The 56,863-nt window shown below is 62.5% G+C and carries 56 protein-coding genes and 1 riboswitch (1 of these 57 cut by a window edge); of the genes, 24 read left to right on the top strand and 32 right to left on the bottom strand.

The annotated features are described in order from the left end of the window. From EZI54_RS16430 to EZI54_RS16375, 12 genes are all read right to left on the bottom strand, one after another. Positions 1-1,224, bottom strand: partial view of a RelA/SpoT family protein gene (locus EZI54_RS16430; protein ID WP_131482971.1) — the 5' portion only. The gene continues 954 nt to the left of window position 1, outside the view; the window shows 1,224 of its 2,178 coding nt (coding positions 1-1,224); its start codon is at positions 1,222-1,224; its stop codon lies off the left edge, out of view. Between the two features lie 194 nt (positions 1,225-1,418). After that, entirely contained in the window at positions 1,419-1,631 is a 213-nt protein-coding gene (rpoZ, locus tag EZI54_RS16425) for a DNA-directed RNA polymerase subunit omega (RefSeq protein ID WP_123636709.1), read from the bottom strand. A 116-nt stretch (positions 1,632-1,747) separates the two neighbouring features. Next, the gene (gene gmk, locus EZI54_RS16420; RefSeq protein ID WP_131482970.1) at positions 1,748-2,395 is read right to left on the bottom strand and encodes a guanylate kinase; all 648 of its coding nucleotides are present in this window, start codon (positions 2,393-2,395) and stop codon (positions 1,748-1,750) included. 410 nt (positions 2,396-2,805) lie between these two features. After that, complete coding sequence (locus tag EZI54_RS25465) at positions 2,806-3,237, bottom strand: type II toxin-antitoxin system PemK/MazF family toxin (RefSeq protein ID WP_131482969.1); 432 nt, start codon at positions 3,235-3,237, stop codon at positions 2,806-2,808. Positions 3,238-4,081: 844 nt separating this feature from the next. Continuing rightward, a complete protein-coding gene (locus EZI54_RS16410; RefSeq protein WP_131482968.1) occupies positions 4,082-4,342 on the bottom strand; it encodes a hypothetical protein in 261 nt (86 codons plus the stop codon). Then, a complete protein-coding gene (locus EZI54_RS16405) occupies positions 4,332-4,652 on the bottom strand; it encodes a hypothetical protein (RefSeq protein ID WP_131482967.1) in 321 nt (106 codons plus the stop codon). Before EZI54_RS16405 ends, EZI54_RS16410 begins: the two co-directional genes overlap by 11 nt. A gap of 51 nt (positions 4,653-4,703) precedes the next feature. Next, complete coding sequence (locus EZI54_RS16400) at positions 4,704-5,507, bottom strand: hypothetical protein (protein WP_131482966.1); 804 nt, start codon at positions 5,505-5,507, stop codon at positions 4,704-4,706. A gap of 235 nt (positions 5,508-5,742) precedes the next feature. Then, positions 5,743-8,118, bottom strand: coding sequence for a phage NrS-1 polymerase family protein (locus EZI54_RS16395; RefSeq protein WP_131482965.1), 2,376 nt, complete (start codon positions 8,116-8,118; stop codon positions 5,743-5,745). A gap of 186 nt (positions 8,119-8,304) precedes the next feature. Then, entirely contained in the window at positions 8,305-8,502 is a 198-nt protein-coding gene (locus EZI54_RS16390) for a helix-turn-helix transcriptional regulator (RefSeq protein WP_131482964.1), read from the bottom strand. Between the two features lie 93 nt (positions 8,503-8,595). Next, positions 8,596-9,135 (bottom strand): hypothetical protein, encoded by a 540-nt coding sequence (locus tag EZI54_RS16385; RefSeq protein ID WP_131482963.1) that lies wholly within the window; start codon positions 9,133-9,135, stop codon positions 8,596-8,598. Positions 9,136-9,139: 4 nt separating this feature from the next. After that, a complete protein-coding gene (locus tag EZI54_RS16380; protein ID WP_131482962.1) occupies positions 9,140-10,405 on the bottom strand; it encodes a tyrosine-type recombinase/integrase in 1,266 nt (421 codons plus the stop codon). Between the two features lie 197 nt (positions 10,406-10,602). Next, on the bottom strand, positions 10,603-11,469 hold the full coding sequence (locus EZI54_RS16375) for a YicC/YloC family endoribonuclease (RefSeq protein WP_131482961.1): 867 nt from the start codon (positions 11,467-11,469) through the stop codon (positions 10,603-10,605). A 180-nt stretch (positions 11,470-11,649) separates the two neighbouring features. Between EZI54_RS16375 and rph the strand changes: the two genes are divergently transcribed. Continuing rightward, on the top strand, positions 11,650-12,366 hold the full coding sequence (rph, locus tag EZI54_RS16370) for a ribonuclease PH (protein WP_131482960.1): 717 nt from the start codon (positions 11,650-11,652) through the stop codon (positions 12,364-12,366). Between the two features lie 67 nt (positions 12,367-12,433). Here the strand turns inward: rph and EZI54_RS16365 are convergent, their stop codons facing one another. Continuing rightward, on the bottom strand, positions 12,434-13,243 hold the full coding sequence (locus EZI54_RS16365; protein ID WP_131482959.1) for an exodeoxyribonuclease III: 810 nt from the start codon (positions 13,241-13,243) through the stop codon (positions 12,434-12,436). 70 nt (positions 13,244-13,313) lie between these two features. Here EZI54_RS16365 and pyrE point away from each other — a divergent pair, with 70 nt between their 5' ends. Then, positions 13,314-13,952, top strand: coding sequence for an orotate phosphoribosyltransferase (pyrE, locus tag EZI54_RS16360; protein WP_131482958.1), 639 nt, complete (start codon positions 13,314-13,316; stop codon positions 13,950-13,952). Between the two features lie 134 nt (positions 13,953-14,086). Next, positions 14,087-14,743 carry a DUF4124 domain-containing protein gene (locus tag EZI54_RS16355; RefSeq protein WP_131482957.1) on the top strand — a complete coding sequence of 219 codons (657 nt, stop codon included), beginning with the start codon at positions 14,087-14,089 and terminating at the stop codon, positions 14,741-14,743. 63 nt (positions 14,744-14,806) lie between these two features. Here EZI54_RS16355 and EZI54_RS16350 read toward each other — a convergent pair whose 3' ends face one another. Then, positions 14,807-15,226 (bottom strand): hypothetical protein, encoded by a 420-nt coding sequence (locus tag EZI54_RS16350; protein ID WP_131482956.1) that lies wholly within the window; start codon positions 15,224-15,226, stop codon positions 14,807-14,809. A 415-nt stretch (positions 15,227-15,641) separates the two neighbouring features. On the opposite strand from EZI54_RS16350, the gene EZI54_RS16345 reads away from it, so the two are divergent. Further along, entirely contained in the window at positions 15,642-16,076 is a 435-nt protein-coding gene (locus EZI54_RS16345) for a fibronectin type III domain-containing protein (protein WP_131482955.1), read from the top strand. 63 nt (positions 16,077-16,139) lie between these two features. Here the strand turns inward: EZI54_RS16345 and EZI54_RS16340 are convergent, their stop codons facing one another. Further along, a complete protein-coding gene (locus EZI54_RS16340) occupies positions 16,140-16,463 on the bottom strand; it encodes a DUF2782 domain-containing protein (protein ID WP_131482954.1) in 324 nt (107 codons plus the stop codon). 116 nt (positions 16,464-16,579) lie between these two features. Between EZI54_RS16340 and polA the strand changes: the two genes are divergently transcribed. Then, positions 16,580-19,297 carry a DNA polymerase I gene (polA, locus tag EZI54_RS16335; RefSeq protein WP_131482953.1) on the top strand — a complete coding sequence of 906 codons (2,718 nt, stop codon included), beginning with the start codon at positions 16,580-16,582 and terminating at the stop codon, positions 19,295-19,297. Positions 19,298-19,327: 30 nt separating this feature from the next. Here polA and EZI54_RS16330 read toward each other — a convergent pair whose 3' ends face one another. The 6 genes from EZI54_RS16330 to EZI54_RS16305 form a co-directional block, all read right to left on the bottom strand. Continuing rightward, on the bottom strand, positions 19,328-21,118 hold the full coding sequence (locus EZI54_RS16330) for a TonB-dependent receptor domain-containing protein (protein WP_131482952.1): 1,791 nt from the start codon (positions 21,116-21,118) through the stop codon (positions 19,328-19,330). A gap of 145 nt (positions 21,119-21,263) precedes the next feature. Further along, positions 21,264-21,459: riboswitch (cobalamin riboswitch) on the bottom strand. 227 nt (positions 21,460-21,686) lie between these two features. Further along, positions 21,687-22,469 (bottom strand): ABC transporter ATP-binding protein, encoded by a 783-nt coding sequence (locus EZI54_RS16325; protein ID WP_131482951.1) that lies wholly within the window; start codon positions 22,467-22,469, stop codon positions 21,687-21,689. Then, a complete protein-coding gene (locus EZI54_RS16320; protein ID WP_242674501.1) occupies positions 22,470-23,435 on the bottom strand; it encodes a FecCD family ABC transporter permease in 966 nt (321 codons plus the stop codon). It lies immediately after the preceding gene. 117 nt (positions 23,436-23,552) lie between these two features. After that, the gene (locus EZI54_RS16315) at positions 23,553-24,911 is read right to left on the bottom strand and encodes an OmpP1/FadL family transporter (protein ID WP_131482949.1); all 1,359 of its coding nucleotides are present in this window, start codon (positions 24,909-24,911) and stop codon (positions 23,553-23,555) included. 300 nt (positions 24,912-25,211) lie between these two features. Next, positions 25,212-26,333 carry a PilT/PilU family type 4a pilus ATPase gene (locus EZI54_RS16310; RefSeq protein WP_131482948.1) on the bottom strand — a complete coding sequence of 374 codons (1,122 nt, stop codon included), beginning with the start codon at positions 26,331-26,333 and terminating at the stop codon, positions 25,212-25,214. A 62-nt stretch (positions 26,334-26,395) separates the two neighbouring features. Next, entirely contained in the window at positions 26,396-27,430 is a 1,035-nt protein-coding gene (locus EZI54_RS16305; RefSeq protein WP_131482947.1) for a type IV pilus twitching motility protein PilT, read from the bottom strand. A gap of 140 nt (positions 27,431-27,570) precedes the next feature. Between EZI54_RS16305 and EZI54_RS16300 the strand changes: the two genes are divergently transcribed. The 10 genes from EZI54_RS16300 to EZI54_RS16255 all read left to right on the top strand — a co-directional run bounded on the left by EZI54_RS16300 (position 27,571) and on the right by EZI54_RS16255 (position 36,764). Further along, a complete protein-coding gene (locus tag EZI54_RS16300; RefSeq protein WP_131482946.1) occupies positions 27,571-28,281 on the top strand; it encodes a YggS family pyridoxal phosphate-dependent enzyme in 711 nt (236 codons plus the stop codon). A gap of 68 nt (positions 28,282-28,349) precedes the next feature. Continuing rightward, entirely contained in the window at positions 28,350-29,186 is an 837-nt protein-coding gene (gene proC / locus EZI54_RS16295) for a pyrroline-5-carboxylate reductase (RefSeq protein ID WP_131482945.1), read from the top strand. Between the two features lie 63 nt (positions 29,187-29,249). Further along, on the top strand, positions 29,250-29,834 hold the full coding sequence (locus tag EZI54_RS16290) for a YggT family protein (RefSeq protein WP_131482944.1): 585 nt from the start codon (positions 29,250-29,252) through the stop codon (positions 29,832-29,834). A 320-nt stretch (positions 29,835-30,154) separates the two neighbouring features. Further along, entirely contained in the window at positions 30,155-32,119 is a 1,965-nt protein-coding gene (locus EZI54_RS16285) for a dynamin family protein (protein ID WP_131482943.1), read from the top strand. A 131-nt stretch (positions 32,120-32,250) separates the two neighbouring features. Next, positions 32,251-33,399, top strand: coding sequence for a homoserine O-succinyltransferase MetX (gene metX, locus EZI54_RS16280; RefSeq protein ID WP_131482942.1), 1,149 nt, complete (start codon positions 32,251-32,253; stop codon positions 33,397-33,399). Next, positions 33,396-33,989 carry a methionine biosynthesis protein MetW gene (gene metW / locus EZI54_RS16275; RefSeq protein WP_131482941.1) on the top strand — a complete coding sequence of 198 codons (594 nt, stop codon included), beginning with the start codon at positions 33,396-33,398 and terminating at the stop codon, positions 33,987-33,989. The genes metX and metW overlap by 4 nt, the downstream gene beginning before the upstream one ends. Before the next feature lie 26 nt (positions 33,990-34,015). Further along, positions 34,016-34,474: a DUF4426 domain-containing protein gene (locus EZI54_RS16270; protein WP_242674500.1), complete on the top strand. Its 459-nt coding sequence runs from the start codon at positions 34,016-34,018 to the stop codon at positions 34,472-34,474. A gap of 6 nt (positions 34,475-34,480) precedes the next feature. After that, a complete protein-coding gene (gene rdgB / locus EZI54_RS16265) occupies positions 34,481-35,089 on the top strand; it encodes an RdgB/HAM1 family non-canonical purine NTP pyrophosphatase (protein ID WP_131482940.1) in 609 nt (202 codons plus the stop codon). Then, positions 35,086-36,240: a radical SAM family heme chaperone HemW gene (hemW, locus tag EZI54_RS16260; RefSeq protein ID WP_131482939.1), complete on the top strand. Its 1,155-nt coding sequence runs from the start codon at positions 35,086-35,088 to the stop codon at positions 36,238-36,240. The genes rdgB and hemW overlap by 4 nt, the downstream gene beginning before the upstream one ends. Beyond that, positions 36,237-36,764 carry a hypothetical protein gene (locus tag EZI54_RS16255; RefSeq protein ID WP_131482938.1) on the top strand — a complete coding sequence of 176 codons (528 nt, stop codon included), beginning with the start codon at positions 36,237-36,239 and terminating at the stop codon, positions 36,762-36,764. The genes hemW and EZI54_RS16255 overlap by 4 nt, the downstream gene beginning before the upstream one ends. A 30-nt stretch (positions 36,765-36,794) precedes the next feature. Here EZI54_RS16255 and trmB read toward each other — a convergent pair whose 3' ends face one another. Beyond that, on the bottom strand, positions 36,795-37,523 hold the full coding sequence (trmB, locus tag EZI54_RS16250; protein WP_131482937.1) for a tRNA (guanosine(46)-N7)-methyltransferase TrmB: 729 nt from the start codon (positions 37,521-37,523) through the stop codon (positions 36,795-36,797). A 191-nt stretch (positions 37,524-37,714) separates the two neighbouring features. On the opposite strand from trmB, the gene EZI54_RS16245 reads away from it, so the two are divergent. Further along, positions 37,715-38,821, top strand: a complete 1,107-nt coding sequence (locus EZI54_RS16245; protein WP_131482936.1) for a histone deacetylase family protein — start codon at positions 37,715-37,717, stop codon at positions 38,819-38,821. 15 nt (positions 38,822-38,836) lie between these two features. Here EZI54_RS16245 and EZI54_RS16240 read toward each other — a convergent pair whose 3' ends face one another. Together EZI54_RS16240 and EZI54_RS16235 are read right to left on the bottom strand one after the other, a co-directional pair. Continuing rightward, positions 38,837-40,360, bottom strand: a complete 1,524-nt coding sequence (locus EZI54_RS16240) for a YifB family Mg chelatase-like AAA ATPase (protein ID WP_131482935.1) — start codon at positions 40,358-40,360, stop codon at positions 38,837-38,839. Between the two features lie 78 nt (positions 40,361-40,438). Then, on the bottom strand, positions 40,439-40,699 hold the full coding sequence (locus tag EZI54_RS16235; protein WP_131482934.1) for an accessory factor UbiK family protein: 261 nt from the start codon (positions 40,697-40,699) through the stop codon (positions 40,439-40,441). A gap of 368 nt (positions 40,700-41,067) precedes the next feature. Between EZI54_RS16235 and glnK the strand changes: the two genes are divergently transcribed. Both glnK and EZI54_RS16225 read left to right on the top strand, forming a co-directional pair. Further along, entirely contained in the window at positions 41,068-41,406 is a 339-nt protein-coding gene (gene glnK, locus EZI54_RS16230) for a P-II family nitrogen regulator (protein ID WP_004578958.1), read from the top strand. Positions 41,407-41,482: 76 nt separating this feature from the next. Then, the gene (locus tag EZI54_RS16225; RefSeq protein ID WP_131482933.1) at positions 41,483-42,751 is read left to right on the top strand and encodes an ammonium transporter; all 1,269 of its coding nucleotides are present in this window, start codon (positions 41,483-41,485) and stop codon (positions 42,749-42,751) included. A gap of 97 nt (positions 42,752-42,848) precedes the next feature. Here EZI54_RS16225 and EZI54_RS16220 read toward each other — a convergent pair whose 3' ends face one another. Both EZI54_RS16220 and speE read right to left on the bottom strand, forming a co-directional pair. Beyond that, complete coding sequence (locus EZI54_RS16220; protein WP_131482932.1) at positions 42,849-43,049, bottom strand: DUF6316 family protein; 201 nt, start codon at positions 43,047-43,049, stop codon at positions 42,849-42,851. Between the two features lie 230 nt (positions 43,050-43,279). Further along, a complete protein-coding gene (speE, locus tag EZI54_RS16215; protein ID WP_131482931.1) occupies positions 43,280-44,140 on the bottom strand; it encodes a polyamine aminopropyltransferase in 861 nt (286 codons plus the stop codon). A gap of 171 nt (positions 44,141-44,311) precedes the next feature. Here speE and speA point away from each other — a divergent pair, with 171 nt between their 5' ends. Continuing rightward, complete coding sequence (gene speA, locus EZI54_RS16210; RefSeq protein WP_131482930.1) at positions 44,312-46,213, top strand: biosynthetic arginine decarboxylase; 1,902 nt, start codon at positions 44,312-44,314, stop codon at positions 46,211-46,213. 11 nt (positions 46,214-46,224) lie between these two features. Here speA and EZI54_RS16205 read toward each other — a convergent pair whose 3' ends face one another. Then, a complete protein-coding gene (locus EZI54_RS16205) occupies positions 46,225-47,277 on the bottom strand; it encodes an AraC family transcriptional regulator (RefSeq protein ID WP_131482929.1) in 1,053 nt (350 codons plus the stop codon). A gap of 185 nt (positions 47,278-47,462) precedes the next feature. Between EZI54_RS16205 and EZI54_RS16200 the strand changes: the two genes are divergently transcribed. The 4 genes from EZI54_RS16200 (at position 47,463) to EZI54_RS16185 (ending at position 51,925) form a co-directional block, all read left to right on the top strand. Continuing rightward, entirely contained in the window at positions 47,463-48,110 is a 648-nt protein-coding gene (locus EZI54_RS16200) for a sigma-70 family RNA polymerase sigma factor (RefSeq protein WP_207389241.1), read from the top strand. Then, the gene (locus tag EZI54_RS16195; protein WP_131482928.1) at positions 48,107-48,739 is read left to right on the top strand and encodes a ChrR family anti-sigma-E factor; all 633 of its coding nucleotides are present in this window, start codon (positions 48,107-48,109) and stop codon (positions 48,737-48,739) included. Before EZI54_RS16200 ends, EZI54_RS16195 begins: the two co-directional genes overlap by 4 nt. A gap of 380 nt (positions 48,740-49,119) precedes the next feature. Beyond that, positions 49,120-49,956, top strand: a complete 837-nt coding sequence (gene tcdA, locus EZI54_RS16190; RefSeq protein WP_131482927.1) for a tRNA cyclic N6-threonylcarbamoyladenosine(37) synthase TcdA — start codon at positions 49,120-49,122, stop codon at positions 49,954-49,956. Between the two features lie 115 nt (positions 49,957-50,071). Further along, positions 50,072-51,925, top strand: a complete 1,854-nt coding sequence (locus tag EZI54_RS16185) for a cation:proton antiporter (protein ID WP_131482926.1) — start codon at positions 50,072-50,074, stop codon at positions 51,923-51,925. Between the two features lie 16 nt (positions 51,926-51,941). Here the strand turns inward: EZI54_RS16185 and EZI54_RS16180 are convergent, their stop codons facing one another. The 5 genes from EZI54_RS16180 to EZI54_RS16160 all read right to left on the bottom strand — a co-directional run bounded on the left by EZI54_RS16180 (position 51,942) and on the right by EZI54_RS16160 (position 56,097). Then, positions 51,942-52,895, bottom strand: a complete 954-nt coding sequence (locus EZI54_RS16180) for an NADP-dependent oxidoreductase (RefSeq protein ID WP_207389240.1) — start codon at positions 52,893-52,895, stop codon at positions 51,942-51,944. A gap of 112 nt (positions 52,896-53,007) precedes the next feature. After that, on the bottom strand, positions 53,008-53,415 hold the full coding sequence (locus EZI54_RS16175) for an acyl-CoA thioesterase (protein ID WP_131482986.1): 408 nt from the start codon (positions 53,413-53,415) through the stop codon (positions 53,008-53,010). Positions 53,416-53,462: 47 nt separating this feature from the next. Next, complete coding sequence (locus EZI54_RS16170; protein WP_131482924.1) at positions 53,463-54,554, bottom strand: SMP-30/gluconolactonase/LRE family protein; 1,092 nt, start codon at positions 54,552-54,554, stop codon at positions 53,463-53,465. Between the two features lie 66 nt (positions 54,555-54,620). After that, positions 54,621-55,406 carry an alpha/beta fold hydrolase gene (locus EZI54_RS16165; protein WP_131482923.1) on the bottom strand — a complete coding sequence of 262 codons (786 nt, stop codon included), beginning with the start codon at positions 55,404-55,406 and terminating at the stop codon, positions 54,621-54,623. 10 nt (positions 55,407-55,416) lie between these two features. Then, entirely contained in the window at positions 55,417-56,097 is a 681-nt protein-coding gene (locus tag EZI54_RS16160) for a hypothetical protein (protein WP_131482922.1), read from the bottom strand. A 154-nt stretch (positions 56,098-56,251) separates the two neighbouring features. On the opposite strand from EZI54_RS16160, the gene EZI54_RS16155 reads away from it, so the two are divergent. Next, positions 56,252-56,689, top strand: a complete 438-nt coding sequence (locus EZI54_RS16155) for a PilZ domain-containing protein (protein ID WP_131482921.1) — start codon at positions 56,252-56,254, stop codon at positions 56,687-56,689. The last annotated feature ends 174 nt before the right edge of the window (positions 56,690-56,863 follow it).

Genomic DNA, 56,863 nt, shown 5'->3' with positions numbered 1-56,863 from the left:
CGGCAGCTCGAGGATCTTCCCCTTGGGCGTGAACACGTAGATCTCGTCCGGGAACAGGTCGACCTTGACGTTCTCGATGAATTCCAGCGAGTCGTCGGTGCGCTCGCGCATCTCCATCAGGCCCTTGACCCAGCGATCCACCCGGCGCTGGCTGACTTCCAGCACCGAGGAGTTGTCGTTCTTGTAGAGCCAGTGGGCGGCGATCCCATTGTTGGCGATGTGCTCCATTTCCTCGGTACGGATCTGGATCTCGATGTTCACGTGCATCCCGAACAGGGTGGTGTGCAGGGACTGGTAGCCATTAGCCTTGGGCATGGCAATGTAGTCCTTGAAGCGTCCGGGGAGGGGTTTGTAGAGGCTGTGAACGGCGCCGAGGATGCGGTAACAGTCGTCGGTGGTGTCGGTGATGATGCGGAAGGCGTAGACATCCATGATTTCATGGAAGGATTTGTGCTTGAACTTCATCTTGTTGTAGATGCTGTTCAGGTGCTTCTCCCGCCCCATGATGCGGCCCGGCAGGCCGCGCTCGTTCAGCTTTTCCTCCAGTCGCCCGCGAATCTCGTCGATGATTTCCCGGTGACTGCCGCGCAGGGTTTCCACCGCCTTGGAAATGTAGCGCGACCGCATCGGATAGAGGAACGAGAAACCCAGATCCTCCAACTCCGTACACAGGCTGTGCATGCCCAAGCGGTTGGCGATCGGCGCATAGATATCCAGCGTCTCGGTGGCGATACGCCGGCGCTTCTCGAACGACATGTGGCCCAGGGTGCGCATGTTGTGCAGCCGGTCGGCCAGCTTCACCAGGATGACCCGGATATCCCGGGCCATGGCGAGGGTCATCTTCTGGAAATTCTCGGCCTGGGCTTCGGCGCGGGAACGGAATTCAATCTGGGTCAGCTTGGAGACGCCATCCACCAGATCGGCAACGGCTTCGCCGAACTGCTCGGACAGCGCATCCTTGGGGATGCCGGTATCCTCGATCACGTCGTGCAGCATGGCGGCCATCAGGCTCTGGTGATCGAGCTTCATGTCCGCGAGGATGTTGGCGACCGCCAGCGGATGGGTGATGTAGGGCTCCCCCGACCGGCGCATCTGCCCTTCGTGGGCTTGTTCGGCGTAATAGTAGGCCCTTCGCACCTGATTGATGCGAGGTGTATCGAGGTAGGTACTCAGCTGATCCGCGAGCGTATCGACGGATATCAGCGCCGTAGCCCCTGCTGACACTGCGCCTCCAGAGACGTTAGGGGAATGCCCGCTTCATGGACAGGCCAATTCCGCATGAAACTCCGACAAAAAAACCCGAATGCACGCACACCCGGGTCTTCCGTTGCCCTGCTCGGGCTGTAAGCAGATAACAGCCCTATAAACCCTACTATAAGAGCAGTGGCGCAGATTTCAATGCGACTGTGGACTTAGGCTTACTCTTCGTCGTCCTGTTCAACGAGCGCTTTGTCCACCTTGCCTTCGGCGATTTCGCGCAGGGCGAGAACCGTCGGCTTGTCGTTTTCCTCCGGCACCATCGGCTCATGGCCCTTGGTGGCGATCTGACGAGCCCGTTTGCTTGCCAGCATAACCAGTTCAAAGCGGTTATCGACGTGATCCAGACAGTCTTCAACAGTGACTCGTGCCATAAATTCCCCGAAAACGAAAATAATGTGATTGGATAACAGTTGCCCCGGCCCGGTTATCACGGGTCGCGCCGTCCGGAGCCGCCCTCAGGCAGACCGCGCAGTATAAACGGAAATGCTCAATTTGTATACGCCGAACCACCGGCCACCAGGTCGGCCAGCAGGTCCGCGTGGCGCTGTTCCTGAGCCTCGACGCGCAGCCGCTGGGTACGGACGATCGACAGCAGTTCCTCAAGTGCCACCTCGAAGTCATCGTTGACCACCAGGTAGTCGAACTCCAAAGCGTGGCTGCACTCGTCAGCCGCTTCCTGCAGGCGGCGCTCGATCACCTCCGGTGCATCCTGGCCGCGGCCGGTCAGGCGCTGGCGCAGGGTTTCCGGCGATGGCGGGACAATAAAGATGCTGACACACTCCGGCATCAGCCGGCGGACCTGCACGGCCCCCTGCCAGTCGATCTCCAGGATGACGTCCTCACCTTTCGCCAGGGTCTCCTCGACCCAGACCTGGGACGTGCCGTAGTAATTGCCAAAAACATTGGCGTGCTCGAGAAATTCGTTGCGGCCGATCATGGCCTCGAAATCCTCGCGCTGGACAAAGTGATAGTTCACCCCATCCTGTTCCCCCGGACGCATCGGGCGCGTGGTGTGGGAGACGGACACGCGCAGGCGTTCGTCCCGGGCCAGCATTTCAGCCACCAGACTGGTCTTGCCGGCACCGGACGGTGCCGAAATCACGTAAAGGGTGCCTTTTTCCGCAGCCTGGCTCATGGCATACAACTCCGACTGGATAATGACTGGCGCCGCATTATACGGAGATTGACGACGATCGACACCTGCGACGGTCGCTACGCCCTATTCGACGTTCTGGACCTGCTTATAGGGTGGGCGACTTAAAAAGCCGTAGTTACGGGAGGTTAAGAAAGGACAGATCTGCAAATTTCGGGGCCCTGTCACCAATTCTGTCACCGTTCGCCCGAATCGTATATTTCCAGCCCCTAGAAATGACAAAGGCCCCAAAAGGGGCCCCAATTCATAGCTACGATTGGCTTGTCATCGCCGGTATCGCAGCTAGCTACTATCATCTAGTAGTCTCAAAAGCCTGATGCCGAAGCAGCGCAGGAACACTAGTAATTCTATACACACAATCTCCCACGTCAACACCTAATAAGTAAACTTCCTCACAGGTGCGGCTCTAAATGACCCAGGTTCAGCCCGTGTAGCAGACAACCATAAACACTCTGCATCTGTCCCCTGCCTAGCCTCTGCTTGAAGTATTGACGCTTGCCGGTGCCGGGCTCCTTGCCTATCTGTATGAGGTCGAGCCGTCGAAATGAGACACGATAAACCATGTCACCTTTTACCCAAGAATCTTTAGCCTGAAATTGCCCCTTCTGAGGCAAGCTGCCCGGGGGCAACTGATAATGCCAGTTTTCCAAGGGATCGGGCCTTACTGTGCTCAAGGCCACGACCGTGCATAAGCCAGAACACCTTTTCATCTTTGGGGAAATCACAACGACCGGCCTTCTTTTCACCATTTCAGGCTCCTCAAAGCCCGAGCTAAAGTCGCACATTAAAATCGTCCCTGGTTGCGGGTGAAACGTCAAAGCCACAGGCACAAGCTCCTTAGTGAAAACGTCGATACTAACGGAAAGGCTACACACTGTCTGCCCAGGTAACGGCTAAGCGCTCTATCATTGCCCGGTAGTCTATCCCGACAAGGGCGCAATAGTGCCGACACACGGGCGAGCGCTCAAGCCATGCGCGGGCCAGCTCAGCGGCCTCCTGCTTGTTCGCGCCGCTCTGTAGGGACATAGCGTTACCTTGGCTATCGACAATGGCCAAGAGGATAACCTCACACACCAGTGCTTTCTCCGCGCTGCGTTGCTTACCTCGCTCTAACTCGGGGAGTATTGCTTCCATGTGCCAGTTACCCCCGGCCCGTTTTGCGACGGTAAGCCAGGTTAGCCGCTCGTCGCCTGCACACCTTACAGCTAGCGGCTACGCCGTGAACGCCGAATTGCTGCCGGTGAAAGTCTCGGGCGAGCTTTTCCTGGTGGCAGCTGCTGCACTGCTTCACGGCTTGCGGTGCGTACGGGATTTTCGTTGCTCGGCGCTCGGCGTCTTTGCACCGGCAGCAATGGCGGCCAGACACATAACGCTCTGTGCGCCCACAGGCGGAACACTCCCCGCCCTGGTATCGTTTCGCGCCGCTCACTAGGGCTTTTTGTCGATTCGTTTTAGACATTGGTTCACCTATTTAGCGCAGATACTGGCCGCCACGCAGCGGGCCAGACCTTGCTCCAAGTTAAGGCGGCGCTGAAAGGCCGTGATTGTGCGAGGGCTGCCCGGTCGAATCAAAACGGCAGGGGGCGGGGGGTGCCTCCACAGGACCCGTTACGTTCCGGGCGGCCTCGCGGTTAGCTGACGGTAGCCGCTTCGTAGCAGTCGGGGCCGCTAGCGCAATCCCAAGCGGCGGACTGTATCGGCCTCCCGCCTGTCGCGCTCATCCTCTACGGCGGCGTAGTGGTGGTTTAACGCCTCATCCGATACCACGGGCGAACCGTCCCGGATTGCTTCGGTAGCCTCCTGTAGCGAGTCATACCAACGCGCCGTATCAAGGTGCGCCAGTGCCCGCTCCCGCTCCTGCCGGGCCCCTTCTTCGATTAGCGCGGCGTACAGCTCCGGCGCTTCAAGTCGTAGCCGCTCAATATCCATTACCCACCCCCAGGCGCTTCTCGATAGCAGCAACGACTTCAGCGCTGGCGTTATCTTTCCGGGCCTCCTCCATAGTCAGGACCAGATAGTTAGCCTTAGCGGTATCTGTCATCGGTGCGCCGTTTCGGATGCATTCGCGGGCGAACTGCTCGCGGGCATTCCTCGAGGGGGCCGGGAGTCTCGCCAGGATACGCTCGCGCTCCTGCTGGGTGCCTTGTGCGACGCACTCCGCATAGAGCCCCGGATAGGATTGTTTAAGCTCGGCGAGGCTAAGAGGGCCACGGTTTACGGTTGGGGATTTATCAGACATTAGTGTATTTCCTCAAAGTGAAGGCCCGCCGTAGCGGGCGCGGTGAATCGGTTAACCGGCGTTGAGATCAACGACAGGGCCAGGCGAGCGGAGATCCACTTCGTAGCGCTCGCCTCCCGGCTTGGTTTCCTGTCTAACGGGCGAGGCTGTGCGGATCTTCGGCGGATGCTCCGCCAGCTTCCGGGCCGCTTCGATCAATACCGGACGCGCACCGGAAAGCGGCTTGTCCTGGTACTGCCCCGCGTCCTTCACTAGGTCCGAAAGTTTCCGCCGTAGTCGGGTATCACTGGCACAGGCTTTAGCCACAGCCTCGGCCCATGTGTTGGCGAAGTCGCCGGGATAGATTCCGACGGTTGAGCGGTCGAGCTTGTCGAGTAGTTCGCGTTGTTCGTCACTGGTAAGAAGGTCGGACGCTTCCGGCCCGGTTAGTCCTACCGCCTGGCGGCTGAATGCCTGTTCACGCTCCGCCAGCACAGTGACCAATTCACTAACTAGCGAAGCGGCGCGGTCGGTTAGTTGCTGGTAGTTACCGGCTGCCGCTTCCGCCTTTCCCGCTACGCTTTCCAGTAGAAGGCGGCGCTGCTTTTCCTTGGCGGCGGCTTCTTCGGCTTCGAGGCGGTCACGCTCGGCGCTTTCGGCATCGGCCAGGAGGTCGAGCTTTTCACGCAGTACGGCCCGCTCCTTGGCGATAGTGTCGAGGTCGTCGAGCCCGCTAGAAGGTTTCAGGGATGCCAGGCTATCGCGGACGCTGGCGGCTAGGTTCTGAATCGTCTTAAGGTTGCTGCTCATTTTTTCGGTTCTCTTGCTGTTGGTGGCCGCCGCTTGGGCCGGGTTTAAAATTCGGTCCGTGTCCAACTATTCGCCCACTTGGTCGGACGGGCTGAAAACCTTGCTATCACTGGGCTAGCGGAATTTCTGCCCACTCTGTCCAACTATTCTCACTTCGCCGCCAGCTAGCCCGGCAGCCGCCACAGTTAGAAGCCGCTAGCCGCTACGCCCTCCCCGCTCATCTCCTCTCTCTTTCTCTCTCTTACTACTTATTTAGTTGGACAGTTGGACAGTTGGACAGAGAGAGGAAGAAAGTCAGTAATTACGGGCCTTTAGGCTGGTCCGAGAAAATGGACTGTGCCCGGACACACTCGTTAGTTGGACTAGCGGCGGCCTCCCCCTCATGTGCCCGCTTCCAGGCGGCAGCCACGGCCAGCGAAGAAGGAAGGCCAGCGGCTAGGCTTCCACGTTTCACGTATAAGCGGCGGCGGGTTCCGTCTAGGCTGATCTTGCCAACGCTGCTTTCTAATGCCGGGTGCTTTATGTAGCCCAGGTTCGCCAGCACGACGGCCACCTTTTGCGGGCTTAGTTTCTTGCCGTTCGCTTTCAGTAACTCTCCGGCTGCCCTGGTGCATACAAGGCCGCCACGGAATCCCCACTCCTCGAGGTCGATAGCCTCCTGAATAATCTGCTCAGCAACGCCCAAGCTAGAACGGACGGCCTCGGCGGTGCTGCTGGTAACAGGTGCGCGGCCCATAACATCAACGCTTATCGAACGGTTAGCCAGGTAGTGGGCCACGTGGGCAAAACCGCCGCCCTCAAGCCAGCCATACAGGGCCGCGAAGTACGCGCCGTCCATGGCGTCGCGCTCAAGGTCGCCCGGCTCCTGTTGGGAGGTATAAAACACGCAGTAGCGGCGGTCGTTCTCGCTTTTTAATACCGCGTCCTTGTGGTTTGAAAACATGATGAAGTTGGCGCGGTTGTCGCCGGTTCGCTGGTCCTGCCCCTTGCCGTGAATCTCTATCCGCTTGTTCGTAATCATCGGCTTCAGTGTGTCGGCCACTTCCTGACGGCCAGCGGTGTGCAACTCCTCAATGCCGATAATCAGCTTTTGTTCCAGCCAGCTATTAAACGGGTTCGTGATCTCTGAGGCGTTCGGTAGGTGTCCGTAGCGTTCGCCCAAGGCGTAGGCCAGCACATGGTAGAAAACCGTTTTCCCGTTGCCCTCTGCACCTTGCAGAACTACGCACCACTGAAACTTAACGCCCGGCTTTTGGACGCAAGCCGCCAGGTATGACAGAAAAATTTCCCGGTCCCCCTCTTGAGGCAGCATTCGTTCAACATGATCCAGGAAGGGCGAAACATCGCCCGCTGTTTGCTCGCCTTGGGCTTGCACATAGACATTCACCAGACGCCTCCCGCCTTCGTTCACAATCTGCCCGCTTGGCGTCTCGGGACGAAAGCAGGTGCCATGTGCCCACGGATAGCTAACCGCCTGCGATTCGGTGAAGGCTTCCCAGGCTTTACGGGTCGTCTTGCCGTCGTCGCTCACAATGAAGCTATAGCCTCCGAACGTGGCGTTAAACTGCTCGGGCTTGAGCTGGTCGCCGTCGGGTATGAATACCCGGTGACGGTCACGCATGTAGACGCATCCCGCGAAGTGCTCGGCCTGTTGGGTTGGCGCTAGTAGCTGATGGCCGGAACGGTAGGTAACGCTCGTTACCGGGTCGAGTCGCACCTGGTCCAGTGGTTGCCGCTGTCCGCTGTAGACGTTGGCGCATTGTTGGGCGGCGCGGGTTATCGTGCGCTCTCGATAGTCGGGGCGGTTCTCCCATTTCTCGCGGTAGAGGCCGGAGCAACGAAAAAGCCGGTCCATTCGCTCACAGTCGCGCCCCGTCCAGAACGCCAGGTGCTGGCACAGGGCGGCATCGGCGCTGCTGGCGTCATAGTCCCGCTGGCCCTCGTTATCCGGGTACGCGGTCGCCAGGGCTTGCTCGTCGGCTTCCCATAGCTGGCGGAGCGTTACCCCCGAACCGAACGCGGCCCGGCTGCTTGGATTAGTCGCCAGCATCTTCTCGATAAGTTGGCCGTCATCGCTTGGGCCGCTCCATTCCGGGACGGGCTCTGTCGTCCACTCTGCGGCGGCCTCGCTGCCTTCCCTGCCTGGTGCGAAGTAGTCAGCCACCAACGCGGGCAACGCGCTTGTGTGGTCGCTGGCGGCGCTTCCCGTGGCGTTGGTGCCGGTGAGCGCAACGAACCGGCCCTCTGTGTAGAGTTCCAGGCCAAGGGCTACGTTTTTACAGCTATGCGCCGGAACCGCTCCCATGCCAATAATGTGTAAGCCGCTAGCGCTCTGTGACACTTCCACGGCGGCCCCTGCCAGTCGCTGACACAGCCCCAGGGCCAAGGCGGACCAGTTGCGCCCGTCCGGCTCTAAACAGTGGTCTATGTCGAGAAAGAAAAAAGGGTCTGACGCGGTGAACACGAAGCCCAGACCGTAGCCCTCGCCGTAGCCGTGAAGCGTCGCCAGGGCCTGCTCGGCGCTCATCCATGCGGCGGCGTTGTGCGCGTCTCCTACTTGGGCCGTTCTGTAGTCAATCGGGAGCTTTACGCGCTTGCCGTTGCGGTCCGCCAGCTTCCACAGTATGAACTGAGGATAAGCGGCCAACGCTTGCAGGGGTTCGGGGAGCTGCTGCATTAGAACGCACTCCCGCTGTTGCGGCGTTTGGCTAGTCGCTCCGCGTCTTTGCGTACCTGCGGGACAGTTAACCCGTAGGCCCGTGCAATAGCTCCGGCTTCACCTGCCCGTAGGCGGCTACCGGGCGGCAGCTCAGCCACGGCGCGGCGGATTGTTTCCTGGTAAGTGCTCATACTGCCCGCCTCCTCAAGCCGAATACTGCTTAAGCCAATCGGTGTAAGCGGACGCGAGGTAGCCAAGGACCCGCCCGTTAACTTCGATCACTGCGGGGAGCTTGCCTTCTTGGGATAGCCGCCATTCTGTGGTTCGGCTGATGCCGGTTAACTCGCGGAATTGAGCGCGGGAGATAATGCGGTCGGGGTTGGTTTGCTGCTGACTATTCATAACGCACCTGTTGATTGCTTATCGTTTCAAGGTGCGTCCAGTGTCGGTTTTCTACTTCGCCCGCATAATGGAAAAACTCGGGGCGGTTTCGGGTTACTTTTTCCCCGGACGGTAGGCTTTAAGAAAGTTCTCGGGGTTAATTTCGGGCCACAGTGCCGCCGCTAGATCAATAAACTTAGCTCGGCTGATCTCATTCAAGGGCGGGAAGCGGTCCAGAAATCGACGCAGCTCGTCTAGCTGGCGCTTATGCTTGGCGTACCGCTTTAGTCTGCGGCCCCGGTCGGTCGCTAGCTCCTGCATGGTCTGCACATACTCCAACGGGTCGCATAGCGGAACGCTCCGCCCGTCATACTCGGCCCGCTCCTCACGCAGAGACAGGAGGTTGAGCCGGTCTAGTTCGGGGATCTCCCCCAGTGCCGCCAGTAACTTCTCGCAATGAGTCGCCACAGCGGCATAGTTCCGGCTTTCCTCCGTCTCTATTTTCTTATTGCCGACGGCGATTAGCTCCGGGCAACGATCCATGAAGTAGGCCAGCTCGGCGGTGAAGTTGTCCGCCAGCCGGTCCAGGCCGCCACAGTCTGACCAGATGCGTTTAAGGTCCGCTGTTTGTGCTTCGCTGAATGTGCGAGCCATAGCCTTAAGCCCTCTTCCTGAAACTGGTCACGTTCGACACGGGGTTAACAATCGGTGCGAGCTGGTCCGCGATCTTTTGCAGTGCTTCGCGGCGTTCGTCTAGGTAGTCGTAGCGGTCGTAAATGCCCTCTACGCCCTTTAGCTTGTGGTTAAGGCAGCGCTCGGCAACGTGGCCGGGAACGCCCGCACCAGCTAACAGGCTGCGACAGGTCCGGCGCAAGTCGTGAATAGTAAAGTGCTCTATGCCTGCTTCGCCTAACTTGTTGGCTGACGGCTCACCGGGGCGCACCTTCAAGCCAAATAGCTTAGCCAGTGCGTGGTTCAATGTGTCGTCGCTGATATAACTCCGGCGCTTGCTGGCACGACGGGACGGGAACACGTACGCGGAGCCACACGCCCGCATGTGCAATTCTTCGAGCCATTCAATAGTTACGGGCGGCAGCGGGACCGTGATAGCTACGCCCGTCTTGCTCCGCTCCTTGGGGATATTCCACAGCGCGGCGTCTCTGTCGAATTCCTCCCACCTTGCGGCGATTAGCTCGCCCTTCCGAATGCCTAGAACTAGCAGCAACGCGGTAGCCAGATAGTTCTCCCGCGTGAACTGGTCGGCGTTCTCACGGAATACCCGGAAAACGGTTTTCAGCTCGTCGATAGATAGCGCCCGGCTCCGGCTCTGTTCGAGGCCGCCCGCGTGGTGAACTGTGAACGCGTCGGCAGGGTTCGATTTAACCAGATCAAGGCGGATGCCGTGGCGGAATAGCTGCTTGCAGTAGCCTAGCGCGTCGTTAGCAACGGTAGGCCGTCCGCTGGCGGTGATAGCTTCAATGGCGTGGCGAATATCCAGAGGGCTGACACGGTTTAGGGCTAGCTCCCCGAACGAAGGGGCCAGGTCATTCTCGTAGACGCGGCGGGGGATCTGAGGGTGCTTTAGCCGCTTATCAATATCGTTCTTGAGCCAATCCGCGGCCAGGTCGTTAACGGTCTGGATCTTCACGCCCTCCGGGCGCTTCTTTTCCGCTAGCGGGTCGATACCCTGCGTAACTTCGGCCTTGAGTTTGGCGGTTTCGGCGGCGGCGTTCGCCAGCGATAGCTCCGGGTACTTGCCCAGGGTAATCTCCCGGCGCTTCCCGTTCGCCGTGTAGCGGACTACCCAGAAGCCGCTCCCCTCATTGCTGACACGGAAGTACAGGCCGTTACCGGCTGCGAAGCGCCCCGGCTCCGCCTTCCGTAGGATCGACTTCACCTGTTTATCGTTGAGCTTAACCGCCATGCTGCCCCCTTGTGTCGGCTAGTGGTGACAGACTGCCGGTAATCGGCGCTTACTGGTGGTGACACGACTTTATGTCACCGTTTCTGTCACCACTATAGTGAAACATAGAGTGACAGATGTAAACGCCATAAAACAAAAAAGCCCCTATTTACGGGGCCTTTAGAGAGTATTGGAAAGTTGAGAAACGACCAGAAATGTCACTCTATGTTCTGGACCTGTTCCCGCATCTGCTCGATCAGGACTTTCAGGTTGACGGCAATACGGGTGACGTCCGCGTCGATGGATTTGCTGCTCAGGGTATTGGCTTCCCGGTTGAGCTCCTGCATCAGGAAGTCGAGACGCCGGCCCATGGGCTTGTCCGCCTGCAGGGTATCGCGCACCTCGCTGACGTGCGCGTCCAGGCGATCGAGCTCTTCGGCTACATCGGATTTCTGCGCGAGCATCACCATTTCCTGGGACAGGCGCTCCGGCTCCAACTCCACCTGCGCGGCGGCAAAACGGTCTTTCAGGTTCTGCGCCTGCTGCTCCAACAACCCGGGCATCCGCTTGCGAACGTCGGCGACGTAGTCGGAAATCTCGGAGAGCCGGTCCTGGAACAACGGCTGCAGCCGCTCCCCCTCACGCTCGCGAACGGCCACGAGCTCCTTGACGGTGTCCTCGAATACCCCCTGGGCAGCCGCCTTCACCGGCGCCATATCCTGCTGTGCCGACGCCAGCACGCCCGGCCAGCGCAGTATATCCAGGGCATTGATGTGGGCGGGGTTGTCAAGGATCCGGTTGACCTGGTTGGCCGCCTCGTTGATTTCCTCGGCCAGGGACAGGTTCACTTCCAGGCCGCCGCCGGCATTTTCGGCCAGCTGCAGTCGCATGCCAATCTCTACCTTGCCGCGCCCGAGGCGCTGGCGCAACGCCTCGCGGAACCCGTTCTCGAGTTCCCGCAGGGATTCCGGCAGCCGGAAGGAAGGCTCCAGGTAGCGATGGTTCACCGCCCGCATCTCGCAGGTCAGCGAGCCCCACTCCCCTTCGGTGTCTTTGCGCGCAAAAGCGGTCATGCTACGGATCATGAAAACTCCGGACTGTCGTTGGCGTTGATGTATTCTAGCAGCCAGTCGGCAACAACCGCGAACCGTCTGCGATGACACCCTCGTCATGATATACTGTGCGGCTTTCCAATGGCCCGATAACCACAAGCGGTTTCACGTCCGGGCCAGGACCCGCTTCATTCAACCAACACAGGAATCGGTATGCGACCCAGTGGACGAGCCCCTGAACAGACGCGCGACATCCGGATCACCCGCAACTACACCAAACATGCGGAAGGTTCGGTCCTGATCGAGTTCGGTGACACCAAGCTGATCTGCACAGCCTCTGTCGAAAACAACGTACCCCGCTTCCTCAAGGGCGCCGGCAAAGGCTGGATCACCGCCGAATACGGCATGCTGCCCCGCTCCACCGGCAGTCGCATGGGCCGGGAGGCGGCCCGTGGTAAGCAGGGTGGCCGCACGGTCGAGATCCAGCGCCTGATCGGCCGCTCCCTGCGCGCGGCCGTGGATCTGAACAAACTGGGCGAGCACACCATCACCATCGACTGCGACGTCATCCAGGCCGACGGCGGCACCCGCACCGCAGCCATTACCGGCGGCTGCGTGGCGCTGGTGGATGCCCTCAACCACCTGGTGAAGACAGGCCGCCTGAAAGCCTCGCCCCTGGTACAGATGGTGGGCGCCATCTCCGTCGGTGTCTTTGACGGTACGCCCGTGGCTGACCTCGACTACGCCGAAGACTCGACCGCTGAAACCGACATGAACGTCATCATGACCGACCGCGGCGGCTTCATCGAAATTCAGGGTACCGCCGAAGGCGCGCCGTTTGACCGGGAAGAGCTCGACAGCATGCTGGCCCTGGCCAAGCAGAGCATCGAGCACCTGTTCGATCTGCAGAAGGCAGCCCTGGAAGGATAACCCCGATCCGGAACGCAAAAAGGCCAGCAAAATCGCTGGCCTTTTTCGTATCCGCTACCGTCGGGCACTAGAAACCGATATCGATGTCGTAGTCGATGATCACCGGGGCATGGTCGGAGAAACGGGTTTCGTCGTCGACCCAGCCGGCCATGATCGTCTTGCGGATACCCGGCGTGGCCAGCTGGTAGTCGGTCCGCCAGCCGGCGTGCTGACGCCAGCCCTCGGCCCACTCCGGCCACCAGGTGAACTGGTCGCCGTCCTTGTTCACTTCCCGGAAGGCATCGATGCAGCCCATTTCGTCGAACAGGCGGTCGAGCCATGCGCGCTCATGGGGCAGGAAACCGGACACATCCAGTTTGTGGTAACGCGGACTGGTATCGGTCACGTGGTGCGCCGTCTGCAGGTTCGCGCAGAAGATGAACTGGCGGCGCTTGCGCAGGGTTTTCTGCATGTGCTGACCGAACGCTTCCATGAAGTCGTCCTTGTGGTCGAGCACCGTCAGATCGTTCTCTTCGCTGATCAGCTCTTCTTCGCGACCCAGGGCACAGGGGGCCAGCACACAGGCCACACTGACCTTGTCGAAATCCGCCTGGATAAAGCGGCCCTCGCGATCGGCCATTTCATTGGCAAAACCGTAGATGATCGCCTTGGGGAAATGCCGGGTGTAGATCCCCACACCGCCGTGCTCGGTTTCTTCACCGTCGATGAAGTAGGCTTCGTAACCTTCGGGTATGTAACGGGGGTCGTCAAACTCATAGACCCGCATGCGGTGATCCTGGACGCAGACCACATCTGCATCCTGACTCGCCAGCCAGTCAAAAAACCCCCGGTCAATGGCCTGCGCGAGGCCGTTGACGCTGATCGATACTACCCGCATAGATGTTCCCTGAAACGTTTGTGTGTATGATACCGTTTTTACGCCGTTTTGAAAGAAACCACCCCTTGCCATGCACGACTATCAACGCGATTTCATCGAATTTGCCATCCGCCGTGACGTCCTCCGTTTCGGGGAGTTCACACTCAAGTCCGGGCGCAGGAGTCCCTACTTCTTCAACGCTGGCCTGTTCAATACGGGGTCGGATTTGCTTCAGCTCGGGCGTGCCTATGCGTCAGCCCTGCAAAATAGCGGCCTGAATTATGACATTCTTTTCGGGCCTGCCTATAAGGGCATTCCGTTGGCCGCAGCCACTGCCATGTCGCTGGCCCAGACGGGTGACGACCGCCCCTACGCGTTCAACCGCAAAGAGAAAAAGGACCACGGAGAGGGCGGCAATATCGTTGGCGCACCCTTAAAGGGCAAAGCCCTCATTATCGATGACGTGATCACCGCCGGCACGGCCATCCGTGAATCCATCGATATTATCCGCGATGCGGGTGCCGAACCGGCCGGCGTGCTGATCGCACTGGACCGCCAGGAACGCGGCCGGGGCAAACTGTCGGCGATCCAGGAGGTCGAGGCCGAGTTCAACCTGCCGGTCGTCAGCATCATCCAACTGGAACAGGTCATCGCCTACCTCGCCGATCGCCCCGACTTCCAGGGCAATGCCCGTAAAGTCGCCGATTATCGAGACCAGTACGGCATCTGAAACCGGGCTTAAAGGACCTGTCTGCGACACGGGCAAGGGCCCGGCAACCAATTTTTACAAAGCACTCCGGCAGGTCTGTTATGCTGCGAGCATCCGTAGAACACTGGCGCAGTAAACTGGTGAATCAAGTCACGATGAAACACCTTCCACACCTTGCTCTTGCCGTCCTGCTCTGCACCTCGCTGGGCGCCGCCCAGGCCGGCACCATGTACCGTTACAAGGACGATAACGGGCGTACCGTTATCAGCAATACGGTGCCTTCCGATGCCTCCAAGCGGGGCTACCAGATCCTCAACGCACAGGGTCGCGTGGAGAAAACCGTCGATCCGGCGCCGACCAAGGAAGAACTGGCCGAGCGCGCCCAGGAAAAACAGCAGGAGAAACGCGCCGAACAACAGCGCGAGGAAGACGCCCAACTGCTGCGCACCTACAGCCACCCGGATGATGCCGTCCGCGCCCTGCGCCGCAAACTGCAGGAACTGCAAAGCCTGGTTCAGCTCAAGCGAGGCAATATCGCGGTCATCGAGAGCCAGCTCCAGGAGCAGCAGAGCAAGGCCGCCGACCTGGAACGGGCCGGCCGGGAAGTTCCGGACACCCTGACGACCCGGATCGAACGGCTGCAATCCCAGAAGCGGGATATCGAGCGGGAGATCCAGCAGCAGGATATGGAAACCGACCGGATACGCCACTCCTTCGAAGACAAGATCGAACGGCTGGAAGCCCTGACCGGCGAAAAACGCTCACTGGAACTCACCCCGGAGGATACCGGCGCAAACGATTCTTCCGATTAACGAACGGGCAGCCACGAAAAAGGGTCGCCAAAGCGACCCTTACCGGTCATCGATACGTCGGCCTCAGGCAGAGGCTGTGGTGGATGACTTCTTGGCCGTGCTGGTCTTGCGCGTGGTGTTCTTCTTGGCCGTGCTGGTGGTCGTGGACTTCTTCACCGGCTTGGCCTGCCTGGACACTTCATCCGCCGCTTCGGATACCGTTTCGGCACTCTCGGCCGTCTCCTTCTCGATCTTCGCCACGAGATCCGCGGCAAAGTTACCGAAACGGCTGTTCAGGCTGCGCAGTTGGGTAAACAGGCTTCCGCTGTAGTCGTCATACCGCTTACGCAGGGTCTTCACGCTGTATTCACGCGCTTCCGCTTCCAGCTTCTCGGCGTACTCGAACGGCTTGGCGGCCAGCTTCTTCTGGCGCTCTTCAGCCGCGTTGATGCCTTTCTCGACGATGTCCTGGATCTGTTCCTGATAACTCTTCAGCTTACCCATGTGGTGCCTCTCCATTGCTTGTGCTACTTGAATTCGACTGGCGGCGGGTCTCTGTCCCGCCAGGCCAATTTCGTTAACACCACGGACAGTACGCACAAAAATTAGAATAATCATACTAAGCCGCATTATTCAGTCGTCACCGCTAACCGACTGGCGCCAAACCAACTTCCGGCGAAAAGTGAACGCCTGTTCAAAAAACCTACAAAATGTTCACTTGAGACGGGGGAGGGCATCCGCATAATGACCGCCAATGGATTTGTGAGGATGGAGTCTTCTCCGCAGTGCCTCTTACGGGATGTTTCATACGGATGCCGGAACTGTCCGTCGCCGTCATTGCATGACGCTTGAGACGTCCCGAAATAAGAGAGCTCGCCCAAGCGGGCCAGGATTCACCAGCTAAACGTCAGGTATATCAATGTCCTACACAACGCCAAGTCGGGCTCGGCATGCCCTCCTTTTGCCCCTGTTTTTTGCCACCCTGTTCATCACCGGCTGTAAGGGTGGCGGATCGTCCTCGGATTCAGCCTATAAAGCATCGTCGGATACCGGCGGTGACGCGGCTGCCCTGAGCGAACCGCGCGAGGCGGCGACGTCAAACCTGCAATGGGTGGCACCGGCCACGCGCGCCGACGGCTCAAAACTCTACGTGGGCGAGATTCGCGGGTACCGGATCTACTACAAGCTGAAATACCAGGACAACTATCAGGCCATCAGCGTCAATGGCTCGGATGAAACGACTTACCCACTGAAGGGGTTCGAGCCGGGCGCCTATGAATTCGCGGTCACCACGGTCGATATCGATGGCCTGGAAAGCCAACCCTCCCAGGTGATTGCCGTCAACATCATCTAAAGTGACAGCGCCTTCCTCCCGGCTTCCCTGCAGTATGTGCCAAGCCGGAAGGCGCCTCACCCGTCACCACTGGAACAGGATCCACTTGGGCACCACCAACTGCGATCCATCCTGGCGGATGAAGCCCCCGTCGTCGGCCGGCACCAGGTAATAGACCGGCCCCACCTTCGGCTTCACCCGAATTTCCTTGAGCTCGCCGTTGACGCGATACTCGTAGTAAGTCGCATCCTTGCCCGGTCGAATGACGACTTCGGGGGCGTCCGGCGACGGCTTGTACTCAGAAGCGCGGACCGGCGCCTGTTGCTGCGCCTGATCTTCCTCGGCCAGGGCCTGGGCACTCAAAACGGTGGCGGCCACAACCACCAGCAGGGCAATCGGCTTTTTCATGTTAACCTTATGTTCCTTAACGGCTTGAAGCTGGGGACACCCTGAAAACAGGGCTCCTCCCAGCAGATTTGCACAACACAGCGATCTTCACAACCAGATTCCGGAATCCCGCACCTATGAGCCAGAAACAGACGCCCCCGGTAGTCCTTGTCGACGGATCCTCCTACCTGTTCCGCGCCTTCCATGCCCTGCCCCCGCTCACCACCAGCAAAGGCCATCCCACCGGCGCGATCAAAGGGGTGATCAGCATGCTGCGACGACTCGACCAGGACTTTCCCGGCTCCAAGGTCGTGGTGGTTTTCGACGCCAAGGGCAAGACCTTCCGTCACGAGCTCTATGCCGACTACAAGGCCCATCGCCCGCCGATGCCGGAGGACCTGGCGACCCAGATAGCGCCGATTCACGAGATTATCCACGCCATGGGCCTGCCCCTGCTGATCGTGCCGGATGTGGAGGCGGACGACGTCATCGGCACCCTGGCCTATGAAGCCACCGAGAAGGGCGTCGATGTGGTGATTTCCACCGGCGACAAGGACATGGCCCAACTGGTCAGCGACCACGTTACGCTGATCAACACCATGACCGAAACCGCCATGGACCGGGACGGCGTGGCCGAGAAGTTCGGTATCGCTCCGGAGCAGATCATCGACTACCTGGCCCTGGTGGGCGACAAGGTCGACAACATCCCGGGCGTCGAAAAGTGCGGCCCCAAGACCGCCGTGAAGTGGCTCCAGCAGTACGGAACCCTGGAAAACCTGATCGAGCATGTCGACGAGATCAAGGGCAAGATCGGCGACAACCTGCGCAACGCCCTGGACCAGTTGCCGATGAGCAAGGAGCTGGCCACCATCAAGACCGATGTGGATCTGGCCTTCGGCATCCAGGACGTCAAGCCGGACGAGGCCGACCGCGAGAAACTGCTGGCCCTGTTCCGGGAATATGAGTTCAAGGCCTGGATTGCCGAACTGAGCGACAACAACGGCGACGCCCCGGAAGACGACGACGCCACGCCGGACACGCCCGAGAAGCACTACAGCGTGGTGACCGACCAGGGCGAATTCGACACGTGGGTCAAGCGCCTGGAGAAAGCCGACCTGTTCGCCTTCGACACGGAAACCACCAGCCTCAATTACAGCGAGGCGGAAGTGGTCGGCGTTTCCTTTGCCATCGAGCCGGGCGAAGCCGCCTACGTGCCGTTTGGCCATGACTACATGGGGGCGCCCGATCAACTGGCCCGCGATACCGTACTGGGGGCACTCAAACCGCTGCTGGAAGATCCGCAGCAGAAGAAGGTCGGCCAGAACCTCAAGTACGACAAGAACGTGCTCGCCAATCACGACATCAACCTGGAAGGCATTGCCGAGGACACCATGCTGGAGTCCTACGTGCTCAACTCAACGGGCTCACGCCACGACATGGACAGCCTGGCCCTGAAGTATCTGGGCGAAGCGACCATCTCGTTCGAGTCGATTGCCGGCAAGGGCGTGAAGCAGCTCACCTTCAACCAAATCGATCTGGAACAGGCCGGACCGTATGCCGCCGAGGATGCCGACATCACCCTGCGACTGCACCAGACCCTGCGACCGCGCCTGGCGAAGGAAGGCCGCCTGGAAGAGGTTTACACCCAAATCGATATGCCGCTGGTACCGGTCCTCTCGCGCATGGAGCAGCGCGGGGTAATGATCGACACGGCCACCCTCAAGCGCCACAGCCAGCAACTGGCCGAGCGCATGGCCGAACTGGAAAAGGCGGCCCACGAGGAAGCCGGTGAGACGTTCAATCTCGGCTCCCCCAAACAACTGCAGGCCATTTTCTACGAGAAACTGGGCCTGCCGGTCGTCAAGAAAACCCCCAAGGGCGCACCTTCCACGGCAGAGCCGGTGCTGCAGGAACTGGCCCACGACTACAGGCTGCCGCACCTGATCCTGGAGCACCGCAGCCTGAGCAAACTCAAATCCACCTACACCGACCGGCTCCCGGAAATGGTCAGCTCCCGCACCGGGCGCGTGCATACCTCGTATCACCAGGCGGTGGCCGCCACCGGCCGGCTGTCGTCATCCGAACCCAACCTGCAGAACATCCCGATTCGCACCGAGGAGGGCCGCCGCATCCGCCAGGCTTTCGTGGCTCCGGACGGCTACAAGCTGGTCGCTGCCGACTACTCCCAGATCGAGCTGCGCATCATGGCCCACCTGTCCGGCGACGAAGGTCTGCTCAAGGCCTTTGCCGACGGCAAGGATATCCACAAGGCGACCGCGGCCGAGGTGTTCGGCACCACCACCGACAAGGTCACCTCGGACCAGCGGCGCAGTGCCAAGGCCATCAACTTCGGCCTGATCTACGGCATGTCCGCGTTTGGTCTGTCCCGCCAGCTCGGCGTCGAGCGCAAGCTGGCCCAGGAATACATCGACCTGTACTTCCACCGCTACCCCAGGGTTCGCCAGTACATGGACGATATCCGCAAACAGGCCCATGACCGGGGTTACGTGGAGACCCTGTTCGGCCGGCGCCTCTACCTGCCGGAGATCAACGCGAAGAACAAGCAGATGCAGCAGGCCGCCGAGCGCACCGCCATCAACGCCCCCATGCAGGGCACCGCCGCGGACATCATCAAGAGAGCGATGGTGACCGTGGAGAACTGGCTGCTGGAGGCGCACGCCAAGGAGGCCCGCATGGTGATGCAGGTACACGACGAGCTGATCCTGGAAGTGAAGGAATCGGCCCTGGACAAGGTAACCCGGGGCCTGACCGAACGCATGTCCAACGCGGCCGAGCTGAAGGTGCCGCTGCTGGTGGAAGCCGGCGCGGGGGATAACTGGGATGAGGCGCACTAGACCTCATCCCGTGTCCACCAACAGGGCCAACTAGTAGGTATAGCGCAGGCTCGCCAGTACCTGGCGGGTCTGCCCGGCATAGCCGTAGGCAGTGACGGCTTCCTGATCCAGCAGGTTGCTGACTTTCAGGCCCAGGTCCAGGGAGTCTGTCGCCGCATAGCCCAGGGTCAGGTTGGCCATCACGTAGCCCGGAAGGTGGGCATCGCCGGCCGCGGTATCGATGGAATCGGAACGGCCCAGTAACTCCAGGCTCACCTCCGCCGGGCCAAAGGTGCGGGTGCCCGCCAGCCGGCCATTCCACTTGGGACGACGCCCCAATTGGTCGCCGGTGTCGTCATCCGTGGCGCGGGTGTAACCGGCACCCGCTTCCAGTGACCAGTCGATGCCGGTGTAGGCCAGGCTGAGTTCGGAACCTTTCGCCGTCGCCTGCCCCACGTTGTAGGGGATATACATCGGGTCCAGCACCACCAGGTCGTCGAAGTTGGTGCGGTAAAACGCCAGCTCATACGTCAGGCGTCCGGCACTGCCCTTCATACCCACTTCGTAGGTTTCCGAGGTTTCCGCTTCCAGGTCCGGGTTGGCCCCGAACGGCGAATACAGATCGTTGAAATTCGGCGCCTTGAAGCCAGTCCCATAGCTGACGTAGGGCATGACCACTTCGCTCAGCATATAGCCTACGGACAGTGCACCGGTGGTTTCCTCTCCATACGCCTCATTGTCGTCGTAGCGGGCGGAGGCCTCGATATGCAGCGGCTGGTTCAACGTCTGCCATTGGGCAAACACGGCGTTGTTATAGCGGGCGTCCTCGGTGTAATCGGTCGACGCGTCCACGGATTCGTCGATGCGCTCGACGCCCAGCGTCAGCAGTTGGTAGTCCGTCAGCTCGATATCGCTTTGCAACAGGTACTGCTGACGTTTCGTTTCGTAGTCGTAGAAGGGCGCCAGGTTGATGTGGTTTTCGTTGGTCTCACGACCGAATCCCACCTGGGCACGCAGACTGATCCGGTCCGTTACCGAGTAGTCGGCAAAGACCCGGCCCGACTGCTGGATGAATTCATTCCAGTAACGCTCATCGCTGGTGCCGTAGATGCTGTCGTAGTCGTTTTCACCCTGGGCGTGCATCACATTCAGACCGAGTGACAGATTATCGCTCACCCGCTGGTCGAGGCTGGCGCTAACCGACTTGCTGTTGAAGCCATCCTCATCGCGCTGGTTGCTCGCCGGCTGGGAATCCACCCCGTCGGTGTCGTACATCGAGGCGGACAGGCTGTAGCGCGTGTCCCCGGCGGTGCCGGAGAAATGCTGCGTAAGGCGGGCAGCGCCATGGTTACCGGCACTGACTTCGGAAATCGCTTCCGGTTCCAGGGTACCGCGGCGCGTAAAGATCTGGATCACACCGCCGATGGCTTCCGATCCATACAGACTGGAACGCGGGCCGCGGACCACTTCGATGTGATCCACCAGGGCCAGCGGGATATTCTCCAACTGCGCGGTACCGGCCGTGGCACCGCCGACCTTCATACCATCCACCAGCACCAGGACATGATCGGAGTTGGAACCGCGGATAAAGACGCTGGACTGCTTGCCCGGCCCGCCGGTGTCGGTCACGGAAACCCCGGGCACGGATCGCAGGATATCCTGGATCGATGCCGCGGTACTGCGCTCGATGTCCTCCCGGCTGATCACGGTCACCGACGCATTGGTTTCGTCCACGGTCTGCGCCGTCCGTGTCGGCGTGACGACGATGGGATCCAGGGTTTCAGCGTAAAGACCGGGGGTCAGGCAGCCAACCAGCAGCCCCAGGGTCAGTTTTGATTGCATTCTCACGGGTGTGCGCCCTCAACAGAAAGAATAAGGAGTACCCGGTGAGAAGAGGGCGGGAGCGGTTCCGACAGACGGCAGGCTGGAGGGACCACCGGTGAAGCCCTCCGCTACACCGTTGCGACGCGCAGCGCTTCCCAGGAAGCACCGCACTGTGCAGACGGCCGGTCTCCGGGCTCATGGCAGTCCAGTCGAACTGGAGAACAGGTACGCCTTCCCGGATCGCAGGATCCAGTGGCCATGCACCTGTTGTGACCATTTACCGTTGCGGGGGCAGCCCTGGGATTGCACCAGGTTCCCGTTTCACTCGCTGTGCGAGCACCGCCTGCATGACTGTTCAGGATGACAGCTCTGTCATCTTTACTGCCGGGCACTCTATGCCCAGATCGGTCCCAGGTCAATCGCGGGGGCAGCCCCTATTGATGTGCCTATTCCGGGAAAGACGCGATATTCCGGTACATTCCGCAACGAGCTGGAAAAGAATAGTCCTTGCAGAACAAACGGTTGGCTTCCAGCACAATTTTGGCTTATGCCAGGACGAGAGGTGCCGGCCTGAAGGATCGCCGGCTCATGACGATGACGCCGATCGCGGAACCCAGAGTGCCCGCGCGCCCTCACCCACCCGCTCGACGGGATGGTTGAACACCCGGGCCAGCCGGTCTTCGCTCAACATGGCGGATGCCGGCCCGGCATCGTGCCCGCCGTCGGGATAGAGCAACAACACGCGGTCCGCGTGGCGCGCTGCCAGGTTGATATCGTGCACCGACATGAAGACCAGCCGCCGGGACTCATGGGCCAGGCGCTGAACCTGCGCCATGAGACGCGCCTGGTGACGCAGGTCCAGGTGATTGGCCGGCTCGTCCAGCAGCAGGACCCCGGGGTCCTGGGCCAGCAGTGTTGCCAGGGCAACCCGACGTTGCTCGCCCCCGGACAATCGATCCACCCGCACCTCGGCGAGCGCCTCCAACCCGCAAGACTGGATGGCCGATTGGATGAACGGCGTATCGGATCGCCCCAGCGCCTGCCAGCCCTGGCGATGGGCATAGCGTCCCGCGCTGACGGCTTCGGTGACGGTAAACGGGAAATCCAGCCAGGCCTGCTGCAACAGGAGCCCGATACGGCGGGCCAGCAGCTTGCGCGGGCAGCGCCGGATATCGACGCCATCGACGCAGACCCGGCCGGCGACCGCCGGCAACAGGCCCGCCAGCGTCAGCAACAGCGACGACTTGCCCACGCCGTTTTCCCCCAGCACGGCCCAGACTTCACCGGCTTCGGCCCGCAGGTCCAGCGGTTCGGCCAACGCCTGCCCGGCTCGACCAAAGGTCAGCGCATCCAGTTGCAGTGACGCCATTCAGCCCTCCCCCCGGCGACGCAGCAGGTAGAGAAACAGCGGCACGCCGACCGCGGCGGTGAGTACCCCCACGGGCAACTGCCGCGGCGCGATCAGGGTCCTGGCAAAGGTGTCGGCCAGCATCAACAGCGCACCGCCCGCCAGCAGGCTGGCCGGCACCAGGCGACGATGCCCCGCTCCCAGCCACTGGCGCATCAGGTGCGGCACCACCAGTCCGACAAACCCGATGGGTCCGGCCAGGGTGACCGCGCAGGCGGTCAGGAACGAGGCGGTAATGTAGCAGACCGCCCGCAGGCGATGGATTTCCACCCCCAACACCGCCGCCTGGTCGTCACCACGGGCCAGCAGATCCAGCGCCGGGGCCATCACCCACGCCGCCAGCAACGCCAGCGCCAGCACCGGCAGCCCCCACCAGGGCGCAACCGGCCGGGACAGGTCCCCCATCAGCCAGAACAGCATACCGCGCAGCGACTGATCCGGCCCGAGCACCAGCAACAGACTGATGCAGGCACCCCAGCCGGCGGCAATCACCACGCCGGTGAGCAGGAGCCGGTCTCCCCGGCCATACCCCCGGCCGCCACCGAGCAGGAATACGAGCAACATGCTGGCCAGACTCCCCAGGAACGCACTGCCAGAGACCCACCAGGCCTGCAAGCCCAGGGTAATCGCGCCCAGCGCCGCGACCGCCGCACCGCCGGAAATCCCCAGCACATAGGGTTCTGCCAACGGATTGCGCAGCAGCACCTGCATCAACACGCCGGCCAGCGCCAGCATGCCCCCCACCACAAAGGCGGCCACGGCCCGGGGCAGGCGCAGGTCATACAGTATGGCGGACTGCCATTCCGGTGCGTGACCGGTGAGTACCGAAACCGGGTCGAAGGTCGCCGACCCCCAGCCCAGGGCGAGACCAAAGAGCAACAGATTGAGGACCAGCAGGCATGGCAGCCAGAGACTTGAATACCGCACGATTCACCCGGAAAACGAAAGGCCCCCGAGTATAGCGGTCAGGCGCGCGTGGGTTAAGCGGGGGAGAATGGAAAGAAAGCGGGCCGGGCGGCCCGCTTCCCTGTCAGGCGACGTGGATCAGAAGGCCTTGCTGACCTGGACACCGGCGCTCCAGGCGCTCAGCTCGTAGGTCCCGGAATAGCTGGCGGCATTGCCCACCGGCTCGTCATCCACGGTGTACTCCCGCTCGTTGACGTCCACATCGTCGAACAGCAGGACACCGGCAGCCACGTCGACCGTCCAGCCACTCGGGGCATCGTTCCACTGGGTACCCAGGGTCAGCCACTGGCGGTCATTGGACGGAATACGCGCGGTACGGTAGTTCTCGTTGACCGGCGACTCATCGTAGGCATAACCCGCCTTGAAGGCCCAGGCCGGAGTCGCCTGCCAGATCGCACCGACATTCACCTGCCAGGTGTCGTTCCAGTTCTCGGAGACGTGCCCGATCAGGTCGTCATCGCCGTATTTGGGTCCACCCACGGCGGAGATGGTACCACCGTCCTCACCGCTCTCGACATCCAGGGCCTCGAAGCGGCTCCACTTGGCCCAGGTGGCGCCGGCCAACAGCGTCACCGTGTCGGTCAACCGATGCCGGATACCGAAGGTCAGGCTCTCGGGAATCTCCAGCGGGACGTTGGCGTCCTCTTTTGCCGTCACCAGATTGACGCCACTGGAGGTCACCTGCGGGAAGTTGGTCAGCGTGGCGTCACCTTCCAGATTCAGCGTGGTGCCGGTCTGGCCGGACAGGCCGATCTGGGTACGGTCCGTCAGCTCATACAGCAGGCCAAAGCTGACGGTCGCGCCAATGTCATCGCCTTCCGTATCAAAGTAACCTTCCTGGGGCAGACCGAAGTTGCTGTAGTCCTGGAACTTGGTCAGCCGGCCCTTGGCGTAGATGATGTTGACGCCAATCCCCATGGAGAAACCTTCGCCATTGTTGACGGCAATGGACGGGCTCAGGGCGATGGCGGTCAGCTCGGTCTTGTCGGCAAAATAGCGGCCGACGAAGTCGTCATCGTAATCGGCTTTCAGGCCGTAGGGCGCGTGCAGGCCGATACCCACATCGACCGTATCGTTCACCTCGTGGGTGACGAAAATGTTGGGCAGGACGGCCGGGTCGGCGATATCGCCACCGTCGCCGCCGCTGACCGGCGCACCGACATTGTTCGTGGCGCTCGCTTTGCCGTCCTTCACTTCCGCATCGATATCCAGAACCGCTGCACCGAAGGACACGTTGGTCCCGGACAACTGGCTCATACCGGCCGGATTGAAGAAGACGGTGGTGGCATTTTCAGGGTTGGCCGCCGTACCGGCATTGGCCACGCCCATGGCGCTGGCACTCTGCTCGTTCAGGGAAAAGCCCCCTGCCATGACAGCACCGGGACCGCATAGGACAGACGCCAGAATGGCGCGTGACAAGGTATTGTTGTTTCGCATGGTTATTATCTCTCCGCCTGTGGACCTGGAAATGGCCGTTTCGACCAACGCCTTGAATCGCTCATCCCGAAGGATGGGCAACTGCCACAGCACCGGTGTACTCCGGGCACATCACCGAGGCCGCGAGTATACGCACCGGGCCAGACTGCCCTCAAATGCCAAGATGACCCATTTGCGACGACATTTATTAGCTTTAACAACAACTTGAAGAAAAAGACAGTGCCTTCGTTAGCGGCACATTTATACCCAGGGCGAACGACAGGCAAGCCGGCGGTGAGGGCCGAAGCCCTCACCCATGGCTCAATCGTCCTGGATCGACAGCTTGTCGACGGTGGATGAAAGCTTGTCCGAGCCGACCGCGTCGGCACCCAGCTTGATCATCAGGCGCAGGTCGTTGGCGGAGTCGGCGTGGGCCAGGGCGTCCTCGTAGGTGATCCCCCCCTCGGCGTACAGGCGATACAGGGCCTGGTCGAAGGTCTGCATACCGGACTCGTTGGACTTGGCCATCAATTCCTTGAGCTTGTGGACTTCCCCCTTGCGGATCAGGTCCTGGGCCAGCGGGGAGTTGATCAGCACTTCGATGACCGCGCGGCGCCCCTTGCCGTCCGGCGTGGGAATCAACTGCTGGGCGACAATGGCCTTGAGGTTCAGGGACAGGTCCATCCAGATCTGGTTGTGCTGTTCGGGGCTGAAGAACTGGATAATCCGGTCCAGCGCCTGGTTGGCGTTGTTGGCGTGCAGGGTAGCCAGGCACAAGTGGCCGGTCTCGGCGAACTGGACGGCGTACTCCATGGTCTGCTTGGTCCGCACCTCCCCGATCAGGATCACGTCCGGCGCCTGTCGCAGCGTATTCTTCAGGGCCACTTCGAAGCTCTCGGTATCGATCCCCACCTCGCGCTGGGTCACGATACAGCCCTGGTGCTGGTGCACGAATTCGATCGGATCCTCGATGGATATGATGTGCCCGCGGGAATTGCGGTTACGGTGGCCGATCATGGCCGCCAGCGACGTGGACTTACCGGTGCCGGTCGCCCCCACGAAGATAATCAGGCCCCGCTTGGTCATCGCCAGGTCCTTGATGACATCGGGCAGGGACAGGTCGTCGATCTGGGGAATCTTGACCTCGATCCGCCGCAGCACCATGCCGCACAGGTTGCGCTGGAAGAAGGCGCTGACCCGGAACCGCCCGATCCCACGGGCACTGATGGCGAAGTTACACTCGTGGGATTCCTCGAACTCGGCACGCTGCCTGTCATTCATCGAGCCATAGACCAGCTCGCGGGTCTGCTCTGGCGTCAACGCGTTCTTGGTCACCGGCAACACCTTGCCATTGACCTTCATGCTGGGCGGCACGCCGGCCGTAATAAAGAGGTCGGAGCCCCCTTTTTCCACCATCAGCCGCAGCAGTTTCTCAAATTCCATGTTTCACCTGTCTGTTCCAGATCCGTATGCAGGCGACGCCAGCGCGAACGGCGCCGGCCTCATCAGAAATTGTCCGGTATCTTGGCCTTGGCCCGGGCTGCTTCCCGGGAGATCAGCCCTTTTTGCAACATCCGCTGCAGGCACTGGTCGAGGGTCTGCATGCCCAGCGAACCCCCGGTCTGGATGGCTGAGTACATCTGGGCCACCTTGTCCTCGCGGATCAGGTTACGGATGGCCGAGGTACCGATCATGATCTCGTGGGCCGCCACCCGGCCGCCGCCGACCTTCTTCATCAGCGTCTGCGAGATAACCGCCTGCAGGGATTCCGAGAGCATCGAACGGACCATGGATTTCTCTTCCGCCGGGAACACGTCAACGATCCGGTCGATGGTCTTGGCCGCGGAGGTGGTGTGCAGCGTGCCGAAGACCAGGTGGCCGGTTTCGGCGGCGGTCAGGGCCAGGCGAATGGTTTCCAGGTCCCGCAGCTCACCCACCAGGATGATGTCGGGGTCTTCCCGCAGGGCCGAGCGCAATGCCTCGTTGAAGCCCAGGGTGTCGCGGTGGACTTCCCGCTGGTTGACCAGGCACTTCTTGGATTCGTGCACGAATTCGATGGGGTCCTCGATGGTGAGGACGTGCTCGTAGCGGCTGTCGTTGATGTAATCAAGCATGGCCGCCAGCGTGGTGGACTTACCGGAACCGGTCGGCCCGGTCACCAGTACCAGCCCGCGCGGCACCGAGGCCACATCCTTGAACACCTGCCCCATCCCCAGGTCCTCCATGGTCAGGACCTTGGAAGGAATGGTCCGGAACACCGCACCGGAACCGCGGTTCTGGTTGAAGGCGTTGACCCGGAAACGGGCGACACCAGGCACTTCAAAGGAGAAATCGGTCTCGAGGAATTCTTCGTAATCCTTTCGCTGCTTGTCATTCATGATGTCATAGATCAGCGAATGGACCTCCTTGTGCTCCATCGGAGGCAGGTTGATCCGGCGCACGTCCCCGTCAACGCGGATCATGGGAGGCAGACCGGCGGACAGGTGCAGGTCGGACGCGCCCTGTTTTGCCGAAAAGGCCAACAATTCAGTAATATCCATCAGAATTCCTCGGGAGGCTCTTTCTTGATTCTGTCTGTTCTTCCGGGGTCGCGCGTCCGGCTTCCGACCAGGGGCCTGCGCCTTGTGTCGCGGCATGGACCAAGCCAGAATGGACGCCAGTTTCGACCAGAGGGTTCCAAATGGGCAGCATAGCAGACAATATGGGGGTCGTAACCCGACGCATACAAAAAGCAACAATGGCCGCAAATCGGCCTGCCGACAGTGTGCGACTGCTTGCCGTAAGCAAGCGCAAACCCCCGGAAGACCTGCGTGCGGCGGCCGCTGCCGGCCAGAAAGCGTTCGGCGAAAACTACCTCCAGGAAGCCGTGGAGAAGATGGATGCACTGGCCGACCTGCCCGATCTGGAATGGCACTTCATCGGCCCGATCCAGTCCAACAAGACGCGCGATATCGCCGCCCGCTTCGACTGGGTCCACAGCGTCGACCGGCTCAAGATCGCCCGCCGCCTGAGTGACCAGCGTCCGGACAGCCTGCCACCCCTCAACATCTGCCTGCAGGTCAACGTGGATAACGAGGACACCAAGTCCGGGGTGGCACTGGCTGACATTCCGGCACTGGCCGATGCGGTCCTGGAACTCCCCGGACTCAACCTGCGGGGCCTGATGGCGATTCCGGATCCGGACCAGCCGGAGGCCAGCCTGCGGCAGAGTTTCCGGGCCCTGGCCGACATGCTCGGGCGACTGCGCCAGGCCCATCCCGACGCCAAAGGCCTCGACACGCTCTCAATGGGCATGAGCGGCGATCTTGAGATCGCGATTGCCGAAGGGGCCACCCTCGTCCGGGTCGGCACCGCACTGTTCGGAGCCCGGGAGAATCCCCAACAGACGTAACCGGAGGTTCGCTGACGAACCTGTTATCATTTTTCCAAACCCTTTCATCAGACTGACGGAGTGCCAGCGTGAGCAAACCCCAGACGATCGCATTCATCGGTGCCGGCAACATGGCGAGCGCCATCATCGGCGGCATGATCGAGAACGGCTTCAAGGCAGAGAACATCTGGGTGAGCGCCCCGGACGACAGTCACCTGCAGAGCCTGCGCAAGCGCTTCGGCGTCAGCGTGACCACCGACAACCGCCACTGCGCCCAGCAGGCGGACATGATCGTACTGGCTGTCAAACCCCAGGTGATGCGCCAGGTCTGCCAGGACATCGCCCCGGTGGTGCAGAATACGCGCCCACTGATGGTCTCCATCGCCGCCGGGCTGGAGTGCGCCACCCTCGACAACTGGCTGGGCGGAGGACTCCCGGTGGTCCGCGTCATGCCCAATACGCCCTCCCTGGTGGGCAAGGGGTCGGCGGGGCTCTATGCCACCGACGACGTTGAACAGGCACAGCGTGATGCGGTCAGCGCCATCTTCGAAAGCATCGGCGTCGCCGTCTGGGTCGAGCAGGAAGACCTGCTGCACGCGGTCACGGCCCTCTCCGGCAGTGGCCCGGCCTATTTCTTCCTGATGCTCGAAGCGCTGGAAGACGCCGCCGTGGCCAACGGCCTCGAGGCCGCCACGGCACGCAAGCTGGCCATCCAGACCATGGCCGGCGCGGCGGAAATGGCAGGCCGGGGCCCGGACGAGCCGGCCCAGCTCAAGCGCAATGTCATGTCCCCCGGCGGCACCACCGAGCAGGCCATCAGGACGTTTGAGGATGGCGGCCTGCGCGAACTGGTCACCAAGGCCAGCACCGCGGCCTACTCCCGTTCCGGTGAAATGGCGCGCGAACTCGCCAAAGATGATGAGTAAAAGGGTAGAAAAACCCGGACACCGACCGCATTATTGACGCCGAACCCGAGTACGGAGCTTGACATGCTGGCGCAGATTGTAATTGCGACGTTACAGATTATCTCCACGTTCTACCTGACCATCGTGCTGCTGCGCTTCCTCCTGCAGCTGGCGCGGGCGGATTTCTATAATCCGATCAGCCAGTTCGTGGTCAAGGCCACGAACCCGCCGCTGCGCCCGCTGCGCAAGGTCATTCCCGGTTGGGGTGGCATTGACGGTGCCGCACTGGTGCTGGCGATCCTGATCCAGATGCTGACCTTCTTCCTGATCCTGATTACCCTCAGTGGCGGCGTGCCGGCCTTCAACCCGCTAACCCTCGTGGCCTGGTCCGTGGTGACGGTACTGGGGCTGATCGTGAAGATCTATTTCTGGTCGGTGCTGGCCATCGTCATCATCAGTTGGATCGCCCCCGGCAGTCCGCACCCGGCCATCCAGCTCATCGGCCAACTGACCGAGCCGGTCATGCGCCCGGTGCGCAACCTGATGCCGGCCGTGGGGGGGCTCGACCTGTCACCGATCGTGGTGTTCCTGATCCTCAACGTGATCTCGATCGTCATCGAGTACATGGCCCGCGGCGTCGGCCTGGGACACATCGGCGTCGCCCTGTAACGACGCCCCTCCTCCTGTCGGACCTGCGGTCATTCGGCCGCAGGCCGTCCCTTTTACAAAATGACGCAAATATATACATGGCGAAACGTGGCGCCAGTTGTCTGATTTTTCAAAGTTTCTTCAAACCCTGCCGATAACCCGACTGGAATCAGGTGCTTGAGACGGTCATACGTCACAGAGAGGCCTTTTCCGGTGGCCTACCATAGCTACAATATCCCGAGTGATTCGTGCGCCGGTGTCCGGCAATAAAACGGGGGCTGTTTCGCTGACGAGCGAACACCCGAGAAGAACAGCACACGCGCAAGCAAAAAGGCTAGCCCATGCATGCAAATGGAAGCTTGACCCACCAGGTGGAGGCCTACCACGCCTGGAAGAAGGAACTGATCCGCCAGATTTCCCGCTACCGTCTTTGGCTGCAGGACAACGACCTGTTTTCCGAAGACGTCAGCCAGCGGATACGTCGGGGGCTGGAACTGCTGATCGAGGACGAGCTGACCATAGCCTTCGTCGGCGAATATTCCCGCGGCAAGACCGAACTGATCAACGCCCTGTTCTTCTCGGAATACGGCCAGCGCATCCTCCCGTCGCAGGCCGGCCGGACCACCATGTGCCCGACCGAGCTGTTCTATGACCGCAACGAGGGCAAGGACTACCTGCTCCTGTTGCCCATCGAGACCCGCCGTGAGGACCTGTCGCTGCAGCAACTGCGCAGGCGGACCGATCGCTGGCAGCGCTACGACCTGGACGCCAGCGACCCGACGGTCATGCGCGAAGTGCTGGCCGAAGTCGCCCGGGTCAAGAGCGTGACACCGGCGGAAGCCCGCGAGCTCGGCTTCCAGGAAAGCATGCTGGAAAACGACCGCAACAACCCCGGCCACGTCCTGGTGCCGGCCTGGCGCAATGCCCAGATCAGCTTCCGCCATCCGCTGTTCGAACGTGGCCTGCGCATCCTCGACACCCCGGGCCTGAACGCCCTGGGTTCCGAGCCGGAACTGACCATCAGCATGCTGCCCAGCGCCCATGCGGTCATTTTCCTACTCAGTGCCGATACCGGCGTGACGGCCAGCGATATGACCGTCTGGCGGGAGCACATCACCACCGAAGACGCCGACCATCGCGCCGGCCGCTTCGCGGTACTCAACAAGATCGACGTCCTGTGGGACGACCTGCAGGGCCCGGAGCACACCGCCGCCTCCATCGACCGGGTGCGGGAGTACACCGCCGATCACCTCAACATCCACGCCGCCGACGTGATCCCGGTGTCTGCCAAACAGGGCCTGCTGGCGCGGGTACAGGGCAACGGCGAGCTGCTTGAGCGCAGTTGCCTGCCGGAGCTGGAAAAACTCATCATCCACCGCATCCTGATGCACAAGGAGGAGTTGATCACCCAGAGCCTGATCAACGACCTGCTGGGGATGCTCCAGAACAGCCAGGCGGCCATGCAGCACCGCCTGGACGCCCTGCGCGAGGAACTGGCCGCCTGCGGCGAGACCCACGTCGACCGGGACGCTCTCAAACGCCTGGCCGATCGCGCCCAGCAGGATTACGACTTCTATTACAAGAAGCTGATCACGCTGCGCTCGAGCCGCCGGCTGATGCAGTCCCAGGGCGAGATGCTGCAGGACCTGGTGGCCGAGGCGCGTTTCGAGGCGCACGTCGACAAGATCCGCAAGCTGCTCAACAAGAGCTGGACCACCGCCGGCATGAGCCGGGCCATGAACCATTTCTTCGAGCTGCTGGAGAACGACTTCAGCAACCTGCTGGCCGAGGGTCACCTGGCCGAGAAGATGGTGGCGTCCATCTATCGCCGGTACAACGAGGACACCCGGGCCCGGCACCTGGAGCCGATCCCGTTGCGGGCCGGTCGCCACGTCATCGCCCTGCGGGAGTTGCGCAAGAAGGCGGACCGCTTCCGCCGTAATCCCAGGAACATGCTCACCGAACAGACCCTGCTGATCCGCCGTTTCTTCAACGTCATGGTCAGCGAGGCCAGCACCCTGCATAAACGCGTACGTTCAGACGTGGAGCGCTGGCCGCAGGAAGCCCTGCTGCCGATCATGCAGTACTCCATGGAACAGAAGCAGCTGCTCGAGCACCAGATCCGCCGGGTGCGGGATTCCGTCCGCAACGAGCGCACCATGAAGGACGAGCGCAAGCGGCTGGAAGAGAGCATCGCCGACCTGCACCGGCAACTGGAACTGGCGGATAACATGCACCGCCAGATCCGCAAACCGGCGCCGACGCTGATCCAGCAGAAGGTCGTCAACCTTTCCGGAATTGCCTGATCCGGAGAACGCCGCAGCCGGCAACGGGCTGCGGCGTCTTGCAGGCGCTGCCCCCCACCTTTAAACTGCTTCGCTGGCCGGCCTTTATGCCCGTTCACCCTGCCGGCGATGTCCAGGAACCCATTGTATCGATGCCAGATTCGTTGCCGCCTGATTCCGTGGGACTGGTGGAACCCCAGACCCTGCACTTCGACGAGCCGTTGGCCCTCGCCAGTGGACAGACGCTGCCCCACTACGACCTGGTGGTGGAGACCTACGGCACACTCAACGCCGACCGTTCCAATGCGGTCCTCATCTGTCATGCCCTCAGCGGTCATCATCATGCGGCGGGCTATCACAGCCTGGACGAGCGCAAGCCCGGCTGGTGGGACCGTTGTATCGGCCCCGGCAAACCCATCGACACCAACCGTTTCTTCGTGGTGAGCCTGAACAACCTGGGCGGTTGCCACGGCAGTACCGGCCCCACCTCCACCAACCCCGACACCGGCCACTGTTACGGTCCGGATTTCCCGGTGGTGACGGTGAAGGACTGGGTCAACAGCCAGGCCCATCTGGCCGACCGCCTGGGCATCAAGCAGTGGGCCGCGGTTGTCGGTGGCTCGCTGGGCGGGATGCAGGCACTGCAGTGGAGCCTCAGCTACCCGGACCGACTGCGTCATGCCGTGGTGATAGCCTCGACTCCGCGGCTGACCGCCCAGAACATTGCCTTCAACGAGGTGGCGCGCAAGGCCATCACCTCCGACCCCGAGTTCTTCGACGGCCGCTACGCCGACCACAACGCCACGCCCCGCCGTGGCCTGATGCTGGCACGCATGGTGGGACACATCACCTACCTGTCGGACGCCTCCATGGGCGAGAAATTCGGCCGTGAACTGCGGGAAGAAGCCTACAAATTCGGCTACGACGCGGAATTCCAGGTGGAGAGCTACCTGCGCTACCAGGGCGAACGCTTCTCGGAAACCTTCGACGCCAACACCTACCTGTTGATGACCCGGGCGCTGGACTACTTCGATCCGGCCTACGACTACGACAACAACCTCGCCGCCGCCATGAGCCAGGCCCGGTGCGAGTTCCTGGTGCTGTCGTTCAGCACCGACTGGCGCTTTACCCCGGCCCGCTCCGAGGAACTGGTCAACGCCATGATCGCCGCCCGCCGCAAGGTCAGCTACGCCGAAATCGACGCCCCCTGGGGCCATGATGCCTTCCTGATCCCGACGCCGCGCTACGAGGATATCTTTACGGCCTACATGGACCGCGTGGCCCGGGAGGTGCAGCAATGAGAGCCGACCTGGAAATCATCGAGAAGTGGATCCAGCCGCAAAGCCACGTCCTGGACCTGGGCTGCGGCGACGGCACCCTGCTGGATTACCTGCAGCGGGAAAAGCAGGCCACCGGTTTTGGCCTTGAGATCAACCCGGACCACATCACCACCTGCATGGGTCGTGGTGTCAGCGTGATCGAGCAGGACCTGGACATCCAGGGGCTGGGTAATTTCCAGGACCGGAGTTTCGACGTGGTGCTGATGACCCAGGCCCTGCAGGCGGTGCGCCGCCCGGACATCGTGCTGGACGAGATGCTCCGGCTGGGCCGCGAGTGCATCGTGACCTTTCCCAACTTCGCCTACTGGCGCCTGCGCTGGTACCTGATGCGCCGCGGTCGCATGCCCGAGTCCGAGACCCTGCCCTACAAGTGGTACAACACGCCCAATATCCACCTGTGCACGTTCAAGGATTTCGAGGCACTCTGCTATCGTAAGAACATACACATCATGAACCGCACCGTCGTGGACAGCGAGCACCGCTACCGCTGGTTCAACCGGCTGTGGCCCAACATGCTCGGGCAGATTGCGATCTATCGCATCACCCGTTAGGCCGCACGACCCGCGAGGAGGTTACCATGAACCATCACATGGCCCGTCTTCAGCCGATAGTCGCCCTCTTCGCCGCCCTGCTGCTGGGCAGCGGGACGGCACACGCCGGCCAGTTCGAGCAGTTCGGCGATTACCAGGTGCACTACAGCATTTTCCCCAGCAGCTTCCTGACGGCAGAGGTCGCCAGCCGGTACGGTATCGCACGCAGCAAGACCGTGGGCATCGTCAACGTCAGCATCCTGCGCCAGGGTGAGCAGGGCCGGCTGGAACCGGTCTCCGGACAGGTCGAAGGGCAGGTGGTCAACGATGTCCAGCAACGACGGGTCCTGGGCTTTCGCCGCATCAGCGAGGGAAATGCCGTGTACTACATCGCCGAATTCCCGTTCAGCGAAGGCGAACTGCTGACCTTCGAACTGCAAGCCAACGCCCCCGGCGCGCCCGGCAACATGCCGGTCCGGGTGGCCCAGACCCTGATGAACGATTGAGACACCATGCCTGAACAGCGACTGGTACTGGCCAGCAACAACGCCGGCAAGATCCGCGAACTGGGCGACCTTCTCGCGCCCATGCATTTCCTGGTCGAGGCGCAGGGCGACCTGGGCGTTCCGGAAGCGGAGGAACCCGCCGTCACCTTCGTGGAAAATGCCCTGATCAAGGCCCGTAACGCCGCCAGTCACACCGGGCTGCCGGCACTGGCCGACGACTCCGGTCTGGCCGTCGACGCCCTGGACGGCGCCCCGGGGGTGCAATCGGCCCGCTATGCCGGCGACGGTGCCAGCGATGCCGATAACGTCCGCCACCTGCTGGACGCCATGGCCGGCATCCCGGAAGCCGGGCGTAGCGCCCAGTTCCATTGCGTCCTGGTGTACCTGCGTCATGCCCTGGACCCGACCCCCATCATCTGCCACGGCGTCTGGGCCGGCCGCATCCTGACCGAGCCCCGCGGCGAGGGCGGCTTCGGTTACGATCCGGTGTTCTGGGTACCCGGGAAGGACTGCTCGGCGGCCGAACTGGCGCGCAGCGAGAAGAGCCGCATCAGCCACCGCGGCAAGGCCCTCGAAGGACTCCTCGGCAGCCTGCGAGGCCGGGCCACACTATGAACCGCCCGGCCGGGCACGGCCAACTGCCGCCACTGAGTCTCTATGTGCACGTACCCTGGTGCGTGCGCAAGTGCCCCTACTGCGATTTCAACTCCCATGCGCTGAACGGGACCATTCCCGAGGACGACTACCTGGCCGCCCTGCTGGAGGATCTGCAGGCGGACCTGCCCGGCGTTCAGGGTCGTCCCGTCGAAACGGTCTTCATCGGTGGCGGCACGCCGTCACTGATGTCCGGTGATTTCTACGCCCGCCTGTTCGACGGCCTCGCCCGCCACCTGACGTTTGCTGGCGATGCCGAGATCACCCTGGAAGCCAACCCGGGCACCCTCGAGCAGGGTCGCTTCGAGGCGTTTCGCCGGGCCGGCATCAACCGACTGTCATTGGGCATCCAGAGCTTCGACCCCGGCCAGCTCAAGGCGTTGGGACGCATCCACGACGACCGGGCGGCCCGGGCTGCCATCGCCGCCGCCCGTGAAGCCGGGTTCGATAACTTCAACCTGGACCTGATGCACGGGCTGCCGGGCCAGACCGTGGAACAGGCACTGGCCGATCTGGACACGGCGATGGCCTTCGAGCCACCCCACCTGTCCTGGTACCAGTTGACGCTGGAACCGAATACCGAGTTCTACAGTCACCCGCCGGACCTGCCGGAAGACGACACACTGTGGCGGATCTACAGCGCCGGCAGCGACCACCTGGGCCGCGCCGGCTACCGGAGTTACGAGATCTCGGCCTGGAGCCGGCCCGGCCACGAGGCCCGCCACAACCTGAACTACTGGCAATTTGGCGACTACCTGGCCCTCGGTGCCGGCGCCCACGGCAAGCTGACGGACGGGGACAGCGGCGCGATCCGCCGCTACTGGAAGACACGCCAGCCGGAAGCCTACCTGAAACGCCTGGGCAGCCGGACGGCCGGTCAGCAACACCTGGACCGGGAAGACCTGCCGCTGGAGTTCATGATGAATGCCCTGCGGCTGGGCGAGGGCGTCGACCAGAGCCTGTTTACGAAACGGACAGGTTTACCGCTGACTGAGATTGCTGCGATACTTTCAGACCTGCGTTCAAAAGGGCTGCTGGTGCCTGACCGGCTTCAGGCAACGCCACTGGGACAGCGTTATCTCAACAGCATTCTGGAGCGATTCCTGCCATGACCGAAGGCACTCTGCCGCCAGTGCCCCGACCGCTGAAACTGCTCACCGCCAGCTCGCTGATCATGCTGTTGCTGCTGGTGGGGATCAACGTGCCGCTGGTCACCGCAGATGCCCCGCAGGGCATCATCAGCCTGCAGTTTGCCACCACCGCGGAGCAGACGCTGAATATCCTGAACAGCTGGGGCTCCGACAACAGTCACTGGGCGGTCGCCTCGCTGGCCCTGGATTTTCCCTTCGTGCTGATTTATGTCCTGACGCTGATGGCGCTGACGGACTACCTGATGAGCGACCGGCCCGGCATTCGTGAACGCCAGGCCGGTCGTTGGGTGCGCGGGCTGTTCGTGGCCGCCGGTGCCAGCGACCTGGGCGAGAATATCTGCCTGCTGACCAACCTGGCAGAGCCGGACGATGCGCTCAGCCTGGCCGCCACGGTATTCGCCATGATCAAGTTCACGGCCCTGATGATCGGGGTCGCCGGGCTGGTGGTGATCCGTGCCGCCCGGCGGCACCCGCTCAGCTACTGACGGCGGCTGCGCCGGGCCGGGGCCACGAGACTAGTTGGTGCGCCGGAACAGCAGATCCCAGACGCCGTGGCCACGCTGCAAACCGCGCTGCTCGAACTTGGTCTGGGGCCGGTCTTTCGGACGCGGCGCAAAGCCGCCTTCGGGCATGGTGTTGGCAAAGCCCTCGGCTTCGCTCATCACTTCCATCATGTGCTCGCTGTAGTTTTCCCAGTCCGTCGCCAGGTGGAAAATCCCCCCCACGCGCAGCTTGTGCCGGATACGCTGGACGAATTCCGGCTGGACCAGTCGCCGCTTATGGTGACGCTTCTTGTGCCAGGGATCCGGGAAGAACAGCATCACCCGGTCCAGGGACGCATCCGGCAGGCACAGGTCGATCACGTCATTGGCATCGATGTTGTAGATGCGGACGTTGTCCAGCCCCCGGTTCTCGACTTCCTTGAGCAGCGCACCGACGCCGGCGGTGTGCACTTCCACGCCGATAAAATCCTGCTCCGGTGCTGCTTCCGCCATGGTGGCCAGCGACTGCCCCATGCCGAAACCGATCTCCAGGTTGAGCACGGCCTGACGCCCGAAGACCTGGCGCGGGTCGATCATCCCCTGCTCCCGGGTCAGGCCGTACCTGGGCCAGCTCCGGTCATACGCCTTTTTCTGTCCTTCTGTCATCCGGCCCTGGCGCAGCACGAAGCTGCGGATACCCCGGCGCATGGTGACCGCTTCATCAGGGTTGTCGATCGGTTGACTGTCTTTCTCGTCGGTCATTGGGGCTCTCTCGTCTGATTCGATCTGCGACGCCGCGGCTATCGTCCTGGCGTCACCACTCGTAAGGGACCGCAGTGTACCAAAGCTTACGCGGACTGTGAGGAATGGACCACTTCCTCTCCCACCGCCTGAATAGCGGCTATGCTGAGAGGACACCCTTTTCCCGGAGGCACAGCAAAAGGATCAACGCCATGCCAGCCGCACACAAGGTGACCGTTTTCTTTGACGACCGGGTCCTGACCCACGCTCCGGATACCGAGGCCTCCTTCCTGCCGGCGCGTATGGACCGCCGTATCCGCCAGATTCTGGCCGGTCTCAACGTGCCCTGGCGGTACCCCGAACACCCCGGTCGCCTGACCGCCATCATGCAGTTCCTGGAAGCCAATCCGATCGAAGGCCTGCGGTTTGCCGGCGGTGCCAAGGCAAGCCCCGAACAACTGGCCCGGGTCCACACCACCTCCTACCTTAGCGAACTGTACGACCTGCGTGGCCAGAATGCCTGGCTGGACGTGGACACCACCGCCGTTTCGCCGGGCAGTATCGATGCCGCGGAAGTGGCCGCGGGAACCGCTATCACCGCTGTCGAGAGCGTGGTTTCAGGCGAGTCGGAGAGTGCGTTTGCGCTGGTGCGCCCACCGGGCCACCACGCCGAGTCGGTCCGGGCCCGCGGCTTCTGCCTGTTCAACAACGTCGCGGTGGCCGCCGCCCACGCCCAGGCCAAACTGGGATGTGAGCGCGTTCTCATCGTCGACTGGGATGCGCACCACGGCAACGGCACCCAGCAGATTTTCTGGGCCGACCCGGATGTGTTGTTTTTCGACCTGCACCGGGCCGCCCCATTCTATCCGGGTTCCGGACAGCTTGAAGAGGTCGGCGCCGGCCTCGGCGAGGGGACCACGGTCAACGTGCCGCTTCCGGCGGGCACGGGCGACGCCGCCTATCTCAAAGCCATTGACGAGATCCTGGTCCCGGCGGCGGACTGGTTCCAGCCGGACCTGGTGCTGGTATCCGCCGGTTTCGATCCGCACTGGATGGACCTGGCCCTGAACGTTTCCTACGAGGGTTTTGGTGCCATGACGGCCGGTATCCAGGCGATTGCCCGCAAGCACTGCGACGGCCGTTTGGCCCTGGTGCTGGAAGGTGGCTACAACCTGGAGTCGCTGCCCCGCGGCGTCCACGCCGTGCTGGGCGTACTGGCCGGCCAGCCGGTCCCCGAACCCGGCATTTGCGGCTTTGCCGAAGTGGAAGCCGCCGCCCGCTTCCATCACGACGCCTTCCGGTCTCCGGACACGGATTGAACCCGGTCTTCGCCCTCACACCGCCGAGGCTTGTGCGCCGGCCTGCCGCCGGTCCAGCTTGCGGTAGCCCAGCGCTTCCACGATGTGGGATTGCGCCAGCTGTTCGTCGCCCGCCAGGTCCGCCAGGGTCCGCGCCACCCGGAGAATACGGTGCAGCGCCCGGGCCGACAGGCCCAGCTTCTCCATCGCCTGGGCCAGCAGGCGTTCACCGGCCTCGCCCGGATAGCAGTATCGATCCAGCGCGTCGCCCTTCAGATCCGCGTTCAATGCCCCGCGTTCGCGCTGCACCGCCCGGGCCCGCAGCACGCGCTGGCGGACCGTGGCACTGTCGACGGCGTCCCGGTCCTGGCGCAGCAGGGTTTCGCCGTTCTGGACTGGCACCTCGACATGCAGGTCGAAGCGGTCCAGCAACGGCCCCGACAGCCGGGACTGGTAACGCAGCACCTGCTGCGGCGAGCACTGGCATTCGATGCTGGGATGGCCGCGATAGCCACAGGGACAGGGGTTCATGGCGGCGACAACCTGGAACCGGGCCGGGTAGGTGACCTGCTGGGCGGCCCGGGAGATCACGATCTCGCCGGATTCCATCGGTTCACGCAGCACTTCGAGGACTTTGCGGTCGAACTCGGGCAGCTCGTCCATGAACAGGATGCCGCGGTGGGCCAGTGAAATCTCGCCCGGCCGCGGACTGCTGCCGCCGCCCACCAGGGCCACGGCAGAGGCGGTATGGTGGGGCGCCCTGTAGGGCGGGCGCCGCCAGCTCTCCGGCGCCGGCGATTCCCCGGCCACCGAACGGACGCTGGCCACTTCCAGGGCGGCGTTGTCATCCAGCGGCGGCAGGATGCCAGGCATGCGGCTGGCCAGCATGCTCTTGCCGGTTCCCGGCGGACCAAACAGCAACAGGTTGTGACCACCGGCCGCGGAGACCTCCAGCGCCCGCTTGGGCACGTGCTGGCCGCGCACGTCCCGGAGATCCGGGCAACCGATGTCCAGGTCCGGTTCCGGGCAGCGCTCCAGGGGCGACAGCGGCTGCTCGCCGCACAGGTGAGCGACCACGTCCAGCAAGTGTCCGCTGGCAAACACATCGTCTTCCGCCGCCAGCGACGCCTCTTCGGCATTTTCCCGGGGAATCAGCAACTGCCGGCCCTGTTCCCGTGCGGCCATCACGGCAGGCAGCACCCCGCGAACCGGCCTCACCGCGCCATCGAGCGCCAGCTCTCCCAGGCACTCCAACTGCTGGAGGTGTTCCGCCGGCACCTGCCCGGAAGCCGCCAGGATGCCCAGGGCGATGGGCAGATCAAAGCGACCGCCCTCCTTGGGCAGATCGGCCGGAGCCAGGTTGATGGTGATGCGGCGGGTCGGAAATTCGAATCCGGCGTTCATCAACGCACTGCGCACGCGATCCTTGCTTTCCCGGACGGCCGTTTCCGGCAGTCCCACGATGGACAGGGAAGGCAGACCATTGGAAAGATGGATTTCGACGGTGACAGACGGTGCGGATACACCCAGACGGGCGCGGGTATGGACAATAGCAAGCATGGCAACCTTCCATGGTGTTCACTGTACGGTTTTGGATGAAGCGGGTCTGCGACGGCATCCTGCCGCCACCGGCGGGGCTCAGCCCTGATCGCTGCCCAGTCGCTGCTCAAGTTCGGCGACCTGCTTCTCCAGCGCTTCGACCTTTTCCCGGGTGCGCAGGAGTACCGCCTGCTGGGCGTCGAACTCCTCACGGGTGACCAGGTCCAGTCGCGAGAGCACGGACAGCACCGTGGCGCGGGCATGCTGCTCGAAATCCTCCCGGGCCGCTTTGGCCATATCCGGAACGAACTGACCCATCTGCCCCTGCAACTGTGCAAACAATTCCTGTGGTGTTTTCAAGATCAACCTCTGTGGCTCCCAAGGCATGGTCGGAAAAGTGTACCATAATCGAGGTGATACAAGTCCGGCCGGGCACGCACCGAAATGGCGCACCGAACCGGTACGTTACGGAACAGCGTGCACCATTGTAAGGCAGGCGCGTGACCCAAATCAGGGCCAGACTTGAGTAATCCACTGTTTTAAAGGGTAATTTTTGCGTTGGCACACCCGATGCTTAAAGCCTCGTACGCAATCCGCACACACTGTGTGCGAGGTGGCAGCATCCCGAGCTCAAACAAAAGGGACCTGGAAATCCGCGACGATCCGGGTGTTTTCCAGGCGTTCCACCAAACGAAAAAGTTTGAGACGGCATTACCAAGGAGACAGCAATGAAACTTGTGACTGCGATCATCAAGCCTTTCAAGCTGGACGATGTCCGCGAGGCACTGTCCGAGATTGGCGTTCAAGGCGTGACCGTCACCGAAGTCAAAGGCTTCGGGCGGCAGAAGGGGCACACCGAGCTCTACCGGGGTGCGGAATATGTGGTGGACTTCCTGCCCAAGGTCAAGGTGGAAGTTGCGATTGGCGACAACCTGCTCGACCAGGTCATCGAATCGATCACCAAGGCGGCCAACACCGGCAAGATCGGTGACGGCAAGATCTTCGTGACCGAACTGGAGCAGGCCATCCGGATCCGGACCGGCGAGACCGGGGAAGAAGCCGTCTAAAACGGACCGAATCCGATAATAACGCCAACGCAATTACCCCATTTATCCCTGAAGAGCCTTGTGCGGAGGGCTTCACATGGAAAACAACGTTTTCGAACTCCAGTACGCTATAGATACGTTTTATTTTCTTGTCATGGGCGCATTCGTCATGTGGATGGCAGCCGGCTTTGCCATGCTGGAAGCCGGACTGGTCCGTGCCAAGAACACCACTGAAATCCTGACCAAGAACGTCGCCCTCTACGCAGTGGCCTGCACCATGTACATGGTTTGCGGCTACGCCCTCATGTACGATGGCAGCGCCTTCCTGTCCGGCATGGGCACCATCGACGTTCCCAGTATCCTGAACGACTTCGCGAACCGCGATGGCGGTTTTGACGGCAGCGCCCTCTACTCCAGCGCTTCCGACTTCTTCTTCCAGGTGGTCTTTGTCGCCACCGCCATGTCCATCGTTTCCGGTGCCGTGGCCGAGCGGATGAAGCTCTGGGCGTTCCTGATCTTCGCGGTCGTCATGACCGGCTTCATCTACCCGATGGAAGGCTCCTGGACCTGGGGCGGCGCGTCCGTCTTCGGCCTGTACTCCCTGGGTGACCTGGGCTTCAGCGACTTCGCCGGTTCCGGCATCGTTCACATGGCCGGTGCGGCCGCGGCCCTGGCCGGCGTCCTGCTGCTGGGCGCCCGTAAGGGCAAGTACGGCCCGAACGGCGAAATCCGCGCCTTCCCGGGTGCCAACCTGCCGTTGGCCACGCTGGGCACCTTCATCCTGTGGATGGGCTGGTTCGGCTTCAACGGCGGCTCGGTCCTGAAACTGGGCGACATCGCCAGCGCCCACTCGGTGGCCATGGTCTTCCTGAACACCAACGCGGCAGCGGCCGGTGGTGCAATCGCTGCCCTGATCACGGCCCGCCTGATGTTCGGCAAGGCCGACCTGACCATGCTGCTGAACGGTGCCCTGGCGGGTCTGGTGGTTATCACCGCCGAGCCGTCCACGCCGAGCGCGCTGCTCGCGACCCTGTTCGGCGCCCTGGGCGGTGTGCTGGTGGTCTTCAGCATCGTCACCCTGGACAAGCTGCGCATCGACGATCCGGTCGGCGCCATCTCCGTCCACGGCGTCTGCGGCCTGCTGGGTCTGCTGCTGGTGCCGGCTACCAACGGCGACGTCAGCCTGAGCGGCCAGATTATCGGCGCCCTGACCATCTTCATCTGGGTCTTCGTGGTGAGCCTGATTGTCTGGGGTATCCTCAAGGCGGTCATGGGCCTGCGGGTTTCCGAGGAAGAAGAGTACGAGGGCGTGGATTTGTCCGAATGCGGTATGGAAGCCTATCCGGAGTTCGTCAGCACCAAGTAAACGCCGCTTCGACCGGAAACAGAAAGGCGCCCTCCCAACGGGCGCCTTTTTTACTGCCGCATAGCGAACCCAACGAGTGACCTTGTGTTAGCGGTCACTAGTAATCCGTGCCGGTCCGGACCGGCTGGCTGAGCGTCTGCTGCAGGTAGAAATTGAGTTCGAGTTCGGCCTCGAGCGCATTCTCGAAAGGCCCCTTGATCACTCCCTCCCGGGTTTCGAAATACCACGCCCCGTTGACGTAGCTGAAACGCTCACTGCGAAACCAGTTCTTTTCGGCCTCTCCGTTTCTAACCACCATGATCGCCCCCTGACATGATCGCTATCCCTGTGCCGACGACCGACATGCCCTGCTCGCGGAGCAGCTGGGCTCCTCCGGCCAAGACGTCCAGGGATGCAAAAATTGGATGGACTTCACAGATAAGCGTAGGAGATCGGCTAACGCGGGAAAGACCGATTGGGCGTCTGTACCGGAATGCTTATAGCGCAACGGAATCAGCGCCGGCCCGGGCGAGCCGGCGCATCGGACCTTCAGTCCTCGAAGATATCCCGCATGAACTGCGGTTGGGCCAGGGCGCCCTTGTGGATGTCCTCGTTGTAGTAGCGCGTCACGAAAGGCCGCTCGGCGGCATCCTCCTCGCGGAAGTAGTGCAGCGGGTTTTCCTTGCTGGCCATGGTGCAGCTCCACCAGCCGGTGGGATAGACCGGCTGTGGGAACGGCAGCGTCACCACATGATCCAGGCCGGCCTTGTGCATGTCGGTATGGATATCCTTGATGATGGTCTCGGCATGCAGCAGCGGCGACTCACTCTGCTGCACGATGATGCCGCCTTCACGCAGCGCCAGCATGCAGTCCCGATAGAAATCCAGGGCAAACAGGCCTTCGGCGGGCCCCACCGGATCGGTACTGTCGATGATGATCAGGTCGATGCTGTCCGGATCGGCGTCGCGGATCCACTGGATACCGTCACCGAAGAAGAAGTTGGCCCGCGGGTCCTCGTTGGACTCACACAGCTCCGGGAAGTACTTCTCGGACATGCGGGTCACCCGCTCGTCGATTTCCACCTGCCAGGCCTCTTCCACATCCGGGTGCTTGAGCACCTCGCGCAGGGTGCCGCAGTCACCGCCGCCGACCACCACGACCTTACGCGGCGCCCGGTGCGTGAACAGGGCCGGGTGCGTCATCATCTCGTGGTAAAGGAAGTTGTCACGGCTGGTCAGCATCACGCAACCATCCAGCACCATCAGGTTACCGAAGGTCCCGGTTTCGTAGATTTCCAGTTTCTGGTAGGGCGTCTGCTCCTCGTGCAGCTTACGCTTGACCTGTAACGAGAAGGCCGTGCCCTGGTCCTGGAATACCTCGGTGAACCAGCCATCGTTCAGTGCTGACATTGTTGTGTACCTCCTGCCCTGTGGGTCGAAAAGCCGCGATTGTAGAGACTCATTGTCCTGCGCCAAAGCACAAAAATACAGGTATTTGCCGAAGTCGACATCCCCTTGCGCTTCCCGCTAAGCGCCTGCTTTCTTTACAATGGCGCCTCAAAGGAAAGGACGGGTTCCACCATGACAGATAGCAACGCGCACGAGGTCTACAACATTGCCCACTGGGGCGAGGGTTACATCGACATCGATCCGGCCGGTGACGTGCTGATCCGTCCGGACCGGGGCCTCAGCGGGGCGGCCATCAACCTGCCGCAACTGACCCGCGAACTGTTGGACCAACAAATCCAGCTGCCGGTCCTCGTGCGCTTTGGCGACATCCTCCACGATCGCGTCAACAGTCTCTGCGACGCCTTTAACCGGACCGCCCGGGACAAGGGCTACCAGGGCGGCTACACCGCCGTCTATCCCATCAAGGTGAACCAGCAGCGCCACGTTGTCGAGGCCCTCACCCAGGCGGAACCGGCAGCCAGCAACGGCCAGATCGGGCTGGAAGCCGGCAGCAAGCCGGAACTGATGGCGGTTCTCGCCCTGTCCCGCAAACCGGGTTCGGTGATCGTCTGCAACGGCTACAAGGACCGCGAGTACATCCGCCTGGCGCTGATCGGCCAGAAGCTGGGGCACAAGGTGTTCATCGTGGTGGAGAAGCAGTCGGAGCTGCCGGAGATCCTGGAAGAAGCAAGGGCACTCTCGGTGAAGCCCCTGATCGGCGTACGCGCCCGGCTGGCGACCATCGGCAAGGGCAACTGGCAGAACACCGGCGGCGAGAAATCCAAGTTCGGCCTGTCCGCCAGCCAGGTGCTGGAAACCGTCGAACGCCTGAAGGCCGCCAACGCGCTGGACTCCCTCCAGTTGCTGCATTTCCACCTGGGCTCGCAGATCGCCAACATCCGCGACATCCAGACCGGCCTGAAGGAATGCGCCCGTTTCTACAGCGAGTTGCGCGAACTCGGCGCGCCCATAGAAACCGTCGACATCGGCGGTGGCCTGGGCGTGGACTATGAAGGCACCCGCTCACGCAGCAGTTGCTCCATCAACTACAGCATGGGCGAATACGCCTACAACGTGATCCACACCCTGCAGGCGGAATGCGACCGGGTCGGCATCCCCCATCCCAACCTGATCAGCGAATCCGGCCGGGCAATGACCGCCCATCATGCGGTCCTGATCACCAACGTGATCGATGAGGAGGCGCCCCCTAATCCGTCGCCCCGGGAACCCGCCGGCGATGCGCCGGGGCCGCTGCACGACCTGTGGCGCGACTACGGCAGCCTGCAGGCCCGGGACCCGGACCGCTCGCGGGTCGAGATCTATCACGACGTGATGCACGCCATCAGCGACGTGCATGCCCTGTTCGCGCACGGCCTGCTGTCCCTGTCCCACCGGGCCGAGGCGGAACAGCTCTATACCGCCTGCTGTCGTGCCCTGCGTGCCCGGCTCGATGCCGGCAACCGGGCCCATCGGGAGATCATCGACGAGCTCAACGAGAAGCTGGCCGAAAAACTGTTCATCAACTTCTCGCTGTTCCAGTCGCTGCCGGACGTGTGGGGCATCGACCAGATTTTCCCGGTCCTGCCCATCAGCGGCCTGGACCAGCCCCTCAACCGCCGTGCGGTGGTGCAGGACATCACCTGCGATTCGGACGGCCGGATCGACCGCTACGTGGACGGCCAGGGCGTGGAAACCACCCTGCCCCTGCCGGAAACCAAACCCGGCGAGCCCATGCTGATGGGCTTCTTCATGACGGGCGCCTACCAGGAAATCCTGGGCGACATGCATAACCTGTTCGGCGACACCAACTCCGTCGACGTCAGCCGTGACGACGACGGCAGCTACCGGATCCGGCACCTGGTCGAAGGCGATACGGTATCCAAGATCCTGCGCTACGTGAACTTCGATCCGGACGTGCTGCGGCAGGCCTATCGGCGCAAGTTCGAAGCCGCCAAGCTGCCGGCCGCAGAGAGCGACGCCCTGCTGGCCGAGCTGGAGCAGGGGCTGGAAGGCTATACCTACCTGGAGGACTGATCCCCTCGGCCTCAGGCGGAGGCGCCCTGCCCACGATGTTCAGCGCGGTACGCCGACGGCGAACAGCGCTCCCACTTGCGGAAGGCCCGTCCGAAGTTGGACGGGTCGCTATACCCCAACTGCCAGGCAATCACCTCCACCGACTGGGAGGTGCGCGTCAGCAACCAGCGCGCCCGCATGGCCCTCACCTCGTCCAGCAACGCCTGGAAGCCCGTGCCTTCCCGTTTGAGCTGGCGCCGCAATGTGCGGGGTGAGACGTGCAGTTGATCGGCGACGGCATCCAGTCCCGGCAACGGGTCCCGGGTCACGCTCTCCAACACGCTGCGGACCCGTCCGGCCACCCCCTGGTGTCGGGCCAGCCGGGCCAGCTCCACCTCGCACTCCGCTTCCGCCAGCCGCCGTGCCACCGGGTTATGCAGCGCCATGGGCAATGCCAGCAGGTCAGCCCGGAACCGCAGCTGGTTGGCCGGCTGGCCAAAATGGGCCGACTCCCCGAACAACGCCGCATACCGGGCCCGGTGACTGGGTTCCGGGGCCGGGTAGGCCAACCGGCAGGACCCGTCCAGCATCAGCCGCTTGCCGAACAGCAGTTGATTGACATCCATCAGGGCCGCCAGCACCGCCTCGACGTTGAACCTGTAGAGGTCGTCGAAGTCGTGTCGCATGTCCAACTGGATCACCGCGTCACCGCCCTCCACGAAAAAGGTCAGGTCGATATAGGCGAAACGGATGGAGAAGTACTTGGCCAGGGTTCGCAGGGCTTCCTCGATGGTGGCGCAACTGATCGCCGCCTGCGACAGGGAGCCATGGGTGGTGAACTTCAGCCGCTGGCCAAAGGCCAGGCCCAGGGCCGGATCCCTGCTCTGCTTCAATGCCTCGCGGCAGACCGCAACGAACTCGGCCACCGTCAGCAGGGTGTCGGGGTGGAGCAGACGATCGGCCGCCAGGCCGACGGCAGCGAACACGGCGTCCCGCCTGCCGCCCTCCTCTTCCAGGAGCTGACCCAGAATCTCCACGTAGTGGGCGCGGATCGCAGGACAGTGCAGGTCCAGGGAATCACTCATCGGCATCGATGCTCACGAGACAACATGACTGGCAGGTTAATGTGCCGTTCCGGTGCCCACAATCACTCCGTCGACGGGACCTCCCCGACAGGAGGGCCATGTGCCAGTTTTTCCCGCCGCGTGATCCGGCTGAACCGCGGGCTCGTACATCCGCTGGACTGACAAACCCATGGCGAGCACCTAGAATGATGACATCAACCCGTGCAATAACAGCCACCACAGGGGATCGCAACGTGTCCACGCCGAGTGCCGGTTCCAACAGGGCTGAGGGCCGCAAGGATCCCTGGAGCCAACTGCTGGAAAAAGTCGGCAAGCACCAGGACCGGGAGGCGTATCGTTCCCTGTTCGAGCATTTCGCGCCACAGATCAAGTATTACGCGCTGGCCAACGGTCTGGCCAGTCAGGCCGAAGAACTGGTCCAGGAAGTGTTCGTGTCCATCTGGCGCCGTTCCTGCCTTTACGACTGGCGCAAGGCCGCCGCCTCCACCTGGATTTTCACCATCGCCCGTAATCAACGCATCGACATGCTGCGCAAGATGCAGCGTTCCCGAGCCGAGATGACGGTGGAAACGGAGGATCTGTGGCAGATCCCGGGTGACGACGAGAACGAACCGGTCACCTCATTGCACCGCCTGATGTCGGAAAGACGCATCCGGGACTCCCTGAAACACCTGCCCGAAGAACAGATCACCGTCATCGCCAAGGTGTACATGGAAAACAAGTCCCACCAGGTCGTTGCAGACGAACTGAACATTCCTCTGGGCACGGTCAAGAGCCGCGTCCGGCTGGCGCTCAACAAGCTCAAAGTTATCCTGCAGGACCAGAACGCATGACCCAGCACCATCCTGACAGTCACAGCCTGATGGAATTCAGCGCCGGGAACCTGAGCGATCCCCACGCGCTGTGCATTCGCCTGCATCTGGACCAGTGCCCGCACTGCCGCAGCCGTGTCGATACGCTGGACAGTCTGGGCGCCATAATGCTGGAGGACCAGCCGGGTGCCGGAGTGGCGGATGATGCGTTCGACCGCCTGCTGTCGCGGATCGACAGCGAACCTGCCGAGCCCGAGCCCAAACACCGGGCAGGCGACCCATTGCATCGCCTGCTCGGCGAGGACCTGAACGCCCTGCCCTGGAAGCGCCAGCTGGCTGACGTCAGCGTACTGGACATCAGTCACCTGTTCCCCGGGCAGCCGGAAAAAGTGGTGCTGCAAAAGCTGGCGGCCGGAGGCAAGGCCCCCGCCCACACCCATCGCGGGCTGGAAACCACCATCGTCCTGCAGGGCGCTTTCACGGACCACAAGGGAGTATTCAACCAGTGGGACTTCGTGGTGCTGGACGAGCACGACGAGCATCGCCCGATCGCACTGGAAGGGGACGACTGCATCACCCTGTCCGTGCTCAGCGCCCCGCTCAAGCTGACCGGCACCTTCACCCGGTTGCTGAATCCGTTTATCCGATAGCGGCCTTGTGCTCACTCACCCCGGCCTGCCGGAGCTTTCCGGGTCTCCGTCGTCAGGGATACTTCCGTGACGGCGCCTGTCGACAAGGCGCCGACGCCATACCACCCTGTCCGGAAATGACCGACACTTGTCAGCTTTTGACCTTCTCCCGGTGTCGTGTATCTGGAAAATAGACCCCGTTGATTAGTGTCTCTGAACTAGTCCGGCTCGATCCCCTCGGGGTGAGCCATCTTGCTTGTCCAGCCACGCCCCTTGGCGTGGCCTTTTTTTGCCTGCCCGATTCCGGTTTTCACGCATACCCGGCCAATGCCGTCCCCGCCCGGCTCAGGTACAATTCGCGCTTGATCCATCCCGACCATTGACGTTCCCCGGGAGAGCGCATGAACGCAGACGATTTCAGCTTCCGATTCGGCGGTATCGAGCGACTCTATGGCCGGCGCGCCCTGCAGGCGTTCCGTGGCGCCCACATGGCGATCGTGGGCCTCGGCGGTGTGGGCTCGTGGGCGGCCGAAGCCCTGGCCCGCAGCGGTATCGGCCAAATCACGCTGATCGACATGGACGATGTCTGCGTGTCCAACACCAACCGCCAGCTTCACGCGCTGGCCGGCGAGTACGGCCGGACCAAGACCGATGTCATGGCCGGGCGCCTGCGCGCCATCAACCCCGAGCTGCAGATCAACATCCATTTCGGTTTCCTGACGCCGAAGAACGTCACCGAACTGCTGGCCGACGAGCTCGACGGCGTGGTCGACGCCATCGACAGCGTCAAGGCCAAGGCGGCCCTGATTGCCCACTGCAAGCGGCGCAAGATTCCCCTGGTGTGTGCCGGTGGCGCCGGCGGCCAGATGGACCCGACCCAGATCCAGGTCAGCGACCTGTCACGCACCACCCAGGACCCGCTGCTGGCCAAAGTCCGCAACCTGCTGCGCCGGGAATACCATTTTTCACGCAACCCAAAACGCCGATTCGGCGTTGAGGCGGTGTACTCGCTGGAGCAGCTGACTTATCCTGCCGGTGATGGTGGGGTCTGCCTGCAGAAACCGGACACCAGCGGCCCGGTCCGGCTGGACTGCGCGTCCGGCTTCGGCGCCGCCAGCCCGGTCACGGCGACCTTCGGCTTCGTGGCCGCATCGCGCCTGCTGAACCGGCTGGCACGTAAGGCCCGGCAGCCCGAAGCCGCCGGCACCGAGGCCATAAACCAGACCGTGACGGGATGACGGTCGACTGAAGGCATTGCCTCAGTGCAGCAGACCGGCTTCTGAGCCGCCACCATACACATGCCCGTCACCAGGACGTGGCCGTTTCCACCGAAATGGATGATTAGCCCAGTCTATGTCTGCGAACATTGTTCTGCTGCTCGCGAGCATCGGTGTCCTTTCCCTTTTCTGCCAGTGGCTGGCGTGGCGTGTGCGCATGCCGGCCATCCTGTTCCTGCTGGCCGGTGGTCTCGCCGCCGGCCCGGTGCTGCACTGGCTGGAGCCGCAACAACTGTTCGGCAACCTGCTGTTCCCGCTGGTATCGCTGGCGGTTGCGGTGATCCTGTTCGAGGGCAGCCTCACGCTGCAGTACCGGGAGATCAAGGGCCACGGCCGCATGGTGCGCAACCTGGTCCCGATCGGTTCGATCGTGACCTGCACCGTGGGCACCCTCGCCGCCCACTGGGCCCTCGACATTTCCTGGGAGGTGGCGCTGCTGTTCGGCGCCATCTGCATCGTCACCGGCCCCACGGTGGTGGCGCCGCTGCTGCGCTCGGTCAAGCCCGCCGCCAAACTGGCCAACATCCTGCGCTGGGAGGGCATCATCATCGATCCGGTGGGTGCCCTGCTGGCGGTACTGGTATTCGAGGGCATCGTCTCCTGGGGACAGGGCAACGTCTTCGAGCACTCCCTGTACATCTTCGGCAAGACCATCGTTATCGGCATCGTGCTGGGCGGTATTGCCGGCTGGCTGACCGGTGTGGCCTTACGCAAGCACCTGCTGCCCCAATACCTGCACAACGCCGGCACCCTGACCTTCATGCTGGGCGTCTACGCCTTCTCCAACGAGATGGCCCATGAATCCGGCCTGTTGACGGTGACGGTGATGGGCATCTGGATGGCGAACATGAAGCAGGTGCCGATCGAAAGCATCCTGGAATTCAAGGAATCCCTCAGCGTCCTGCTGATCTCGGCCCTGTTCATCATTCTCGCCGCCCGGGTCGAATTTACCGCCATTGCGGACCTGGGCTGGCAACTGGTGACCGTGCTGGCCGTGCTGATGCTCGTGGCCCGGCCCATCACTATTTTCCTGTCCGCCATCGGCACCACCCTGACCTGGCGGGACAAACTGTTTCTCAGCTGGATCGCGCCGCGGGGCATCGTCGCCGCAGCGGTCTCCGCCCTGTTCGCCTTCCAGTTGCAAAAGCTCGGCTACGAAAGTGCCGGCGTGCTGGTGCCGCTGGTCTTCATGGTGATCATCGCCACAGTGACCCTCCAGAGCCTGACGGCCCGCCCCCTGGCGCAGCTGTTGAAGGTGGCGGAGCCGGCGGATTACGGCTTCCTGATCCTCGGCGCCAACAGTGTGGCCCGCCAGATCGGGCTGGCCCTGCAGAAAGTGGAGGTGCCGGTGGTGCTGACCGACACCAACTGGGAAAACGTGCGCCAGGCCCGCATGGATAACCTCAACGTCTACTTTGGCAATCCCGTGTCGGAACACGCCTCCACCCACCTGGACCTGACCGGCATCGGCAACCTGCTGGTGATTTCGCCCTACAAGCAGCTCAATTCGCTGGCGACCTATCACTTCCTGGACTGGTTCGGTAACGGCAGCGTCTACAGCCTGTCGGAAGGGGATCAGGACCAGAAGGCCCGCCACCAGACCGCCGAGAAGATCCAGCAGACCCGCGGCCTGTTCGGCGATGTCAGCTACGCCAAGCTGGCCAGCCTGGTGAGCAAGGGCTATACGGTGAAAACCACGCAGTTGAGCGAGGCCTTCAGCTACGAGGATTTCCAGGCCCAGTACGAAAACCAGGCCCTGCTGCTGTTCGTCATCGATCCGCGGGAACGGATCCAGGCGGTGACGTCACAATCCAACCTGAAGCTGGACAAGGGCTGGATGCTCCTGAGCCTGGTGCCGCCGCAACCGCCCAAGGAACGCAAGGAGAAGGATGCCGGGCCGGAGCCGGCCGGCGCCACGGCGACCGCCTGAGGCCTCTCAAACAGCTTTAGCGGGCCTGGCAGTCCAGCACCAGCTTGCCCCGCACGTGGCCGGTTTCCAGTTTACGCTGGGCGTCGGCCGCGCGGGCCAGCGGAAAAATCTCCTCCACGTGCAGCCGCACGTCGCCGTCCTCGATCAGTTCGGCGATTTCCTCCAGGTGGAACACGTCGGGCCGCACGGTCATGCCATGGGCCTTGAGTCCCATGTTCTCCGCTTCGGTAATGATGCCGTCGGCGGTCACCGTGGGCACGGTGACCAGCACCCCGTGTTCCGCCAGGCAGTGCAGCGAGCGCTTGCCGGTATCACCGCCGACCAGGTCGAAGATCAGGTCCAGCCCGTAGCAGGCATCAACGAAATCGTCGCGATTGTAATCGATCACCTCATCGGCGCCGAGGGTCGCCAGGAAATCCGCGTTGCTCTCCGACGCCGTGGCGATCACGTGGGCTCCACGAGCCCGGGCAAACTGGATCGCCAGGTGGCCAACACCGCCGGCGCCGGCGTGGATCAGCACCTTGTGATCCGACTGGAGCTCGCCCATCTCGAACAGCCCCTGCCAGGCGGTCAGTGCCGCCAGCGGCAGTCCTCCGGCCTCGGTCAGGTCCATCTCCTCCGGCACCACGATCAACTCGTCGGCGCGGGCCAGGGCGTACTCGGCGTAACCTCCACCGCCGGAGGGGAAACCGATCATCCCCATCACGCGATCGCCGGCAGACAGGGTGTGAACCCCCTCGCCGACGTCGGTTACCGTTCCGGCCACGTCATATCCTGGCGTCCAGGGCAGGCGATCGCGGATCTGCTGGGCGGCAAACCCCAGCCCCTTGCGGGTTTTCCAGTCGATGGGATTGAGGCCGGCGCCCGCCACGCGGATGCAGACTTCTCCGACCGCCGGCACCGGGTGCTCGGCTTCGGTCAGTTTGAGTTCATCCGCTTCCCCGAAGCGCTCATAGACAATGCGACGCATACTGGTTTCTCCCATGCGGCGTTGGGAAACGCCGGGCCCGCTTGCTGCTACGGGACGGCCGGTTTCCAGGCGGGCGGACGCCTGCTTTCCAGCAAGCGTAGCAGAATCCGGTTTATTCGGTAGTCACCACGGCATGGCCGAGGATGTCGCCGTATTCCCTGGGCACCCGGGCCGGGCGCTGGGTCTTGAGATCCACACAGGCGTGGCTGGACCTGGCACGCACCAGGGATTTGCCATCGGATTGGCGCACCAACTGGAAACGGCGGGCCGAACGGAAACGGCCGTCGAAGTCCACCAGCCAAGTGCCCAGCAGCAGGTGATCACCCTCGTTGGCGCCCGCCAGGTAATCGATCTCGGTGCGGGTAATGGCCATGGCGCGACCGGTCGCCTCATGGCGCTCCCAGGTCATTCCCAGGCTCTCGATATGGGCCCAGCTCACTTCCTCGAGCCAGCGCACGTAGACCACATTGTTGGCATGGCCGAGACGGTCGACGTCTTCAGGCTGGACCACGATGGGCATGATGAAAGGGTCCGGCAGGTCCCAGTCGATGAGGTCGGGCACGTCACTCACGGCGATGTCTCCTTGTTCAGGGCGGGAATGCGGCTGATCGGCAGCCGCCCGATGCGGTCATTGTGCAGGGTTCCGAAATACAGCATGCCCAGATGCGGCTCCACCGAGGTGATCTCCTTTAAATGCGTGCCGGTGGTGTCGTGCAGGGTGGCCAGCAGCTTGCCTTCGCTGTCGAAGGCCATCACCAGACCATACGCCTGCACCGGTGGCTGGAGGCTGTCGGGCAGCTTGGCCACCTGATCCTTGATCCAGGGGTGCGGCTGCATCCAGTCCACCGCCGGATTGCGTGGCGTCGGCAGCGCGACCCAGAAGCGGCCGTGGCTGTCTGCCGCCACGCCGTCCGGGAAGCCCGGCAGGTTATCGGCAAACACCTCCGCCGTCCCGGCCTTGCGGCCGGTCAGCCAATATTTCAGGATGCGGTATTTCCACGTTTCATTGACCAGCAGGAAGCTACCGTCTTTGGCCACCGCCACGCCATTGGCAAAATAGAGGCTGCGCATCAGCACATCGGTCTTGCGGGTGGCCGGATTGTAGCGCATCAGGCGGCCGTGCGGCTGCATTTCCAGCAGGTCCAGCCGATACTCGGACTGGTTGAAGCGGGAACTGGCATCGGTGAAGTAGATCATCCCGTCCGGGGCAATGTCCACGTCGTCGGTGAACTTGAAGGGCAGCCCCTCCGCTTCCCGGGACAGGGTGCGAATCACGCCTGAGGGATCGATCGAGAGCAGCCCTTTGTAAGCGTCGGCCACGATCAGGCTGCCGTTGCGATCGAACTCCATCCCCAGCGGCCGGCCGCCGGTCCGGACCCAGGTCTCCACGCGGCCATCCGGCCATACCCGCACCACCTTGCCGTCCTGGGTGCCGCCGTAGACACGACCGGTCTTGTCCACATCCACATCCTCGGGGCCGTACACTTCCCCCTTGGCCAGCAGGTCCGCCTGACGCAGCAATTCGTTGGGCGCCGTGCGGCCGGAAAGTCCGGGCGGCGGCGAAGGGGGCCAGGCCCGGCTATCGACCGGTGACGGTGTCAGCAGAAACCCGCCAATGGCCAGAAACAGGACCACACAGATTGCATACACCCAACGCATGAAAACTCCTTGTTATTGGACACCCCGGACTAACAAAACTAGCAGATGCAGTAGCGGCCATGCCCATCAACTCGGGTCAAACTCACCGTCCAGGAAGCGTCGGCACAGGTTGGCGAACAGATCGGGCTTTTCCGCATGCAGCCAGTGGCCCGTGCCCGGGATGATGCGCAGGGAGGCCTTGGGGAAATAGCGGGCAAAGGCCTCGCGCTGGTCCTCGCCGATGTAATCGGACTCCCCACCCTTGATGAACAGGGTCGGCCCATCGAAGGGGCCATCCGCGGTCGGGCCTGCGGCAATCTGTTCATAGTGGTCCCGGATCGCGTCCAGGTTCAGGCGCCAGGCAAAGCCGCCCTCGCCGTCGCGCACCAGGTTCTTGAGCAGGAACTGGCGCACGGGCGTCACCGGGACATAGTGCGCCAGGGCCTGGTCCGCCTCGCCGCGCGAGCCGATTTGCGCCAGGTCGAGCTGGGTGAGTCCCTCGATGATCTCGTCGTGGTGCGGTGGATAGGCCACCGGCGCGATGTCCGCCACGATCAGGCGGTCCACCCGGTCGGGATGGGCCAGGGCCAGCTCCATGGCCGTCTTGCCACCCATGGAATGACCCAATACGGAAGCCTGTTCCAGGTGGGCCCGGTCCATGTAGCGCAGGACGTCGTCGGCCATGGCGGGATAGTCCATGGCGTCGGTGTGAGGGGAGCGACCGTGGTTGCGCAGGTCGAGGGCATGAATCTGCCAGTTGTCGGCCAGGCGCTGGGACACGCCGCCCAGGTTTTCCAGGGAACCGAAAAGTCCGTGCAGGACGATCAGCGGCTCGCCCTCTCCCGTCACGCGGTGATGCAAGTCCAGGCTCAAGTCTGCCTCCTTATAGCCAGGCGCGGAGTTCACCCAGCGCCGTCGAATTGAGCAGGTAGGATACCTCATGTTGCAGGGCCAGTTGCTGCACGTCCGCCGCCAGGGCGTCCAGGTCATCCACCTGTGGACTCAGGCCGGAATGATCGGAGACATAGCCCCACATATGCTGCAGGGCATTGCGGATCCCCCCTTCCGGCGGCGTCACCCGGGAGGCGTTCACCAGCGCCAGCCACAGGGCATCAAGGGGCACGGCGCGGGCAGCCACACGACGGCCAAAGCTGTGGTAGGCCTGCCGGTTGCGCGCCAGCAGGCTGTACTTGTAGGTAGCCCACAGCTCATGATCGTTGCGGGGCATGCGGATACGGCCACGATGGCCGGCTTCGGCCCGGGCCGTAATGAAGCGGGTTTCCTCCGCCAGCGCCACAGGATCGAGCGGCGGCCAGAGGATCGCCTCACCGGTCACCGCCACCTGCCCGGGAACGGCCTGGCCGCGCAGGGTCATTTCCCCCATCAGCTGGTTCAGGCGCAGGGTCAGGGCGTCCTCATGCCCCTGCCAGCCCGCCGGCATCCGGTCACCGGCGCTGCGGCCGCGATCGGTACCGACGAGGCCTACCAGCAGGCGCATCTGTGCCGCCAGCAGTTCGTCATCGAGAAATCCGGCGTCCAGGTCGAACACCCTGTTCTTTTCCATCTACGCACCTTCCTGTCAACGCGCCGCGCCGGTTTGGTCACTCCGGTCACAGAACCCGGCGGTCAAAATGACCCATAATGAATTCAGGCGATCAACGAACGACCGGTCCGATCCGGCCCGGGGCCAACACCGACCAACGGAGTGACCATACGCTATGAGACGAGTCAGTCCCCACGACAGGCGCCGCTTCCGCCGGCTCCCCGCTACGGAGCTGAACCTGGCCTGGCGACCGCGCAACCGCCTGTTCGCCCGCTATCGCAACATACAGGGCCATGATTTTACACGGGAAGGCGTGGCTGTCACCGCGGCCGCGGACACATTCAGCGAAGGCGACCGGATCGAACTGCAGTTGGAACTGGTCATGGCCGGCACGAACCTGACGGCCCAGGGGGTGGTTGCCGAGGTCGTCAATGTGGCGCGCCAGGGCCACCAGGCCCGGGTGGGACTGGCTTTTGATGTGCCCGCCAGTCGCCGTTTCGGCGCATCGGCCCTACGCGCCCGCCTGGGCCGCATGGAAGGCATCCTGGAGCGGAGCGAGAAACAGTGGCTGCGGTCCCAGCCGCTGGAGAGCATTACCGGCCTGACCGGCTGACAACAGGAACCACCCGTCCCGCCGGAATCGAGTAGGAGGGGGAGTCACCTCCCCCGTCCTCTCACACCACCGGGCATACGGTTCCGTACCACGGCGGTTCATGATTGGCTCTGAAGCCGGTTTATCGTATCCAGCAAACTGACCAGAGACAGGCGGTCGAACACCTTCTTTGGC

The organism is Marinobacter halodurans (assembly GCF_004327985.1).
Classification (GTDB): Bacteria; Pseudomonadota; Gammaproteobacteria; order Pseudomonadales; family Oleiphilaceae; genus Marinobacter_A; species Marinobacter_A halodurans.
The sequence above is the reverse complement of the archived record's forward strand: the minus strand, read 5'-3'. Positions and strand labels throughout refer to the sequence as shown.

Coding starts and splice junctions, on each gene's coding strand:
- rpoZ (WP_123636709.1), bottom strand. CDS start 1,631: ATGGCACGAGTCACTGTTGAAGACTGTCTGGATCACGTCGATAACCGC.
- gmk (WP_131482970.1), bottom strand. CDS start 2,395: ATGAGCCAGGCTGCGGAAAAAGGCACCCTTTACGTGATTTCGGCACCG.
- EZI54_RS16410 (WP_131482968.1), bottom strand. CDS start 4,342: ATGGATATTGAGCGGCTACGACTTGAAGCGCCGGAGCTGTACGCCGCG.
- EZI54_RS16405 (WP_131482967.1), bottom strand. CDS start 4,652: ATGTCTGATAAATCCCCAACCGTAAACCGTGGCCCTCTTAGCCTCGCC.
- EZI54_RS16395 (WP_131482965.1), bottom strand. CDS start 8,118: ATGCAGCAGCTCCCCGAACCCCTGCAAGCGTTGGCCGCTTATCCTCAG.
- EZI54_RS16390 (WP_131482964.1), bottom strand. CDS start 8,502: ATGAATAGTCAGCAGCAAACCAACCCCGACCGCATTATCTCCCGCGCT.
- EZI54_RS16385 (WP_131482963.1), bottom strand. CDS start 9,135: ATGGCTCGCACATTCAGCGAAGCACAAACAGCGGACCTTAAACGCATC.
- EZI54_RS16380 (WP_131482962.1), bottom strand. CDS start 10,405: ATGGCGGTTAAGCTCAACGATAAACAGGTGAAGTCGATCCTACGGAAG.
- EZI54_RS16375 (WP_131482961.1), bottom strand. CDS start 11,469: ATGATCCGTAGCATGACCGCTTTTGCGCGCAAAGACACCGAAGGGGAG.
- rph (WP_131482960.1), top strand. CDS start 11,650: ATGCGACCCAGTGGACGAGCCCCTGAACAGACGCGCGACATCCGGATC.
- EZI54_RS16365 (WP_131482959.1), bottom strand. CDS start 13,243: ATGCGGGTAGTATCGATCAGCGTCAACGGCCTCGCGCAGGCCATTGAC.
- pyrE (WP_131482958.1), top strand. CDS start 13,314: ATGCACGACTATCAACGCGATTTCATCGAATTTGCCATCCGCCGTGAC.
- EZI54_RS16355 (WP_131482957.1), top strand. CDS start 14,087: ATGAAACACCTTCCACACCTTGCTCTTGCCGTCCTGCTCTGCACCTCG.
- EZI54_RS16350 (WP_131482956.1), bottom strand. CDS start 15,226: ATGGGTAAGCTGAAGAGTTATCAGGAACAGATCCAGGACATCGTCGAG.
- EZI54_RS16345 (WP_131482955.1), top strand. CDS start 15,642: ATGTCCTACACAACGCCAAGTCGGGCTCGGCATGCCCTCCTTTTGCCC.
- EZI54_RS16340 (WP_131482954.1), bottom strand. CDS start 16,463: ATGAAAAAGCCGATTGCCCTGCTGGTGGTTGTGGCCGCCACCGTTTTG.
- polA (WP_131482953.1), top strand. CDS start 16,580: ATGAGCCAGAAACAGACGCCCCCGGTAGTCCTTGTCGACGGATCCTCC.
- EZI54_RS16330 (WP_131482952.1), bottom strand. CDS start 21,118: ATGCAATCAAAACTGACCCTGGGGCTGCTGGTTGGCTGCCTGACCCCC.
- EZI54_RS16325 (WP_131482951.1), bottom strand. CDS start 22,469: ATGGCGTCACTGCAACTGGATGCGCTGACCTTTGGTCGAGCCGGGCAG.
- EZI54_RS16315 (WP_131482949.1), bottom strand. CDS start 24,911: ATGCGAAACAACAATACCTTGTCACGCGCCATTCTGGCGTCTGTCCTA.
- EZI54_RS16310 (WP_131482948.1), bottom strand. CDS start 26,333: ATGGAATTTGAGAAACTGCTGCGGCTGATGGTGGAAAAAGGGGGCTCC.
- EZI54_RS16305 (WP_131482947.1), bottom strand. CDS start 27,430: ATGGATATTACTGAATTGTTGGCCTTTTCGGCAAAACAGGGCGCGTCC.
- EZI54_RS16300 (WP_131482946.1), top strand. CDS start 27,571: ATGGGCAGCATAGCAGACAATATGGGGGTCGTAACCCGACGCATACAA.
- EZI54_RS16290 (WP_131482944.1), top strand. CDS start 29,250: ATGCTGGCGCAGATTGTAATTGCGACGTTACAGATTATCTCCACGTTC.
- EZI54_RS16285 (WP_131482943.1), top strand. CDS start 30,155: ATGCATGCAAATGGAAGCTTGACCCACCAGGTGGAGGCCTACCACGCC.
- metX (WP_131482942.1), top strand. CDS start 32,251: ATGCCAGATTCGTTGCCGCCTGATTCCGTGGGACTGGTGGAACCCCAG.
- metW (WP_131482941.1), top strand. CDS start 33,396: ATGAGAGCCGACCTGGAAATCATCGAGAAGTGGATCCAGCCGCAAAGC.
- EZI54_RS16270 (WP_242674500.1), top strand. CDS start 34,016: ATGAACCATCACATGGCCCGTCTTCAGCCGATAGTCGCCCTCTTCGCC.
- rdgB (WP_131482940.1), top strand. CDS start 34,481: ATGCCTGAACAGCGACTGGTACTGGCCAGCAACAACGCCGGCAAGATC.
- hemW (WP_131482939.1), top strand. CDS start 35,086: ATGAACCGCCCGGCCGGGCACGGCCAACTGCCGCCACTGAGTCTCTAT.
- EZI54_RS16255 (WP_131482938.1), top strand. CDS start 36,237: ATGACCGAAGGCACTCTGCCGCCAGTGCCCCGACCGCTGAAACTGCTC.
- trmB (WP_131482937.1), bottom strand. CDS start 37,523: ATGACCGACGAGAAAGACAGTCAACCGATCGACAACCCTGATGAAGCG.
- EZI54_RS16245 (WP_131482936.1), top strand. CDS start 37,715: ATGCCAGCCGCACACAAGGTGACCGTTTTCTTTGACGACCGGGTCCTG.
- EZI54_RS16240 (WP_131482935.1), bottom strand. CDS start 40,360: ATGCTTGCTATTGTCCATACCCGCGCCCGTCTGGGTGTATCCGCACCG.
- glnK (WP_004578958.1), top strand. CDS start 41,068: ATGAAACTTGTGACTGCGATCATCAAGCCTTTCAAGCTGGACGATGTC.
- EZI54_RS16225 (WP_131482933.1), top strand. CDS start 41,483: ATGGAAAACAACGTTTTCGAACTCCAGTACGCTATAGATACGTTTTAT.
- EZI54_RS16220 (WP_131482932.1), bottom strand. CDS start 43,049: ATGGTGGTTAGAAACGGAGAGGCCGAAAAGAACTGGTTTCGCAGTGAG.
- speE (WP_131482931.1), bottom strand. CDS start 44,140: ATGTCAGCACTGAACGATGGCTGGTTCACCGAGGTATTCCAGGACCAG.
- speA (WP_131482930.1), top strand. CDS start 44,312: ATGACAGATAGCAACGCGCACGAGGTCTACAACATTGCCCACTGGGGC.
- EZI54_RS16205 (WP_131482929.1), bottom strand. CDS start 47,277: ATGAGTGATTCCCTGGACCTGCACTGTCCTGCGATCCGCGCCCACTAC.
- EZI54_RS16200 (WP_207389241.1), top strand. CDS start 47,463: ATGATGACATCAACCCGTGCAATAACAGCCACCACAGGGGATCGCAAC.
- EZI54_RS16195 (WP_131482928.1), top strand. CDS start 48,107: ATGACCCAGCACCATCCTGACAGTCACAGCCTGATGGAATTCAGCGCC.
- tcdA (WP_131482927.1), top strand. CDS start 49,120: ATGAACGCAGACGATTTCAGCTTCCGATTCGGCGGTATCGAGCGACTC.
- EZI54_RS16185 (WP_131482926.1), top strand. CDS start 50,072: ATGTCTGCGAACATTGTTCTGCTGCTCGCGAGCATCGGTGTCCTTTCC.
- EZI54_RS16180 (WP_207389240.1), bottom strand. CDS start 52,895: ATGCGTCGCATTGTCTATGAGCGCTTCGGGGAAGCGGATGAACTCAAA.
- EZI54_RS16175 (WP_131482986.1), bottom strand. CDS start 53,415: ATGCCCATCGTGGTCCAGCCTGAAGACGTCGACCGTCTCGGCCATGCC.
- EZI54_RS16170 (WP_131482924.1), bottom strand. CDS start 54,554: ATGCGTTGGGTGTATGCAATCTGTGTGGTCCTGTTTCTGGCCATTGGC.
- EZI54_RS16160 (WP_131482922.1), bottom strand. CDS start 56,097: ATGGAAAAGAACAGGGTGTTCGACCTGGACGCCGGATTTCTCGATGAC.
- EZI54_RS16155 (WP_131482921.1), top strand. CDS start 56,252: ATGAGACGAGTCAGTCCCCACGACAGGCGCCGCTTCCGCCGGCTCCCC.